The 57,671-nt window shown below is 63.2% G+C and carries 50 protein-coding genes, 1 pseudogene and 1 riboswitch (1 of these 52 running past the window's edge); of the genes and pseudogenes, 26 read left to right on the top strand and 25 right to left on the bottom strand.

Translation table 11 applies throughout. From position 1 onward, the window contains the following. From QRN22_RS09460 to QRN22_RS09420, 9 genes are all read left to right on the top strand, one after another. On the top strand, positions 1-60 hold the final stretch of the coding sequence (locus tag QRN22_RS09460) for a 2Fe-2S iron-sulfur cluster-binding protein (RefSeq protein ID WP_042553472.1). Its footprint begins 2,838 nt before the window's first position; 60 of the gene's 2,898 nt are visible here — the last part of the coding sequence; its start codon lies beyond the left edge, outside the window; it ends in the stop codon at positions 58-60. Continuing rightward, a complete protein-coding gene (locus QRN22_RS09455) occupies positions 60-737 on the top strand; it encodes a sarcosine oxidase subunit gamma (RefSeq protein ID WP_419761281.1) in 678 nt (225 codons plus the stop codon). The genes QRN22_RS09460 and QRN22_RS09455 overlap by 1 nt, the downstream gene beginning before the upstream one ends. Before the next feature lie 131 nt (positions 738-868). After that, on the top strand, positions 869-1,648 hold the full coding sequence (locus tag QRN22_RS09450; protein WP_042553473.1) for an IclR family transcriptional regulator: 780 nt from the start codon (positions 869-871) through the stop codon (positions 1,646-1,648). Positions 1,649-1,743: 95 nt separating this feature from the next. Further along, complete coding sequence (gene cls / locus QRN22_RS09445) at positions 1,744-3,183, top strand: cardiolipin synthase (RefSeq protein ID WP_042553474.1); 1,440 nt, start codon at positions 1,744-1,746, stop codon at positions 3,181-3,183. A 204-nt stretch (positions 3,184-3,387) separates the two neighbouring features. Continuing rightward, positions 3,388-5,133, top strand: coding sequence for a ShlB/FhaC/HecB family hemolysin secretion/activation protein (locus QRN22_RS09440; protein WP_082045763.1), 1,746 nt, complete (start codon positions 3,388-3,390; stop codon positions 5,131-5,133). Positions 5,134-5,142: 9 nt separating this feature from the next. Next, a complete protein-coding gene (locus QRN22_RS09435) occupies positions 5,143-5,661 on the top strand; it encodes a toxin-activating lysine-acyltransferase (protein ID WP_042553475.1) in 519 nt (172 codons plus the stop codon). A gap of 45 nt (positions 5,662-5,706) precedes the next feature. Then, positions 5,707-13,302: a two-partner secretion domain-containing protein gene (locus tag QRN22_RS09430; RefSeq protein ID WP_052493779.1), complete on the top strand. Its 7,596-nt coding sequence runs from the start codon at positions 5,707-5,709 to the stop codon at positions 13,300-13,302. Position 13,303: 1 nt separating this feature from the next. Further along, the gene (locus tag QRN22_RS09425; protein WP_042553476.1) at positions 13,304-13,777 is read left to right on the top strand and encodes an SMI1/KNR4 family protein; all 474 of its coding nucleotides are present in this window, start codon (positions 13,304-13,306) and stop codon (positions 13,775-13,777) included. Positions 13,778-13,917: 140 nt separating this feature from the next. Continuing rightward, complete coding sequence (locus QRN22_RS09420) at positions 13,918-14,328, top strand: hypothetical protein (protein WP_042553477.1); 411 nt, start codon at positions 13,918-13,920, stop codon at positions 14,326-14,328. A 139-nt stretch (positions 14,329-14,467) separates the two neighbouring features. Here QRN22_RS09420 and QRN22_RS09415 read toward each other — a convergent pair whose 3' ends face one another. The 9 genes from QRN22_RS09415 to QRN22_RS09375 all read right to left on the bottom strand — a co-directional run bounded on the left by QRN22_RS09415 (position 14,468) and on the right by QRN22_RS09375 (position 22,950). Then, positions 14,468-14,998, bottom strand: a complete 531-nt coding sequence (locus QRN22_RS09415) for a DUF3617 domain-containing protein (RefSeq protein ID WP_052493780.1) — start codon at positions 14,996-14,998, stop codon at positions 14,468-14,470. Positions 14,999-15,094: 96 nt separating this feature from the next. Beyond that, complete coding sequence (locus tag QRN22_RS09410; RefSeq protein WP_042553478.1) at positions 15,095-16,267, bottom strand: ABC transporter substrate-binding protein; 1,173 nt, start codon at positions 16,265-16,267, stop codon at positions 15,095-15,097. Further along, positions 16,264-17,253, bottom strand: coding sequence for a CobW family GTP-binding protein (locus QRN22_RS09405; protein WP_042553479.1), 990 nt, complete (start codon positions 17,251-17,253; stop codon positions 16,264-16,266). The genes QRN22_RS09410 and QRN22_RS09405 overlap by 4 nt, the downstream gene beginning before the upstream one ends. Next, entirely contained in the window at positions 17,250-17,549 is a 300-nt protein-coding gene (locus tag QRN22_RS09400; RefSeq protein ID WP_042553480.1) for a hypothetical protein, read from the bottom strand. The genes QRN22_RS09405 and QRN22_RS09400 overlap by 4 nt, the downstream gene beginning before the upstream one ends. Before the next feature lies 1 nt (position 17,550). After that, a complete protein-coding gene (locus QRN22_RS09395; RefSeq protein ID WP_042553481.1) occupies positions 17,551-18,300 on the bottom strand; it encodes an SDR family NAD(P)-dependent oxidoreductase in 750 nt (249 codons plus the stop codon). Between the two features lie 177 nt (positions 18,301-18,477). Continuing rightward, complete coding sequence (locus tag QRN22_RS09390) at positions 18,478-19,239, bottom strand: SDR family NAD(P)-dependent oxidoreductase (RefSeq protein WP_042553482.1); 762 nt, start codon at positions 19,237-19,239, stop codon at positions 18,478-18,480. Positions 19,240-19,256: 17 nt separating this feature from the next. Next, positions 19,257-20,615, bottom strand: coding sequence for an MFS transporter (locus QRN22_RS09385; RefSeq protein WP_042553483.1), 1,359 nt, complete (start codon positions 20,613-20,615; stop codon positions 19,257-19,259). Positions 20,616-20,642: 27 nt separating this feature from the next. Next, positions 20,643-21,524 carry a polysaccharide deacetylase family protein gene (locus QRN22_RS09380; RefSeq protein WP_042553484.1) on the bottom strand — a complete coding sequence of 294 codons (882 nt, stop codon included), beginning with the start codon at positions 21,522-21,524 and terminating at the stop codon, positions 20,643-20,645. A 73-nt stretch (positions 21,525-21,597) separates the two neighbouring features. Further along, on the bottom strand, positions 21,598-22,950 hold the full coding sequence (locus QRN22_RS09375) for an amidase (protein WP_042553485.1): 1,353 nt from the start codon (positions 22,948-22,950) through the stop codon (positions 21,598-21,600). A gap of 269 nt (positions 22,951-23,219) precedes the next feature. Between QRN22_RS09375 and QRN22_RS09370 the strand changes: the two genes are divergently transcribed. Further along, positions 23,220-24,230 (top strand): GntR family transcriptional regulator, encoded by a 1,011-nt coding sequence (locus QRN22_RS09370; RefSeq protein WP_042553486.1) that lies wholly within the window; start codon positions 23,220-23,222, stop codon positions 24,228-24,230. Positions 24,231-24,238: 8 nt separating this feature from the next. On the opposite strand, the gene QRN22_RS09365 is transcribed toward QRN22_RS09370, so the two are convergent. The 7 genes from QRN22_RS09365 to QRN22_RS09335 form a co-directional block, all read right to left on the bottom strand. Then, complete coding sequence (locus tag QRN22_RS09365) at positions 24,239-24,742, bottom strand: GNAT family N-acetyltransferase (protein ID WP_042553487.1); 504 nt, start codon at positions 24,740-24,742, stop codon at positions 24,239-24,241. A 176-nt stretch (positions 24,743-24,918) separates the two neighbouring features. Beyond that, complete coding sequence (puuE, locus tag QRN22_RS09360; protein WP_042553488.1) at positions 24,919-25,842, bottom strand: allantoinase PuuE; 924 nt, start codon at positions 25,840-25,842, stop codon at positions 24,919-24,921. A gap of 54 nt (positions 25,843-25,896) precedes the next feature. Next, a complete protein-coding gene (locus QRN22_RS09355) occupies positions 25,897-26,598 on the bottom strand; it encodes an aspartate/glutamate racemase family protein (protein WP_042553489.1) in 702 nt (233 codons plus the stop codon). After that, on the bottom strand, positions 26,595-27,413 hold the full coding sequence (locus tag QRN22_RS09350; RefSeq protein WP_042553490.1) for an ABC transporter permease: 819 nt from the start codon (positions 27,411-27,413) through the stop codon (positions 26,595-26,597). The genes QRN22_RS09355 and QRN22_RS09350 overlap by 4 nt, the downstream gene beginning before the upstream one ends. A gap of 2 nt (positions 27,414-27,415) precedes the next feature. Further along, positions 27,416-28,207 carry an ABC transporter permease gene (locus QRN22_RS09345; RefSeq protein WP_502945147.1) on the bottom strand — a complete coding sequence of 264 codons (792 nt, stop codon included), beginning with the start codon at positions 28,205-28,207 and terminating at the stop codon, positions 27,416-27,418. A gap of 142 nt (positions 28,208-28,349) precedes the next feature. Then, entirely contained in the window at positions 28,350-29,684 is a 1,335-nt protein-coding gene (locus tag QRN22_RS09340; RefSeq protein WP_042553492.1) for an ABC transporter substrate-binding protein, read from the bottom strand. Further along, on the bottom strand, positions 29,684-30,820 hold the full coding sequence (locus tag QRN22_RS09335) for an ABC transporter ATP-binding protein (protein ID WP_042553493.1): 1,137 nt from the start codon (positions 30,818-30,820) through the stop codon (positions 29,684-29,686). The genes QRN22_RS09340 and QRN22_RS09335 overlap by 1 nt, the downstream gene beginning before the upstream one ends. 335 nt (positions 30,821-31,155) lie before the next feature. Here QRN22_RS09335 and QRN22_RS09330 point away from each other — a divergent pair, with 335 nt between their 5' ends. After that, positions 31,156-31,848, top strand: a complete 693-nt coding sequence (locus QRN22_RS09330; protein WP_042555001.1) for a GntR family transcriptional regulator — start codon at positions 31,156-31,158, stop codon at positions 31,846-31,848. 275 nt (positions 31,849-32,123) lie between these two features. Next, on the top strand, positions 32,124-32,936 hold the full coding sequence (locus QRN22_RS09325) for an ion transporter (protein WP_042555000.1): 813 nt from the start codon (positions 32,124-32,126) through the stop codon (positions 32,934-32,936). Between the two features lie 101 nt (positions 32,937-33,037). On the opposite strand, the gene QRN22_RS09320 is transcribed toward QRN22_RS09325, so the two are convergent. The 8 genes from QRN22_RS09320 to QRN22_RS09285 form a co-directional block, all read right to left on the bottom strand. Then, on the bottom strand, positions 33,038-33,430 hold the full coding sequence (locus QRN22_RS09320) for a DUF1850 domain-containing protein (protein ID WP_042554999.1): 393 nt from the start codon (positions 33,428-33,430) through the stop codon (positions 33,038-33,040). Further along, entirely contained in the window at positions 33,427-35,490 is a 2,064-nt protein-coding gene (locus tag QRN22_RS09315) for a TRAP transporter permease (RefSeq protein ID WP_042554998.1), read from the bottom strand. Before QRN22_RS09315 ends, QRN22_RS09320 begins: the two co-directional genes overlap by 4 nt. A gap of 117 nt (positions 35,491-35,607) precedes the next feature. Next, positions 35,608-36,564: a TAXI family TRAP transporter solute-binding subunit gene (locus tag QRN22_RS09310; protein ID WP_042554997.1), complete on the bottom strand. Its 957-nt coding sequence runs from the start codon at positions 36,562-36,564 to the stop codon at positions 35,608-35,610. 487 nt (positions 36,565-37,051) lie between these two features. Next, complete coding sequence (gene mifR / locus QRN22_RS09305; protein ID WP_042554996.1) at positions 37,052-38,395, bottom strand: two-component system response regulator MifR; 1,344 nt, start codon at positions 38,393-38,395, stop codon at positions 37,052-37,054. A 93-nt stretch (positions 38,396-38,488) separates the two neighbouring features. Next, complete coding sequence (locus tag QRN22_RS09300) at positions 38,489-40,237, bottom strand: sensor histidine kinase (RefSeq protein WP_042554995.1); 1,749 nt, start codon at positions 40,235-40,237, stop codon at positions 38,489-38,491. Positions 40,238-40,415: 178 nt separating this feature from the next. After that, complete coding sequence (locus QRN22_RS09295) at positions 40,416-41,126, bottom strand: (2Fe-2S) ferredoxin (protein ID WP_042554994.1); 711 nt, start codon at positions 41,124-41,126, stop codon at positions 40,416-40,418. A gap of 39 nt (positions 41,127-41,165) precedes the next feature. Next, positions 41,166-41,891 carry a cobalt-precorrin-6A reductase gene (locus QRN22_RS09290; RefSeq protein WP_042554993.1) on the bottom strand — a complete coding sequence of 242 codons (726 nt, stop codon included), beginning with the start codon at positions 41,889-41,891 and terminating at the stop codon, positions 41,166-41,168. After that, positions 41,888-43,093: a bifunctional cobalt-precorrin-7 (C(5))-methyltransferase/cobalt-precorrin-6B (C(15))-methyltransferase gene (locus QRN22_RS09285; protein ID WP_042554992.1), complete on the bottom strand. Its 1,206-nt coding sequence runs from the start codon at positions 43,091-43,093 to the stop codon at positions 41,888-41,890. Before QRN22_RS09285 ends, QRN22_RS09290 begins: the two co-directional genes overlap by 4 nt. A gap of 135 nt (positions 43,094-43,228) precedes the next feature. Then, positions 43,229-43,566, top strand: a riboswitch (cobalamin riboswitch). 96 nt (positions 43,567-43,662) lie between these two features. On the opposite strand from QRN22_RS09285, the gene cobG reads away from it, so the two are divergent. From cobG to QRN22_RS09230, 11 genes and pseudogenes are all read left to right on the top strand, one after another. Then, positions 43,663-45,018, top strand: coding sequence for a precorrin-3B synthase (gene cobG / locus QRN22_RS09280; RefSeq protein WP_042554991.1), 1,356 nt, complete (start codon positions 43,663-43,665; stop codon positions 45,016-45,018). Beyond that, positions 45,015-45,647, top strand: a complete 633-nt coding sequence (locus tag QRN22_RS09275) for a precorrin-8X methylmutase (protein ID WP_042554990.1) — start codon at positions 45,015-45,017, stop codon at positions 45,645-45,647. Before cobG ends, QRN22_RS09275 begins: the two co-directional genes overlap by 4 nt. Positions 45,648-45,655: 8 nt before the next feature. After that, positions 45,656-46,408, top strand: a complete 753-nt coding sequence (locus QRN22_RS09270) for a precorrin-2 C(20)-methyltransferase (protein WP_042555002.1) — start codon at positions 45,656-45,658, stop codon at positions 46,406-46,408. A gap of 168 nt (positions 46,409-46,576) precedes the next feature. Then, on the top strand, positions 46,577-48,238 hold the full coding sequence (gene cobJ / locus QRN22_RS09265; RefSeq protein WP_285402303.1) for a precorrin-3B C(17)-methyltransferase: 1,662 nt from the start codon (positions 46,577-46,579) through the stop codon (positions 48,236-48,238). Between the two features lie 222 nt (positions 48,239-48,460). Next, the gene (locus QRN22_RS09260) at positions 48,461-48,769 is read left to right on the top strand and encodes a hypothetical protein (RefSeq protein WP_156152748.1); all 309 of its coding nucleotides are present in this window, start codon (positions 48,461-48,463) and stop codon (positions 48,767-48,769) included. Between the two features lie 4 nt (positions 48,770-48,773). Continuing rightward, positions 48,774-49,532, top strand: a complete 759-nt coding sequence (locus QRN22_RS09255; RefSeq protein ID WP_156152747.1) for a hypothetical protein — start codon at positions 48,774-48,776, stop codon at positions 49,530-49,532. Between the two features lie 102 nt (positions 49,533-49,634). After that, a complete protein-coding gene (locus QRN22_RS09250; protein ID WP_042555093.1) occupies positions 49,635-50,252 on the top strand; it encodes a calcium-binding protein in 618 nt (205 codons plus the stop codon). A 75-nt stretch (positions 50,253-50,327) separates the two neighbouring features. Continuing rightward, entirely contained in the window at positions 50,328-50,852 is a 525-nt protein-coding gene (locus tag QRN22_RS09245; RefSeq protein WP_042555092.1) for a hypothetical protein, read from the top strand. Between the two features lie 65 nt (positions 50,853-50,917). Beyond that, positions 50,918-51,079, top strand: a pseudogene (locus QRN22_RS09240) (hypothetical protein); the annotation flags it as partial. A 133-nt stretch (positions 51,080-51,212) separates the two neighbouring features. Further along, entirely contained in the window at positions 51,213-51,416 is a 204-nt protein-coding gene (locus QRN22_RS26465) for a cellular communication/signal transduction (protein ID WP_306456097.1), read from the top strand. 125 nt (positions 51,417-51,541) lie between these two features. Then, positions 51,542-52,063 carry a hypothetical protein gene (locus tag QRN22_RS09230; protein ID WP_042555085.1) on the top strand — a complete coding sequence of 174 codons (522 nt, stop codon included), beginning with the start codon at positions 51,542-51,544 and terminating at the stop codon, positions 52,061-52,063. Here the strand turns inward: QRN22_RS09230 and QRN22_RS09225 are convergent. Further along, positions 52,056-53,060, bottom strand: coding sequence for an Ldh family oxidoreductase (locus QRN22_RS09225; protein WP_042555084.1), 1,005 nt, complete (start codon positions 53,058-53,060; stop codon positions 52,056-52,058). The genes QRN22_RS09230 and QRN22_RS09225 overlap by 8 nt on opposite strands. Positions 53,061-53,316: 256 nt before the next feature. Between QRN22_RS09225 and QRN22_RS09220 the strand changes: the two genes are divergently transcribed. The 3 genes from QRN22_RS09220 to QRN22_RS09210 all read left to right on the top strand — a co-directional run bounded on the left by QRN22_RS09220 (position 53,317) and on the right by QRN22_RS09210 (position 57,516). After that, entirely contained in the window at positions 53,317-53,856 is a 540-nt protein-coding gene (locus QRN22_RS09220; protein WP_042555083.1) for a sigma-70 family RNA polymerase sigma factor, read from the top strand. Beyond that, positions 53,849-54,817, top strand: a complete 969-nt coding sequence (locus tag QRN22_RS09215) for a FecR domain-containing protein (RefSeq protein WP_042555082.1) — start codon at positions 53,849-53,851, stop codon at positions 54,815-54,817. Before QRN22_RS09220 ends, QRN22_RS09215 begins: the two co-directional genes overlap by 8 nt. A gap of 269 nt (positions 54,818-55,086) precedes the next feature. Beyond that, positions 55,087-57,516, top strand: a complete 2,430-nt coding sequence (locus tag QRN22_RS09210) for a TonB-dependent siderophore receptor (protein ID WP_231570198.1) — start codon at positions 55,087-55,089, stop codon at positions 57,514-57,516. Positions 57,517-57,671 lie beyond the last annotated feature (155 nt).

The raw sequence follows: 57,671 nt of genomic DNA, 5'->3' as shown, positions 1-57,671 counted from the left end.
CAGGCCACGGTGGTGCAACTGCCGTTCTTCGACCCTGAAAGCAAACGCCAGGAGCTGTGATCATGAGCCTGACCATTCGCGACCATACCGAACGCAGCCCTCTCTACGACCTGTATGGCAACGCACCGCTAACGCTGCTGGGCGAGCGACTGTTCGTCGCCGGCTCGCAAAGCGACAGCGAACAACTGCAACGCTGCGCACTGATCGACCTGAGCAATCTGCCACGGCTCGGCTTGCGTGGCACCGATAGCGCGGCCTATCTGCAGGGCAAGGGTTATCAACTGCCAGATGCACCCAATCAGGCGCGTCTGCAGAGCAGCGGCGAGCGGGTGCTGCGCCTGTCGCAGACCGAGTATTTCCTGCTCGGCAGCCTGACCGACGGTGGTGCCCGCATCGCCTCCGATGAAGCCGGCTGGCGCTACGACGACGGCCAGGCCAGCTACCTGCTGCCCCGTCAGGACAGCCACGCCTGGCTGGCACTGACCGGTGCGCACCTGCCTGAACTGCTGGCCAAGGTCTGCGGTGTCGATCTAGGCGCCGATGCCTTTCCGATCGGCGCAGTGGCACAGACCTCGGTGGCGCGCCTCAATGCCATCGTGGTCAACGCAGGCACGGAAAAGCTGCCAGTGTTCCAGCTGTTGTGCGACCGCGCTTCGGCGCATTACCTGTGGGGCGCGCTGCTCGATGCCATGCAAGAGTTCGGTGGCAAGCCGGCGGGGATCGAAGCGCTGCAATAAGGCCGATGATCGTTCCCACGCTGCCGCGTGGGAACGCCTGCCAAGGACGCTCCGCGTCCGCTGCTGATTCTGTGACGCACCTGAGACTCCCACTCCGGAACGCGGGAGCCATCCATGAAAGAGATTCGCCCATGGCCGCCGATAAAGAAGAGCTGACCGACTACCGCGTCCCGGCGCTGCAACGCGGGCTCGGCATCCTGCAGATGTTCAATGCCAGCGAGCGCAGCCTGAGCAGCAACCTCATCGCCGAGCGCCTGGGCGTCAGCGTCTCGGCCATCTACCGTATTCTGGTCACCCTCACCGACATGGGTTACCTGAACAAGCTGGGCACCAACAACTACGAACTCGGCCCCCAGGTGCTGTGCGACGGCTTCGCCTATCTGGCCAGTCGCGATCTGGTGGATATCGCCATGCCGCACCTCAACACCCTGCGCGACCGTACCTCGATGTCCTGCCATCTGGGCATCCGCGAACACTCCGAGGTGGTCTATCTGTACCGTGCCTTCGCCGCCCAGCGGCTGTCGGTCAACGTGCCGATCGGCACGCGCCTGCCGTGCCACGTCACCGCCCTGGGCCGCGTACTGCTCAGCGAGCTGGATGAAAACGCCCTGGCGGGGCTCTATGCACACGTACGCCTGGACGGCTACCCGGCCCCGGCACCGAAGACGCTGCCAGAACTGCTGCGCATGAGCGACGAGGATCGCGCCCGTGGCTTCGTCCTGCATCGCTCGGACTACTCCACCGCCATCGCCGCCCCGGTACGGGATCACAGCGGGCATATCGTCGCCGCCATCAACCTGTCCGGGCCGGATGCCGTGATGGACGACGAAGCCAATCGCCAAACCCTGCGTGAAACCCTTCTGACCAGTGCCGCCCAGATATCGCGAAGCGCCGGCTACCGGGCGGCCTGATTCACCGGGGTTTCACGTGGAACGCTGATTTCTATCGGTGACGTCGCGTCGATAGCGTGGTCTATGCTGGCACAGCAGCCAATAAGCGAACGGCAATGGAATTCGGCATACAGCATTTCTTCGGCTATCTGATCGCGGCGATTCACGGCCTCGGGGCGATAGCTGCCGTGCACGCGATCCTTACCGTACGTACCGCTCAGGGCGCCATCGCCTGGGCGTTGTCGCTATTCTTCATGCCCTACCTGACGCTGCTGCCCTACGTGGTTTTCGGGCGCAGCCGCTTTTACGCCTACATCGAAGCCCGCCGTCAGGTGGACAAGCAGATGCACAAGGCCATGGCCGCCCTCGACTGGCGTCCCTGGGTCGAGGAAGCCATCGCAGCCGGCGAATCTGAAGCTTACGGCCAGCTACGTGCCCTGCCGCGGCTGGGTCGCATGCCTTGCCTGGCGAACAATCAGGTGAGCCTGCTGATCGATGGCAAGGCGACCTTCGAGGCGATCTTCCAGGCACTGGCCGAGGCGCGCCAGGTAATCCTCATCCAGTTCTTCATCGTCCACGACGACAAGCTTGGTCGTCGCCTGCAGGACGTTCTGCTCGAGCGCGCTGCGGCGGGCGTGCAGGTGCACTTTCTGTTCGATGCGGTGGGCAGCCACGCCCTTCCACGCCGCTATATCAAACGCCTGCGCGAAGGCGGCGTGTTCATGCACGCGTTTCCCACCGGTGGTGGTCTGTTCAATCGCTTCCAGCTGAATTTCCGCAACCACCGCAAGATCGTGGTGGTCGATGGCGAGCGGGGCTTCCTGGGCGGTCATAACGTCGGCGACGAATATCTCGGCGAGAAACCGAGCCTGTCGCCCTGGCGTGACACCCATGTGGAGGTGCACGGTCCGGCCGTGGCCTGCCTGCAGGAGTCCTTCGCCGAGGACTGGTTCTGGGCGACCCGCAAACTACCACCACTGCTGCTACCGGAACGCTACCCGGATGAAGGCATGCTCTGCCAGGTGATCACCAGCGGCCCGGCGGACGCCCAGGAAACCTGTTCGTTGCTGTTCGTGGAAATGCTCAACGCAGCCCGCGAACGCATCTGGCTGACCAGCCCCTACTTCATTCCCGACGAAGCCCTGTTCGCCGCGCTGCGCCTGGCCGTGCTGCGCGGCGTGGACGTGCGCATCCTGCTGCCATCGCGGCCGGATCATCGCATCGTCTATGCGGCGTCCAGCCTGTTCGCCCTGGAAGCACTGCGCGCGGGGGTGAGAATCTTCCGCTACCTGCCGGGCTTCCTGCACCAGAAGGTCGCGCTGATCGATCAGGACATCGGCGTGGTCGGCAGCGCCAACCTCGACAACCGCTCCTTCCGCCTCAACTTCGAGATCACCCTGGTGACGGTCGACACGGCGTTCGCCCGCCAGGTCGAGGCCATGCTGGAAACCGACTTCAGCCAGTCCCGCGAACTGGTCGGCGCCGACCGCCGCGACGTGCATCGCCTCCAGCAACTGGGCATGCGCGTGGCGCGACTGATCTCGCCGATACTCTGAGATCGCGCCCCTGAAGCAAGGCCCGGGCGGAAAGTGAGCGGCATCACAGGCCCACCATCCAGCCCGACGAACGGCACCTCCACCCCGAAACTTCTTCCCCGGCCTCCGCTCTGACCAGGCGTCCAGCGCAAGCGGAGCGGCACGCATCGCCCTGCACGCTGGTCATTGCCTCACACCGTTATCGTCGGCCTACAGGGATGTGCCATGCAGTCACTCGCTCCGAGTCGCGTTTCGCCTCGCTCAACCTACGCCAGCGCTCGCCGCAGCGTTTTCCCATTGCTGCTCGCCGCCTTGGCGTTGAGCCAGGCCACCCAGGCTGCCACTCCCGAAGAGGAGCTGCTGCGCCAGCGTGAGCGCGACCGTGTACTGCGCGAACAACTGGAAGCCCGGCCGGATGTGCGCCTGGAAGCCCAGCAGCAGGATGAGGGCGAGGCCCGTCTGCCGGAGAACGAAACGCCATGCTTCCGCATCGATAGCATTGAACTGGCAGGCGAGGCTGCCGAGCAATTTCAGTGGGCACTGCATGCAGCCAACCCCGAGGATGATCCGGCGTCAGGCCGCTGCCTGGGTTCGCGCGGCATCAACCTGACGATGAAGCGCATCCAGAACGCGATCATCGCCAATGGTTACGTCACCACCCGTGTGCTGGCGGGCGCACAGGACCTGAACAGCGGCGTCCTGACCCTGACGCTGCTGCCTGGGCGCATCAGCGACATCCGCTTCGACGCAGACACCAGCAACCGCGCCAGTACCTTCAATGCCCTGCCGGCGAGCCCTGGCGACCTGCTCAACCTGCGCGACATCGAGCAGGCCCTGGAAAACTTCAAGCGCGTCCCTACGGTAGAGGCCGATATCCGCATCGTGCCGGCCAGCGCCAGCAATGCTGGCCCCGGCGAAAGCGATGTGGTGATCGCCTGGCGCCAGCGCTTCCCGGCACGCCTGAGCCTGTCCGTGGATAACGGCGGCAGCAAGAGCACCGGCAAGTACCAGGGCAGCGTTGCCCTGTCGCTGGACAACCCGCTGACGCTCAACGACCTGTTCTACGCCAGCTTCAACCATGACCTGGGCGGTGGCGAGGACGGCGACCGCGGCTCGAAGGGCCATACGCTGCATTACTCGGTGCCCTACGGTTATTGGCAGCTGGCTTTTACCAGCAGCGAATACGATTACCACCAGACCGTGGCCGGGGCGAACGAGGACTTCCAGTACCGCGGCGAAAGCCGCAACAACGAGATGCGCCTCTCGCGTCTGGTGTACCGCGACGCGGTGCGCAAGACCACCCTGTGGGGCAGCCTGTGGACGCGCAGCTCGGACAACTTCATCGATGACGCCGAAATCGAGCAACAACGTCGGCGCATGGCCGGCTGGCAGGCGGGCATCGGCCATCGCGAGTTCATCGGCCCGGCCACGCTCGACCTGGGCCTGAGCTACCGCCGCGGCACCGGTGCGCACGATGCCCTGAAGGCGATCGAGGAGCCTTTCGATGACGGCACTTCACGCTCAAAGATCGTCCAGGCCGACGCCCAGTGGCAGGTGCCCTTCAATGCCTACGATCAACGCCTGCGCTACATCGGCGCCTGGCGCGCCCAGTGGAACCGCACGAACCTGGTGCCACAGGACCGTTTCAGCATCGGCGGGCGCTACACGGTACGCGGCTTCGATGGCGAGAACATCCTCTCGGCTGATCGCGGCTGGACGCTAAGCAACGAACTGGGCCTGGCCCTTGGCAGCAGCGGCCAGGAACTCTACGCCGGCGTGGACTACGGCGAGGTCGGCGGCAACTCCGCCGACTACCTGATCGGCCGGCGCCTGGCTGGTGCCGTGGTCGGCCTGCGCGGGTCGTATCGCAATCTTTCCTACGACTGGTCCTGGGGCACACCGCTGAAGAAGCCAGACGGCTTCGAGACCGCCGACTTCACCAGTGCCTTCACCGTCGTACTGTCGTTCTGAGGATCGCCCATGCGCTTCGATACCTTTGACATCACTGCCCCAGCCGTCTTCGACGAACCGTGGAACGAGGCCAGCGTGCTGGGTGCCGCCACCTGGCTGTGGATGCACTCCGAGGCCCACCGCGATGCCCCCCTGCACAGCCTGTCGCGCCTGCTGTTGCCGGCGCTCAAGCATCGCCAATTCGTGCTTGGTAGTGAGAACGGCAGCCCGGTTTTTTATCTGGCCTGGCTGAGCCTGGACGAGACGACCGAACGTCGTTACCTGACCCACTCGCCGATCGAAATGAACGAAGCCGACTGGTGCAGCGGCGACCGTCTGTGGGTCAACGACTGGGTAGCCCCCTTCGGCCATACCGCCGCGCTCAGCCGCCTGCTGCTCAGCCGCGTGTTCCCCAACAGCTGCGCTCGCGCGCTTTACCACCGTGGTGAAACACGCGGCCTGAAGGTCAAGACCTTTCACGGCATCGGCGTGATCCCGGAGCAGGCCAAGGCCTGGTTCGCCGCCCACCCACTGGCTATCGAGGCCTGATTCTCCAACGCTGCCTGCGGTCTGGCACCGCAAAGGGAATTGCACATGAACAAGCATCTGCATCGAGTCATCTTCAACAAAGCACGCGGTCTGCTCATGGTGGTGGCGGAGAACGTCAGCGGCCAGGGCAAGGCCCCTGGCACGCGCGAAACGCGTAGCGCCGGCACGGGCTGCATCGCCACACTCGCGCCCCTGCGCTTTGCCATGATGGGTGCCCTGGGCCTGATCAGCCTCGCGGCCACGCCGACCTGGGCCAACGGTATCGTCGCCGACCCCAATGCCCCCGGCGGCCAGCGGCCTAACGTGATGGAGAGTGCCAACGGCACACCGCAGGTGAACATCGCCGCGCCTAGCGCCGCCGGTGTTTCACGCAACAATTACAGCCAGTTCGACGTGGATGGCCGCGGCGCGATTCTGAACAACTCGGCGACCAGCAGCCAGACCCAGCTAGGCGGCTGGATCGACGGTAACCCGAACCTCAGCGGCAGCGCCCGGGTGATTCTCAACGAGGTCAATGCCAGCAACCCAAGCCAACTGCGTGGCTACGTGGAGGTGGCCGGCGGCCGCGCCGAGGTGGTCATCGCCAACCCGGCCGGTATCACCTGCGATGGCTGCGGCTTCATCAACGCTCATCGCTCGACCCTGACCACCGGCCGCGTGCAGATGGAGGATGGCCGCATCACCGGTTTCAAGGTCGAGGGCGGTACCCTGAACATCACCGGCCGGGGGCTGGACAGCCGCGACAGCGACTACACCGACCTGATCGCGCGCAGCGTGGAGGTCAATGCCGGCATCTGGGCCAAGGACCTCAAGGTCACTGCCGGACGCAATGAGGTCAACGCCGACAATACCCAAGTCACCAAGCTCGCGGATGACGGCAGCGCCAAGCCCGAGGTGGCCATCGACGTCGCCCAGCTGGGCGGCATGTACGCCGGCAAGATCAAACTGGTGGGTACCGAGGCAGGAGTTGGCGTACGCAATGCCGGGCAGATCGGTGCCATGGCCGGCGACGTGGTGATCGGCGCAGATGGCAAGCTGCAGAACCTGGGCGCCATCAGCAGCAGCGGTGACACCCAGTTGGCCAGCACCCAAGCCATCGATAACGCTGGCAGCCTCTACGCCAAGGGCGATATGACCCTGACCAGCCAGGCCGACATCGACAATACAGGCGTGGTCGCTGCCCAGGGCGACACCCGCCTGCAGGCGGACCGTGTACGCAGCGGGCGCGACTCGCTGCTCGCCGCCGGTATCGATGCCCAAGGCAATTCCAGCGGCGCCGCCAAGCTGGAAATCGAGGCACGCCAGGTGGCGGCCAATGGTCAGAACCATGCCAGCGGCAAGCTCGTCGTCCAGGGTGACAACCTCGACCTCAGCCACAGCCGTACCCGCGCCGCCGACCTGAGCCTGAATGCCGGCAACGGCGACCTCGACCTGAGCAACAGCCAGGTCGACAGCACCGGCAGCCTGCAGGCGAGTGCCAGCGGAACCCTACGCAGCGATGCCGCCAAGGTCAGCGCCGAGCACCTGACGCTGGCCGCCAACCGACTCTCCAACGTCAGCGGCGAGCTGCTGCAGACCGGAACCACAGCCAGCACGCTGGAGGCCGTCGACAGCCTGGACAATAGCGCCGGACGCATCGCCAGCAACGCACAGACGCTCAATCTCAAGGCGCATACCCTCAACAACCACGGCGGCAAGGTCGAGCATGCTGGCGACGGCAGTCTGACGCTGAGCGCACAGCGTATCGACAGCACCGGTGGCAGCCTGCTGAGCAATGGCGAACTGCATCTGAGCGCGCAGCAGGTGGTAATCGCCGAAGGCCACAGCCAGGGGCGCCAGGTACTGATCGATAGCCGCGAACTGGACAACCGCAATGGCACCCTTCTCGCCGTCGAGGGCGGCACGCTGGAAGTACGCAATGCGCAACGCGTCGACAACAGCGGTGGCACCATCGCCACCAACGGCGAGGCCAGACTGACGGCACAGGAGCTGATCAACGACGGCGGCGAGCTGGTCGCCGGGCGCCTGCTCTCGCTCAATACTGCCTACCTGCGCGGCAACGGTCGCGCACTGAGCCTGGGTGATCTGCTCCTGCGCCAGCAAGGCGACGTGAGCCTCGCCGGCCGGTTGCAGGCCAACGGCAAGCTGGACATCGAAGCCGGCGGCACCCTGAACAACGCAGGCCAATTACAGGCTGGGCAATCCCTGCTGCTGCGCAGCGCCGCGCTGAACAATTCCAGCGGCGCTGAGTTGAGCGCCACTGAGGTGGATCTGCGTGTCGACGGCCAGTTGCTCAACCGCGGCCTGATCGATGGCCAACAGGTTCGTCTACAGGCCGATGAAGTGCACAACCTGGGCACCGGCCAGCTCTATGGAGATCGCCTGGCCATCTCCAGTCGCCTGCTGTCCAACCGTGACGAGGGTGATAGCGCCGCCACGCTGGCCGCTCGCGAACGGCTGGACATCGGCAGCCAGACACTGGAAAACCGCGAGCAGGCGCTGATCTTCAGCGCAGGAGACATGGCCATCGGCGGCGCGCTGGACGCTGACGATCGCGCCAGCGGACGTGCCGACCTGCTGAGCAACGCCAGTGCCACCATCGAGTCGCTCGGTAGCCTGGATCTGGCCGTGCGCGAATTGCGCAACACCAACGAACACTTCAGCACCACCCAGGTCGAGGTGAGCCGCGAGCAACTTCGCGACTATCAGATCAGCGGCTCGCCCAACCGCTACCGCCCCGACGAGATATCCCTGCACAACGATGAGGTCGACTACCTGACCACACCCGATGGCCAGCGCGACAACTTCAACCGCTACGACTACGAGCGCACCGTCACCGAAACCCGCGTACTCACCTCGGCACCCGGACAGATCCTCGCGGGCGGCAACCTGTCGTTCAGCGGTGACCAGCTGCTGAACGACAAGAGCCGCATTATCGCCGGCGGTCTGCTGCAGGTTGGCGCCACCCAGGTGACCAACATCGAGGCGGACGGCCAAAGGGTCACCAGCGACGCCGGCACCGCCACCAACTTCTACCGCATCCAGCGCAAGGGCCGGGATAGCCAGGGCACCAACGTCACCGCTTACACTCCGGCACCGTTGATCCAGGACATCGACATCAGCCCGACAGAGCTGCGTGGACAAACGGCGGTAGATGGCAGCAATACGCAAATCGCCATGCGCCAAGTCAGCCAGGTGGATCCGGGCGTCGAGGTACTGCTCAACAATGGCCAGGGTATCGCCGATCTGGTACGCAGCGGCGGCCTCAACCTGGCCCTGCCGAGCAACAACCTCTTCCAGACCAACCCGGAGGGTACCCGCGGCTACCTGATCGAAACCGATCCGCGCTTCGCCAGCTACCGCCAATGGTTGTCGTCGGACTACATGCTGCAACGCCTGAGCGTGGATCCGGCCCTGACCCAGCTGCGTCTGGGCGACGGCTTCTACGAGCAGAAGCTGATTCGCGAGCAGATCGCCCAGCTCACCGGGCGACGCTTCCTCGACGGTTATGCCAGCGACGAAGCGCAATACCGCGCCCTGATCGACAACGCCGTCACCCTGGCCAGCGAGTGGAACCTGATACCCGGCGTGGCCCTGACCGCCGAGCAGATGGCGCAACTGACCAGTGACGTGGTGTGGCTGGTGGAACGCTCCGTGACGCTGGCCGATGGCGAATCGCGCAAGGTACTGGTACCCCAGGTCTACGTGCGGGTGCGCGACGGCGACCTCAACGGCAACGGTGCGCTGATCGCCGGCCAGCAGCTCAAGCTCGACCTCTCTGGCGACCTGCTCAACAGCGGCAGCATCGGTGGGCGCAGCATCGTGGCGATCAATGCGCAGAACATCGACAACCTGGGTGGGCGAATTCAGGCAGACAAACTCGTGGTACAGGCTCGCGAGAACCTGAACAGCATCGGCGGTACGCTGGGTGCAGTGGATTTACTGTCGGTCAATGCCGGAAAAGACGTTCGAATCGCATCGACGACCCAGGACAGCGCCAATGCCCAGGGCAGCCGGACAGACCTGTCTCGTGTCGCGAGCCTGTTCGTCAGCGGTACCAACGGCACGCTGCAGGTAGATGCCGGCAATGACCTGAAGCTGGATGCCGCACAGATCGCCAATGCCGGCCAAGGCGCCACGCTTCTTTCGGCAGGTCGAGACATCAGCCTGGGCACGCTGTCGGAGGCGCACCAGCAATCCATTACCTGGAACAGCAACAACTGGCGTAACGAAGCCAGTCGTACCGAGGTAGGCTCCATCGTCCAGACCACCGGCGAGCTGCAGCTCAGCGCTGGCCGGGACATCAATGCCCGCGGCGCCAGCGTCAACAGTGAAAAAGGCCTGCTGCTGGCGAACGCCGGCCGCGACATCAATCTCACCGAAGCCGAGAACTACCAGTTCGCCGACGAGGCGCACAAGTTCAAGGGCAAGAGCGGGATGTTCTCCAGCACCACCACGACCATACGCGACACGGTCGACCAAACCCTGGCCGAGGGCTCGACCTTCAGCGCCGAGCAGGCCTATCTTCAGGCAGGGCGCGACATCACACTGCGCGGAAGTAACGTCGCGTCGACCGACCAAACCATTCTGCTGGCCGGTAACGACATCAATCTCGAGGCAGCGAGTGATCGCGTCACCGAGCGCCATGACAAGACACAGAAGAAAAGCGGCCTGTTCAGCGGTGGCGGTCTTTCCCTGACCATCGGCACGCAGAAACAGAGCGTGGAAGATGATTCCACACGCCGCACGGCTGTGGGCAGCATGGTCGGATCGACCGAAGGCGACGTGCTGATCCTGGCTGACGGCGATTACCGCCAAGTCGGCAGCCATGTGGTTGCACCAAAAGGGGATGTCGACATCAGCGCCGAGCGTATCGATATCCTCGAAGCACGTAACCTCAGTGAACGAGAGCGCGAAACCAAATTCAAGCAGTCCGGGCTCTCGGTCACCCTCACCAACCCGGTGATCAGCGCCATCCAGACCGCCGACCAGATGAAGCAGGCGTCGAGCAAAACCGATAACACTCGTATGCAGGCCCTGGCGCTGGCCACCACGGCGATGGCCGCCAACAATGCGGCCACGGCCGTTGCCCAGAACCCGGCCCAGGCGGGTGGCATCAACGTCAGTATTTCTCTGGGCACACAAAAAAGCGCCAACACCGTGGTGCAGCGCAGCGACACGTCCGCCGCGTCCACCGTTGCCACTGGCAACGATGTATCGCTGCAAGCCAGCGGCGCTGGAACCGACAGCCACATCACCGTTCGCGGTAGCCAGATCAAAGCGGGCAACAATGCAGCACTGGCCGCCGGGGGCGACATCAATCTGCTAGCCGCCACCGACAGCATCCAGCAGGAAAGCGATAGCCGTGGTAGCAGTGCGAGCGTCGGCATCGGCTTCTCGCTCGGCAGCCAGAACGGTTTCTCGTTCAACCTCGGGGTGGCGGGCAATCGCGGTGAAAGTGATGGCGAAGACATCACCCATGCCAACACGCGGGTGGATGCAGGCAATGCGCTCCTCCTGCAATCCGGTCGGGACACCAACATCAGGGGAGCCGTCGCCACCGGTAAACAGGTCACTGCTGACGTCGGCCGTAATCTCAACATCGAAAGCCTGCAGGACACCAGCACCTACAAGGTCGACGAGAAGAGCATGAGCGCCGGACTGAGCTTGTGCATCCCGCCCTTCTGCTTCGGCGCCAGCTCCATTTCCGGCAACTTCGGCAAGACCGATATCGACTCCGAATACGCCAGCGTTGTCGAACAATCCGGCATTCGCGCAGGCGATGGCGGCTTCCAGATCATGGTTGGCGGCAATACCGACCTGGCGGGCGCCGTGATTACCAGCACCGACACAGCCATCGCCAATGGCCGCAACACGCTGAGTACCGCGACACTTACCACCCGCGATATCAAGAACGAAGCCCAGTACGAGGGAAGCAGCATCAGCATTGGCGGCGGCTACGGTGCGAACATTGGCAAGGATCAACAAGGCAACGCCCAGGCAGGCAGCGCACAAACCCCAGGCAGTACGCTGCCCAATGAAGGCGGCTTCAGTTCGACGCTACCTGTGGCACTGGGCGCCAAGGACGACGCGAGCAGCGTAACCCGCAGCGGTATCAGCGCGGCCACCATCGAGATCCGCGACGATATCGGCCAGCAGGCGCTCACGGGCTCGACCGCCGAGCAGACCGTAGCTTCGCTCAATCGCGACGTATCGACTGATCGCGATACTTCGAATGCGCTCAAACCGATCTTCGATGAAGAGGAGATGCGGGCAGGCTTCGAGATCGCAGGCGCCTTTACTCGAGAGGTAGGGACGTTCCTCGACAACAAGGCCAAGGAGTCCACCGCAGCCCAGCAAGAGCTAGACCAAGAGCGCCAAAAGCCGGTTGATCAACAGAATCCTGCGCTTATTCAGCACCTCACGCAGACGCTGAAAGACAACCAGGCCTGGGAGTTTGGTGGCACAAATCGAGCCGTGTTGATGGCCTTGACCGCTGCAGCAGGCGGGAACATATCCGGTAGTGGTGTCGATATGCTCCAGGCAGCGACTGTCAATTACATGCAGGGATTGGCGACGCAAGAGGTCAAGATAATTGCTGACCGACTCGACTCTGAAGTCGCACGTACTGCGCTGCATGCTGTAGTGGCATGTGCTGGAGCCGCGGCACAGCGCGCCGATTGTGGAAGCGGCGCATTGGGCGCGGCCTCCAGCGTCGTCATCAACAACCTGGTGGAGCAGATAACCAATCAGGCTGGAGGGTCACTGACGCCAGCGGAAAAAGAAGCCCGCAAAAATATCGTCAGCTCTCTGATTACAGGCGTGACCGCCGCATCGGGTGGCGAAGCTGGCATCGCAAATACTGCGGCGCAAATTGAAGCAGAAAATAATGCGTTTTGGGTTCCCGTCATCATTGGTGCTGCCTGGCTGATCGATAAAGGCATGACCGCCTATGAAGCCTACCAGGATATCCAGGCACTTCGTTCTGGGGAGAAGACGCTGGAGGCGTTGATCGCCGAGAAATCAGAAGACTACGTGACACAAGTCCTCGTCGGCAATGCTGGTAAGTACGGTTTGAAGATCGTTCGCCATGGCGGCGATTGGGTCGTGAAGAAGCTCGGCGACAAGGTCGAAGCTCCCACAGCCATCGGTAGCAGCAATCCTTACAACTCCAGAGACATACGAGCCGAGCTGGAAAGCAAGCACGGCACCGACAACGTCGTGTCGACCACAGTGCCGCCGCTGGACAAGCCAAATGTCAAGTTGGCTGGGCAGCACAAGGTCGTAGAACTTCCTGATGGCTCGACAGTACGTGTGGTGTTTGACCAAAAGGGTTTTCCTATCTTCGACGATGTATCCAAGTTCGACACCCGCTTAGACATTGAGGCCTTCCGCGGTGCCAGCTATGAACGCCAGTTGCGGATGGCTACACGAGACCTGAGGACGCAGATCGATGCGGGTAACGTGAGCGCTGGCCAGTTCAGCAGCGAGCAAGCCAAGGCGATTCGTGGAGGTATGGGCAAGATTCCGGGTTATACGTGGCACCATCATCAGGATACAGGCAGGATGCAGCTGGTACCTGAAGCCATTCATGACGGCGCACGGCATGTCGGCTGGGAATCCATGAGCAAGGGGCAATGAAATGAGCACATCGGTCGAGTTCGACTCTTACTACGGTGACGGTAATTCCGCTGCTATCGCTGCAGTCGAACAGCAGTTGGGCAGACCTTTTCCTAACAGCTACAAGGACGTCGTCAAGCGTTTCAATGGTGCCTTTATCGTCGATAGACCCTATTTCAGGTACTTCAGTCGCCTGCACGGAGAAGAGGTGGAATCCGGAACGGGTATGTTCCTGGCTTTTGGCGATATCGAGGGCTGCACGGAGACGATGGAGATCAAGCTACGATTGCCACCCGAGGGGTTAGTGCCGGGCCTGGTGATTTTTTCGGCGCTGGGCAACGGTGATGCGCTGTGCTTTGACTATCGAGAGTGTCCACCCAGTGAAGAACCGCCGGTTGTGATTTGGCACCACGAGGGAGTGCCCGGTAGCGAGGAAGAGGTCTCACCTGTTGCCTCCACGTTCGCGGCACTGCTTGATCGGTTGTATGAAGACTGAGCAATACATACACGTCCTGCATACTGCATATTCAGGAAAAGGCCGATTAGGTTTTCTCGAATGGCCGCGGTCTTTCCCTGAGAAATCCCTTACCAGAGCGTTCCAATTCACCTGCTGCGTGTTCATTACAGGGATAGACTGTGTGGTACCCGGTCAAACGCATAGTGACATCCTTCACCCTCTGCCCGGCGCTGGTGGGCGTGTTCATATTTGGGTATTTCTGCACGCTTGAATTGATGGCCCGAACCACCAGCATGAGCGTCGTGGAAACCGTGGTGGGTACGTTCTGGTTCGGCATTCTTTCAGCCGTAACGAGCCTGTTTTTCTATGGAATCCCAGCGTTCGGCCTGGCAATGCTTTACGCATACTTCCAGCTTCACCGATGCGTTCTGCACATGCTGATCGTTTGCCTGGCTGGTGGTACGGGCGCACTCGTATGGGGTGAGGTGCTGCCGATGGAAACCCATCATGTCGGCAACTTCTGCCTGGGCGCAGTGACGTCGTTTCTGATGGCGCTCTATGCGCTGCCGAGACAGAAGCCAGGCACATGACCGCGCCCTAGCGAGCCGCTTCCTCATCCTGCTGGCGAACACCGGCTGAGCAGCAACTTCGGCCAAGCCCAGGCCAGAGGGAGCGCCCTCGAGCATGGCACTCAGAGCCGATCCACATCGACGGCAGGCTGATGCAACCTCAAGGCTGACGCGGCTTCAGCGCACCACAATCGGCCGACACCCAGCGGGCGTCAGACTCCATGCTGCCCTGCTGACGACCGGCACCGCTGTCGAACTCGCCGCTGACTTTGGAGCTGAAGGACTTGTCGTCGAGGAAATGCGCCTCGCCCTGCCCCTGGCCCTGCGGACAGGTGAAGTTGAACACCCAGCGATCGTTGTCGCGCGAGGTGATCTGCTGGCGGCAGTTGGGATCCTGCAGAGGGATGTTCTGGGCATCGATCTGCGCCTGGCTGATGCAGTACTGCACGCCCTTGTCGCCCAACTGGATACCCTGCTGGGCCATCGCCCGCTCCATCATCTCGCGCTGCGCCTGGGGCAGGTTCTTGAACTGCTGCAGCATCACGTCGCTGCTCGGCAGCGCTTTGCCACCCAGTTGCATGTTCTTCGAGGTGATTTCCCAGAGGCCGGGCTGAATCTGCTGCTGGGCTGTCGCCATGAGCGGCAGCGCCAGCAGGCAGAGTGGCAGGAACTTCAAACTAGGCATCGGCATGTAAGACTCCGTTCAGTGACCGCGACTTGGCTCGCTCCAACTAGGACAGCAGCCCCGGCGAGATGTCGCCGCTGATTGTCGCATCACGTCAGCGCTTCAGCGCCCTGCACGCAAGAAGTCGCTCCACCGCCGCACCAGATAGTTGTGCTCGTCCATGACCGCGTTCCATACGCCGATATGCCCCATGCGCTGAGCGTAGGTGCCGCCTTCCCGCACTTCGCCGGGCTCGATCAATGGCAGCCCGTCACTGCCCAGAAGCTGCTCTGCGGCAGGCTTGCCGTCGTACCAGTAGTCCCATTCGGCAGCGGACATATGGTCACGGGCGCGGGGCGGATTGGAGATGTAGAACCCCTGCCTGGCCATCAGCGCGCCAGGCCAGCCGGCCAGCCACCAGTTGAGGTAGGCGTAGGCAGCGTCCTTGACCTTGCCCTCGACGCAACGCGACAGCGAGAGGCCGCCGAACCAGGCGCGATAGCCCTCCTTGGGCGCAGCCAGACGGTACTGCACGCCGGCGCGATGCAATTGCATCAGGGTCGGCGACCACAGGCTCTGCACATGCACGTTGGGGCCGAGCATCAGTTCGCTGGCCTCACGATCATCCGACCAGAACGCCGCGAAGTGGCCGTGACGCTGCTTCTCGATCAGCCGCTCGGCGAGGCGGTCGATTTCGCCGAGGCGCAGGTTGCCGATATTGTCGAAGTGCGCCAGGCCTCCGGCCTGAAGCGCCAGTGCCGCATCGAGGGCACCGATGGCGGCATCGTTCTGCAGGGCGATATGCCCGCACCAGCCTTCGTCGACCAGCCAGGCCCAGCTCTCCTCGTTGCCAGCCAGGGCCTTGGGCAGGTGCGCGGGCAGATAGGCGAAACTGTCGGCGTTGTGGGTCAGCGGCAACATGCTGATGTGGTCGGTCGGCGCACTGCCCAGGTTGCCGTCGGGCTGCACGAACAGTCGGTCGCACGGCAGGCTGCCGCTGGCCAGCCGATCGTCCGGGTGCAGGCGACCTTTCTTCGCCAGGTCGTTGATCTCTTCCCAGAGCGCCACCCGCCGCGTGTCGATAGGCTGAATTGCCCGCGCAGGCCACACGAAGTCGACGTTGTGAAACCACTGGTCATAGAGGTCGTAGCTCTCCGGCTGCATCACCGCGATGCGTTGCACGGTCTGGGTGTCGTGCAACTGATATTCCAGGCGAATGCCAAGCTCCTGCTCGGCGCGCTGCCGGATCGGTTCGAGCAAGGTGACGGAGGTGCCGAGTACGCGCAGGGTGATCATGCGGCGCGCCCGAGCCGGGCGAGGAAGGCATTGAACGAACGGCGCAGCGTCAGGGTGTCCAGCTCGCGGACGATGAACACCAGGCGCGAGCGGCGCACACCACCCGGCCAGGCGTTGAGATGGACCGGCGCATGCAGACAATGCTGCACGCCATGGATGACGATGGGCTGCGGAGAATCGATCACGTCGAGGATGCCTTTGACTCGGAGTATGCGTTCGCCGTGGCATCTTAGCAGCATGGACAGCCAGACCCCGAAGGCGATCCAGTCCAGCGCGCCATCGAACTCCAGGCAGCACACCTCGGCGCTACCGTGGCGGCTGCTGCCGAGCGGTGCGAACAGTTGCCAGCGCGCCACCTCGGCATCCGGGTCGCGCCCCTTGAGCCCCTCGCCGAGCAGCAGTTCGTCACCACTGACGATGTCAGCGGTCAGGGCCAGGGATGCTGATGGATTGAGCGCCAGCAGTCTGCAGCGCAGCGGGTCGACGACCTCTGCTGCAACCAGATCGGTCTTGCTCAGCAGCAGGCGGTCGGCAGCGGTGACCTGACCAAGCCACTCGGGGTGCAGGCGCTCCTGCAGCTCGGCATGCTGCGCATCGACCACCGTTACCAGCAGACCGAGATGGAAGCGGCCACGCATTTGCGGATCACGTTGCAGGGTGGCCAGGATCGGCGCCGGGTCGGCCAGCCCGGTGGTTTCCAGCAGCACCCGGCGAAAGGCCGGAACCTCGCCACGACTGCGTTTGCCGTGCAGATCCAGTAGCGCCTGCTTGAGATCGCCACGTACCGAACAACAGACACAGCCGCTGGGTAGCAACACGGTTCCCGGGGCGACCTCCTCGACCAGCAGATTATCGATACCGACTTCGCCGAACTCGTTGATCAGCAGCGCAGTGTCACCGAGTTCCTCGTCGGCCAACAGGCGCTTGAGCAACGTGGTCTTGCCGCTGCCGAGAAAGCCGGTGACGACGTTGATTGGCAGGCTCATGGCTGTGCCTCCAGATGATCGAGCACCCGTGGGTCGAGCGGATCCAGTGGTCGGCCGAGGATCGCTTCGGCCTGCAGCCAGAGCTGGTCGAGGCCGCTGGCCAGTTCCTGGCGGCCGGTCGCCCCCTGCACCAGATAGGATGCACCCTGTACGTCGCTGACGGTGAGGCGGAATGGCGCCAGCACCTGATTGATCGCCGCGATCCGACGCAGCCGCTCGCGGCGCCGAGGCAGGGTATCGCCGAGCGGATCGCTCCAGTGCAGCTCTTCGCCGAGCAGGCCGCAGAGTCCGCACATGTCAGGGCATCACATCGCCGGAGTTCGGCCCGAGGGTCTGGCCGACGAACAGGTTGCCACCCGGCTCCGAAGCCAGCAGCACGGCGACAGGCGCAACCTCACTGGCCTTGCCGAAACGGCCAAGGGGCAATTCTCTGGCCTTGGCGGTCTTCCAGTCCTGACTGATGCCATCGACCAGTGGCGTCTCGATGGGGCCGGGAGCGATGGCATTGACCAGCACGTTGTCCTTGCTGACCTCGAGGGCCAGGGACTTGCTGAAGCCGATCACACCGGCCTTGGCTGCGGCGTAGTGGGTCAACTCGGCGCCGCCCTTGATGCCCAGTTGCGAGGCGACGTTGATGATCCGCCCCCACTGCTGGGCGAGCATGTGCGGCAAAGCGCGCTGGCTGGCAATGAACACGCTGGTGAGGTCGACGCGCAGCATGTCGTCCCACATTTCCTGGGTCAGCTCGACGCAGGGTGCCTGGGTCAGCATGCCGGCGTTGTTGACCAGAATATCGATACCGGCGAAGGCCTTCACGCAGGCATCGACACCGGCCTGGGCACCTTCGCGGCTGCCGACGTCGGCCACGCTTTGCACCACCTCGGCCCCGCGCTCGCGGCACTCACGGGCGGTGATCGCCAGGCGGGCGGCATCGCGGTCGCAGAGCACCAGGCGGGCGCCTGCATCGGCATAGGCATGGGCAATGGCCGCGCCGATGCCACTGGCGGCGCCGGTGATCACGGCGCGACGGTCTTGTAGCTGTTTCATGGTCTGTCCTTATCGGAGTTCGTTGCCGTCTCGGTGGAATGGGTTGGAGTAAGGCGCAAGCAGCCGTTCGTAGTCGGGGGCCAATTGGTGGGCTAAAGCCCACCCTACGGCTAGATGCGCGGCTGTAGGGTGGGCTTCAGCCCACCAAACCGAACGGCTGCTTTCGCCTTATAGCCGTCAATCCGGCCAACGCACCGTCAGGCCGCCGTCGACGATGATGCTCTGCCCGGTGATGTAGCTGGCCTGGGCACTGGTCAGGTAACGCACCAGATCGGCCACTTCACTGGCGCGCCCCACCCGACCCAGCGGGATGGCCTTGGCCGCCTGGGCCAGCCCCTCCGGGCCGAGGGAGTTTTTCGCGTCGAGCGATTGCGGCGTTTCGATCAGCCCGGGAATCACCGCGTTGCAGCGGATACCCTGCGGCGCCAGCTCCACTGCCAGCGAGCGGCACAGGCCGGGTACGCCGGCCTTGGCGGCGGCATAATGGGAGTGATCCTGCCAGCCGTAGACGCCGCCGGCGATGGAGGAAATCGCCACCAGCGCGCCCCCTTCACCGATGTAGCGTGCGGCGCTGCGGAAGGTACGCATGACCCCGGTCAGGTCGACGTCGAGCATCTCGTTCCAGCGCTCGTCGGTCATTTCCAGCAGCGGTGCGCGGCGCAGCAGGCCGGCATTGGCCACCGCATAGTCGAGACGGCCGAACCGCTCGACGGCGGCAGCGGCCAGCGCGTCCAGCGAGGCGCTGTCGGTAACGTCGGCAGCGAGCATGATGCACTCGCCACCTGCGCCCTCGACCAGCCGCAGGGTCTCGGCAGGGTCATGGGGATCGCCGGCGAAATAGCCACCGGCCACACGCACGCCGCTTCTGGCATACGCCACGGCCAGAGCCTGACCGATACCGCTGGCGGCACCGGTAATCATGGCAACGGGTAGAGTCATGGGAAGAGCCTCCTCGGTCATTTGACGCTGTTCGGTTCGACGTGACGCGCGGCCAGCATCACCACACCGGACAGGAAACACGGCAGGGCACCGAACCACAGAGCCGCGCTGTGCCATTCACCGCCGCTGGTAAGTACCCCGGTAATGCCGAGGCCGGCGAGGATCGCGCCAATCGGGCCCATGGCATGAACGATGGCGCCGCCGGTCGCGCGAATGCTGGTGGGGAAGCTCTCACCCATGAAGAACAGCATGGCCGAGTACGGACCGGTCAGGAAGAACAGGCCGAGGCTGTACAACGCGATGACGGTCGCCAGGTCGCTGGGCGCCTGAACCATGGCGAAGAAGGCGACACCACCGCACATCCAGCCCAGCGCCACGGTGTTGCGGCGACCGAAGCGATCACCCAGCCAGCCGTGAAACAGATAGCCGATGAAGCCGACCAGATTGGACAGCACCAGGATCACCAGCGAGTTCTCGAACGACAGTTTGTGCACGCTGACGATCACCGAGGTACCCAGCACGCTGAACACCTGAATCGCCGACCAGTTGAGCAGGATCGCCAGGCTCAGCACCAGGGTCGGGCGCAGCGCGGCACCGCGAAACGCAGCCGCCACGCCAGCCTTGGCATGCTCCTCGTAGTCCACGTCATATTCACGGGCCAGAGCACGGGCATCGGCATCCTGGCCAGCCTTGCGAAGCTGGGAAATACGCTGATGCACCTGAAACTGCGGGCTCTCCTTGAGCTTGTAAGCCAGCACGGCAATGACGAATGCCGGTATCGCGGCAAACACGAAACAACCCTGCCAGCCGATATGCGGCAGCAGCAGGGCGGTGAGTCCGGCAGCGATCAGCGCACCGACCGGCCAGCCGCTTTGCACCAGGCTGTAGATGAAACCACGGCGCTTGATCAGCTTCGGATCAGTGGACGCGGCATACACTTCGGTCAGGTAAGTGGCGTTGACGGCTTCCTCGGCATAACCCAGGCCCGCCACCGAGCGCACCAGAATCAACGGCACCTTGCCCATGCCGGCGCAGACGGCGGTCAGCGCCGAGCAAATCGCCGTTCCGCCAATCGTGACCATGATGCCGCCACGGCGACCGATGCGGTCGACCAGCGGGCCGATGCCGAAAGCGACGATGGCGCCGCCCAGAGCGACCCAGGTGGCTATCTTGGCCTGCTCGGCCTCGCTCCAGTTGAAGTGCCCGCCCATGACCGGCAACAACGTGCCGAACAGGATGAAGTCATAGACTGCGAAAACCCAGGCGAAGAAAGCGATCCAGGTCGAATAGGTGACATCTCTGGACGAGAGCTGCACCGGTTTCCAGGTGCCGGATTCTTTGACGTGGGTCGGTGTTGCGGCATGCGTTGTTGTCATGTCGGCATACTCATCAGGGGCTAGGCGTCAGCGCTTGTGCGGCTGGCGACGCAGGAAGTCATCGGCGATTTCGTCCATGGTCACGAAGTGCACACCTTCATGGCCTTTGATGTGCTCGATAAGGCGCTCGAGCATCAACAGCACCTGCGGACGACCGGACACGTCGGGGTGGATGGTGATCGGGAACACCGCGTAGTCGTGCTCGCGGTAGACCCAGTCGAACTGGTCGCGCCACATCTCCTCGAGATGACGCGGGTTGACGAAGCCATGGCTGTTCGGCGCCTTCTTGATGAACATCATTGGCGGCAGGTCATCGAGGTACCAGTTGGCCGGAATCTCCACCAGGCTGGTTTCCTCACCACGCACCAGCGGCTTCATCCAGGTATCCGGATGCTGGCTGTAGTCGATCTTGGTCCAGCGATCGCCAACCCTCACGTAGTAGGGATGGAAGTCGTTGTGCATCAGGCTATGGTCGTACTTGATGCCTTTCTTGAGCAGCAGCTCGTTGGTCACGTTGCTGAATTCCCACCAGGGCGCGACGTACCCGGTAGGACGCTTGCCGGCCAGTGCCGTGATCAGCTCGATGGACTTGTCGAGAACGATCTCCTCCTGCTCCGCCGTCATGGCGATCGGATTTTCGTGGCTGTAACCGTGGATGCCGATCTCGTGGCCTGCATCGGCCACCGCCTTCATCTGCTCGGGAAAGGTTTCGACCGAATGACCGGGGATGAACCAGGTGGTACGCAAACCGTACTTCTCGAACAGTTTGAGCAGGCGCGGCGCCCCCACTTCACCTGCGAACAAGCCACGGGAGATGTCGTCCGGGGAATCCTCACCGCCGTAGGAGCCGAGCCAGCCGGCGACCGCATCCACGTCAACGCCGATGGAGACGAATATTTCTTTTGCCATCGTTGAATCCTCTTGGCCCGGATCGGTGAGCGACGTGCAAGCGGGCCGGGCCCCGCTGCTCGCCCAAGCGAATTCAGGGCAGCAAGGCAGCCTCGACAGCCAGCGCCGCACGCAACAACAGGTCGTCCGCGGCGCTGGGCGCTGCAAGCAGCAGGCTGGTGGGCAAGCCGTGCTCATCGACACCGCTAGGCAAGGCAACCGCGGGCATGTCGAGCAGGCTGCCGGGCATGGTCAGGCGCAGAGTGGCCAGGTTGGTGGCAACGAACAACGCCTCGTCGGCTTCCAGAGGCGCCAGCAGCGGGGCCACATGAGCGACGGTCGGCGTGATCACGAAGGCTCCATCCAGCTCATCAACGAGTTGCCTGCGCAGGCTTTCACCCTGTTGGTAAAGGCGTATCTGGTGGCTGGCCGGGATCGAGCGCGCCCCTTCGAGCCGCTTGCGCACGCGCGGGTCGAGACGCTTGGCGTCGGCGCTGTCGAGCAGGCTCTCGTGCAGGGCAAAGGCCTCTGCGGAACCGACCCAGTCGCCGCGCTCGATCATCGCCAGCGCCTCGCGCATGGCCTTGATGGGTTTGCGTTCAACCACAGCACCGGCGCAGGCCAAGCGCTCCAGCGCGCGCTCCAGGTTCTGCCTGACCGCTGGCTGTACGCGCGAATCGTCGATCCAGGCCGGGTCGACGTACACACGCACGCCAAACAATGAACACGCGGTTGAGCGACGCGACACCGGGCCACCACGCAGCAGGCTGTCCACTGCCACGATGTCCTCGACAGTGCGCGCCAGTGGGCCAAGGGCATCCAGAGAGCGAGCCAGGGGAAATACACCGTCGAAGGCGTAACGGCGTCGGCTGCTGCGGTAACCGACCAAGCCGTTGAAAGCCGCCGGGACACGAATCGACCCTGCCGTGTCGGTGCCCATCGCCAGCGGCACCACACCCGCGGCCACGGCAACCGCAGAACCACTCGACGAGCCACCGGGAACACGGGGCTCGTGCCCGCTGAATGGGTTGATCGGCGTACCGAAATGCGGATTGAGGCCGAGCCCGGAATAAGCGAACTCACTGAGGTTGGTCTTGCCCAGATTGACCAGGCCAGCCCTGGTCAGCGCGCCAACCAGGGCAGCGTCAGCGGTGGCTGGCGCCAGCTCGCGGCGGGTCGCCGAGCCGGCGGTGGTCACGCTGCCGGCCACATCGAACAAATCCTTCCAGGCGAAGGGCACACCGTCCAACACCGACAGCGCTTGCCCGGCCCGCCAGCGTGACCGTGACGCCAGCGCTTCGCGACGGCCACGCTCGGCGCTCAGCGAGATGAATGCCGCCGGCAGCTCGGCAGCTTTCGCCAACGCGGCCTCGAGCACCTCGACGGGGTCGGTCGAGCCCGCAGCATAAGCCTGGGCGAGTTCGAGAGCGCGGGATGGACCGGGCATGGAAACCTCAAAACGTACATATACAAAAAAGTACGTTTACAAAAGCAGCCTTCATGCCAATCTTTCAAAAACACTTCAAGAGCCCGTCAAGCGCGGGACCGAAGGTTGCCAAAACAAATAATGGATATAAATTTAAAAGATCCATTTTTGTGCAAAAAAGTAACGCTGGGTTCCAAGATGCTTCCTTTTGGAGCACCGCCATCGAGGTAATCGGGAGGGCTGAACCTGTGAGAGAATCGCCACCTCGTACTCGTCCCCGGAAACCCGGTATGCCCGCAGCAAGCGCCCCTCAGGAAGAATCCCTTGCGGTCTCGCGCTACGAAATGATCCGCGACACCCTGCGCGCCTCCATCACTCAGGGACGTGCAGCCCCTGGCCTGGTGCTGGTCGAAGCCCCGCTGGCGCAGCTGTTCGGCACCAGCCGCGTACCGGTACGGCAGGCGCTTAACCTGCTGCATGACGAGGGCCTGATCTGCCGTTTCGAAGGCCGCGGCTATCTGGTCAACCCGCACGACGCAGCCGTCGAACCACTGCGCACACCGCTGACACGCCAGCTATTGGGCCTGGAAACGGAAGATGAACTGATCGACGTACGACCATTGGGTGAACGTGCTTATGAAGACCTCGCCGCCAGCGTTGGCACCTTCATGGTCTTCGGTCACTACCGGCTGGACGAGCAACTGGCGGCCGAGCACCTGAACGTCAGTCGCAGCGTGGTCCGCGAAGCGCTGATGCGCCTGCGCGACCGTGGCCTGGTGGAAAAGGAACCCTACTCGCAATGGCTGGCCGGCCCGCTCACGGCGCAATCGGTGATCGACGACTACGAACTGCGCGGCCTGCTCGAACCGCAGGCGCTGAGGCAGAGCGCTCCAGGTCTGAGCCAAGATGCACTGCACGGCATGCTCGAGCGCATCGAGCGCGCCCGCCAGGCCAGCAACGGCGCCGAGCGCGCCACCATCGAACGCATCGAACACGACCTGCACGTCGAGTGCCTGGCCGGCCTGCGCAATCAAAAGATGGCTTCGCTGATACGCCAATGCCAGAGCCAGATGAACATCGGCCGCATCCTCCACGGCGCCTTGCGCAGAAGCCTGGACGAAGCGATGCTCGACGAACACCATCAGGTGATCGAGGCACTGCTGGCCAAGGATATCGACCGCGCCGCCAACGCCCTGCGCCATCACCTGAGCTGCGCCCGCGAGCGCACCCTGCAACGCCTCAAGGTGCTGTCGGTATTACCGGAGCCGGCACTACCGAGTTATCTGATCCGCTTGAGCTGAAACGCCCCTCAGCCTTCGACTTCCTGGCGATACAGCTGCAACCCACGGGCCTGATAGTTGGCCAGGGCGCTGGGGTGATCGAAGGTGCAGGTGTGCACCCAGACTCGCCGGGTACCGGGCCAGGCCCAGGCGGATTGCAGCGCGTGGGTCAGCAGCGGGCCGCCGAAACCCTGACCGAAAAACGCTTCGGCGAGACCGAAATAGAGAATCTCCACCGAGCCGTCGGCGTCACGCTGCAACTCGTAGTAACCGGCGATAGCGCCTTGGTGGTAGGCCACCCAAGTACGATGAGTGTCAGTCTCGACCAGCTCGCGCCACTGCGCATCCGACCAGGACAGCTTGTCCGTCCACTCCCAGGGCCCGCCCACCAACTGGTAGAGAAAGCGGTTGAGCTGGAACTGCTTGATGCGGCACTCGACCACCTGCAGGTCGTCAGACATGGGCTTGGCGCGCACCTGTTCGGGGCTGTGCATCTCCAGGTAATAGGTGATGTTTTCGACCTGCTCGCTCATACCGTGATCCATCGTGTTGGTCAGGACCACCCGGCCCCGGCAAAAAGCGCAGGCTAATGATCTTCGATGGATTCGGCAATCCGCTCAGGTTCGGCAGCTCCCGATACCCTGATTCCTATCTGCTGCAGGCGTCTTTCGAAATACCCAGCCAACCGCCCTGGCGAAGCACTGCGTTTCTACGCTTGGTAAGGATGATGCTCGACCCAGTGCCGGGCGATGTCGACTCGACGCGCCACCCAGACACGATCATGGGCTTCGATATGATCGAGGAAGCGTTGCAACGCCCGGAAACGCCCAGGGCGACCGATCAGCCGTGCGTGCAGACCGATCGACATCATTTTCGGCGCCGTTTCGCCCTCGGCGTAGAGCACGTCGAAAGTATCTCTCAGGTAGGCGAAGAACTGGTCACCACTGTTGAATCCGCCCGGGCTCGAGAAGCGCATGTCATTGGCGTCGAGCGTATAAGGCACGATCAGGTGAGGCTGACGGGTACCGTCGCGAGTTTCTACGGTGCTCCATAGCGGCAGGTCGTCGCCGTAATAATCGCTGTCGTAGAGAAAGCCGCCATGCTCGACCACCAGGCGCCGCGTGTTGGGGCTGTCTCTACCGGTATACCAGCCGAGCGGTGCGGCGCCGGTAAGGCGGGTGATCAGCTCGACCGCGCGCTCGAGGTGTTCGCGCTCCAGATCGGCCGGAGTGTTCTGGTAATGCAACCAACGCCAGCCGTGACTGGCGATTTCGTGGTTGCGTGCGACCAACGCCTGGGTGATGTCCGGGCAACGCTCCAGGGCCATGGCGACGGCAAAGGCGGTAAGCGGCAGTTGGCGGCGTTGGAACTCATCGAGGATGCGCCACACACCGGCACGGGAGCCGTATTCGTACATCGACTCCATGCTCATATGCCGATCGGCAAAGCTCTGCGCACCGACGATCTCGGAAAGAAACGTCTCGCTCTGCGGATCCCCATGCAGCACACAACTTTCACTGCCCTCCTCGATATTGAGGACGAACTGGACGGCGATTCGCGCATTTCCCGGCCATTTTGCCTGAGGCGGGTTGCCTGCGTATCCGCGCAGGTCGCGGGGATAATGTGGAGTCATGTTCTTCCTTAGGCTGCTTTAGAGGTGATAGAAAATGTGCCAGCGGCACAGCCGCTACACCACCTTCTCGCGCGGCCAGGCATAGCTCAGGCTCTTGCTGCTGCCCAGGCGCAACTGCACCAGCGCCTCCACCCATTTCAACGCCACCTGAACCCCATCGACCACCGGCACGCCGAGATCCTCCTGCAGGCGCTGCGCCCACTGGCTCATGCCCGCGCAGCCCATCACCAGACACTCGCTACGGTCATCGCGCAGGATCTGCTGGCCCAGGTCGCGCAGACGCAGGTAATGGGCGGGATCGCGCTCCAGCTCCAGCACCGGAATATCCGCCGCATGGATATTCGCGCAGCGCCGCTGCAGACCATAGCTGTGCATGTTGCGCTCGATGATGTGGATCGAACGCGGCAGGCTGGTAAGGATCGAGTAGCGCACGCTCAGCATGCTCGCCGCGTGCATGGCCGCTTCGCCGATGCCCAGCACCGGGCCGCTGGCCAATTCGCGAGCGGCATCCAGGCCGGTGTCGTCGAAACAGGCGATCACGAAACCTTGCACGCCCTCTTCCTGGCCCTGACGCATCGCTCCCAGCAGGTGATAAGCCGCGCACACGCCATCGGCAGCGCCCTCGATGCTCGCCACCGAGCCGGGCAGATGGATCACGCTCAACTGCGTATCGGCCGCCTTGATGCCCTGGCAGGTTGCATCCAGCAATTGGGCCATGCCCGCCGAGCCATTGGGATTGATCACGCGAATCTTCATACGGGTTTTCTCATACGCTGGCTCAGATTCATCAACAGCAGCACCAGACCAATCAGCGCCAGGGAAAACAGCGTGGTCAGTGTGCCCAGCGCATAGAGCACCGGGGTGGTGACGTTGGTGGTCATGCCGAAGATTTCCAGAGGCAGGCTATTGAAGCTGCCGGAGACCATCAGGGTGCGGGCGAATTCGTCGTAGGACAGGGTGAAGCCGAACAGCGCCACGCCGAACAGGCTCGAGGCAATCAGCGGCAGAACGATCAGGCGTACCGTTTGCCAGGCGCTCGCGCCGAGGTCGCGGGCCGCCATTTCGTAGGCGCGGTTGAAGCGGTTGAACACGGCGAACATGATCAGCAGGCCGAACGGCAAGGTCCAGGTCAGGTGCGCGCCAAAGGCCGAGCTGTACCAGATCGGCTCCCAGCCGAGGCGATCGAACATCAGGCCGATGCCCAGACTGACCAGAATCGACGGAATGATCAGGCTCGCCAACGTCAGGTAGAACAGTGCCTGACTGCCAGCGAATGGGCGCCGGTAAGCGAACCCGGCGAGCACCGAAAACACCAGGGTGCAGGCCATCACCGCGATACCGAGGAGAATCGAACGGCTGAAGGCACCGGCGAAATCGCCCACCTGCTGGGCCTGGAACAGGTTGTGAAACCAGTGCAGGGACACGCCGTTCATGGGAAAGGTCAACCCGCCGTCCGGCCCCTGGAACGAGAGAATGCCGATGGTCAGGGTCGGCCCGTAAAGGAACAGTACGAACAGGCCAAAGAACAGGCTCAGGCAATAAAAGCTCAACGGCCGTGCCGTGGATTTCATGGTCATAGCTCCTTGCGGATATCCACCAGGCGGAACATCACCACCAGCATCAGCAGCACCGTGGCCAGCAGCACCACGGCACTGGCCGCAGCCGCCGGGTATTGCAGCAAACTGATTTCGTTGTGGATCAGCACGCCGACCGAAGCATGCAGGCCGCCCCCCATGATGCGCACGGTAACGAAGTCGCCCATCACCAGGGTCAGTACGAAAATGCTGCCGATGAGAATGCCCGACTTGCACAGCGGCACGATCACCAGCAGGAGGATCTGCCAGGTCTGCGCTCCGGCGTCCCGCGCGGCCTCGATCAGGCGGCGATCGATGCGCATCATGGTGTTGAAGATCGGCACCACCATGAACAGGGTGTACAGGTGCACATAGGCCAGAACGATGGAGAAGTCGCTGTACAGCAGAAACTCCAGCGGCTGTTCGATCAGCCCGGCGCCCATCAGGCCGCTGTTGACCAGACCATTGCGCCCCAACAGTGGTATCCAGGAAATCATGCGGATGATGTTGGAGGTGAAGAACGGGATGGTGCACAGCAGAAACAGCAAGGTTTGCACCTTGTTGCTGCGGATGTGGAAGGCCAGGTAGTAGGCCACGGTAAAGCCCAGCGTCAGGGTGATCAGCCAGGTCAGCAAGGCGTACTTGAAGGTATTCAGGTACGCCTGCAAGGTCGTCGGCGATGACAGCAGGTACTGGTAGTTGCCGAAGATGAAGTCCGGGATCAACTGGTAGGAGTCGTAGTCCCAGAAGCTCACCACCACGATCACCGTGATGGGGAAGACCAGGAACAGCAGCAGGGTCAGCGCCAGCGGCAGGGCTTGCAGGTGGCTGATGTTGGCGAGTCCGGTGCGCATATCGAGTCCAGTACGCAGAAAGTGAGGTGGCGCAGGCGCGGCGGTGGATGAAACGGCGCCACCCACCGCTACGGCCGAGTCAGGAAACGATGAACTCGTTCCACTTGCGGACCATGTGGCGGTTCTCGTCCATCACCGAGTTCCAGCAAGCCACGCTGCCCATGCGCTGCTCATAGGAGCCGCCATCACGCACCGCGCCGGCCTTTTCCATGACCTTGCCGTCCGGGCTGAGAATGTCGCTCTGGGCGGCCTTGCCCTCCATCCAGAAGCCCCATTCATCGGCGCTCATGTACTGCCTGGAGGTCTCCGGGGCGGCGCTGTAGTAGCCCTGGCGGTTGAGGTAGGCACCGACCCAGCCCGACAGGTACCAGTCGATGTACTCATAGGCCGCATCCAGCTCCAGGCCGCTGAGGTGCTTGGCCAGACCGATACCGCCGCCCCAGGCGCGATAGCCCTCTTCCAGCGGCTGGTAGGTGCAGGCCACACCGCGGCTGCGCACGGCGGCCACGGCCGGTGACCACATGGACTGGATCACCACCTCACCGGAAGCCATCAGGTTCACCGACTCATCGAAGCTCTTCCAGAAGGCGCGGAACTGGCCGTCTTTCTTCGCCTGCATGAGGATGGCGATGGTCTTGTCGATCTCGGCCTGGGTCATGTTGCCCTTGTCGCCATAGGTGATCTCACCCATGGATTCGCAGATCATCGCCGCGTCCATGATGCCGATGGACGGGATGTTGAGGATCGAGGCCTTGCCCTTGAAGGCCGGGTCCATGATGTCGCGCCAGTTCTTGATCGGGCGCCCGACCAGATCCGGGCGAATGCCCAGGGTGTCGGCGTTGTAGATGGTCGGCACCAGCGTCATCCAGCGGGTCGGCTCACTGGCGAACTTCAGCGAATCGGCGCTTTCGACGAAGCCAACGGTGTGCGGCGCAGTACCTTGGGCGATCACCGAATCGGCGTTCAGTTTGCCGTTGATGAACAGCGGCGAGATCTTGTCGAAATTCTTCAGTCGTTGAGTGTCCATGGCCTGCATGGTGCCGGACGGGTACACCTTCTTGCCGATCCAGTACTCGATGTCGGCGATGTCGAAGGAGCGTGGCTGAGTCACTGCCCGCTGCGCCACCGCATCGGAGTCCAGTGCGGTGAGTTGCAGGGTGATCCCCAGATCTTCCTTGGCCTTCATGGCGATGTCGTTGAGGTTGGACACCCCGGTGCCGAACTGACGCAAGGTGATGTTCTTGATGTTCTGCGCCCAGATCATCGGAAAACCGGTGATCGCGCCGGAACCCACGGCCACTGCCGAGGCCACCCCCAGCCCCTTGATCAGGCTGCGCCTGGACAGTCCCTTGGCGGATTCCACCTGCGGGGTTTCGGCGGGGAGTTGCGGGGTGCTGTCATCGTGCTCGCTCATCAGTGAACCTCCTCTGTCGGGTTGGCGTGTTGCGGGGAGAACAGGTTGAGGTGCGCGGCGTCCCAGGCCAGGGTGACCTCTGCACCCACCTCGGGTACCTGGCGCTGGCGGTCGGCCAGGTAAACCATCAGCGGCGTAGCGCTGGCGGTTTGGCATTCGACGTAGATGAAAGCGCCCTGGAACTCGACATCGCAGACCCGCGCAGGCAAGCCAAACTGCCCGGCTGGCGGAGCGCTGCCTGGCGGCAGGATGTCCAGGTGATCGCAGCGCACCGAGAACGCCAGCGGCGTGCCCACCATGGCCTCGGCATAATCGTCGCCCAGTTGCGCCAGACTCAGGCTGCCCTGCCCTGTGCCTTCGACGCTGAGTACCACGCGATCTGCCTCGCGCGCAGTCAGCTCGCCACGCATCAGGCTGTGGCCGCCGATGAATTGCGCGACGAAGGGAGTGGCTGGCCGCTCGAACAATTCCCGTGGCGGCGCTACCTGCTGAATCTTGCCACCGTCCATCACCACCGCCAGATCGGCCAGGGCGAAGGCTTCTTCCTGGGAGTGGGTGACGTGGATGAAGGTCAGCCCCAATTGCTTCTGGATCGCCTTGAGCTCCTTGCGCATACGAATCCGCAAGAACGGGTCGAGAGCGGACAGCGGCTCGTCGAGCAGCACCACGTCCGGCTGGGTAATCAGGGCACGGGCCAGCGCCACTCGCTGCTGCTGACCACCGGAAAGCTGCTCGGGGTAACTCTCGGCGTAATCCTGCATGTTCACCAGCGCCAGCAGCTCGCGGGCCTTGGCGTGGCGCTCGGCCCTGGCCATGCCGGCGATGCGCAGGCCGAAGGCGACGTTGTCCAGGCAGCTCATGTGCGGGAACAGCGCGTAGTTCTGAAACATCATTGCCGTGCCGCGCTGGGTCGGCGAAAACTCGGTGACGTTGCGGTTATCCATGAGGATGTCGCCCTCGCTCACCTCTTCGTGCCCGGCCAGCATGCGCAAGGTGGTGCTCTTGCCGCAGCCGCTGGGGCCGAGCAGGCAGCAATAGCTGCCACTGGGAATTTTCAGATGGAGATCGGTGACCGCCACCCGCGCACCGTAGGCCTTGTGCACCGCCACCAGCTCGACCTGACCTTTCCCAGACATGCTTGCCGCCCGAAATTGCTAACAATTATGAAATAAGTGTTAGCAACGGATGTGCCAGGCAGCCACTTCTCTGCCCACAACCTGTACCAGACTTCTCCCGCACTGTGTATCCGGCTGAAAAACGGATGGTTTTTCAGTTACGGTGAAAAGACGGCATACGCCCTACATAACGGATTAAATCCTGAAAAATAGCGTGCATTGCACAACAATAGGGCAATGCGACAACGCCGTGCACCACTCGGTATAGCCCTCTCCCCCTTTGCCGCTTCATTGTTAACAATTACACTGCTGCCAAGCTTCAGCCGCCCTGGCTCCCACGCAAACGAGCATCGCCCATGGCCAGTCACGTCATTCGTGAAGTGCAACGCATCTACAACGCGATCTACGATGCCATCGTCGAGCAGCGTCTGCCGCCCGGTACTCGCCTGACCGAGCTCAACCTAGTGGACGTGTTTCAGGCCAACCGCAACCACATCCGCAGTGCCCTGCGCGACCTGGCTCACCTCAAGCTGGTGCGCCTGGAAATGAACCGTGGCGCCTTTGTCGAAGAACCCACGCCGCAACAGGCCCGCGAAGTGTTCGCCGCACGCAGGGTGATCGAAAAGGCGTTGATCGAAGAAGCCTGCAAGCGCATGCAAGCCCCCGACCGCCGCGCCATCGAAGCGCACCTGAAGGCCGAATTGGCACTTGGGCATGAACCGGCCAAACCCGAATTCATCCGCCTGTCAGGGGACTTCCATCGCCTGCTGGCACGTATCGCCGGCAACAGCACCCTGGGCGAAATGCTCGAAGGCCTGATAGCCCGTAGCTCGCTGATCATCGCCCTGTATGAAAACCATAACGGCATCCAGTGCTCGCACAACGAGCATGAAGCCCTGGCCAAGGCCCTGCTCGACGGTGATGCTCAGCAGGCGACGCAGTGCATGGAGGAGCACCTGCTGAATATCGAACAGCGTCTGCGCCTGGCCCCACCGGAAAGCGAAGAGGTCGATCTGTTCAAGGTGTTTGCGCAGCAGTCATCCGGGTAAATCGGCTCGCAGTCGGAATCGAAATCGCGGCAGGGCGAACACGTCTTTCTCCCCCTTAGGCAGGGTAGCCCCTCTTCGCAGCCACGCGGAGTGCAAGCCCATGCTCATGGTTTTCAAAACCTGCGGTGGCGGCAATTACCCTCGAGATCGGTCTGCTGAAACAATGGGTAACCCGAAATCCCTGCCGAAACGCCGCTTGTGCCTGATCACTGCCAGCCTGAGACCTTAGAATCGTCAGCCTCCTGACCGAACCGGACATCGACTGACGCACGCCCATGAACACCCCCCTACCTTCCTCGAACGCCACCTGGCGCCTGAAATTGGCCGAGGTGATGGACGGCACCCCCGTGCAGCGCCTGATCACCGTGCTGATCCTGATCAACGCCGCCATCCTCGGCATGCTGACCTCGGCGGAAATCGTCAGCGAGTGGGGCTGGCTGCTGTTGCCTGTGGATATGTTCATCCTCGCGGTGTTCGTGATCGAGCTGGCGCTGCGTTTCGCGGCCCGGGGCATCGGCCTGTTGCGCGATCCGTGGGCGGTGTTCGACTGTCTGGTGGTGGGCATCGCCCTGGTTCCGGCCAGCGGACCGTTCAGCGTACTGAGGGCGTTACGCGTGTTGCGGGTGCTGCGCCTGGTGTCGATCAACCCGAGCATGCGCAAGGTGGTGCAGGCGCTGCTCGCGTCGCTGCCTGGCATGGGCAGCATCATCATGCTGATGGGGCTGATCTTCTACGTATCGGCGGTGATGGCCACGCAACTGTTTGGCGAGCGCTTTCCCGAGTGGTTCGGCTCGCTGACCGCCAGTCTGTATTCGCTGTTCCAGATGATGACCCTGGACAGCTGGTCGAGCGGCACGGTGCGACCGATCATGGAGGTCTATCCACTGGCCTGGGTGTTCTTCATTCCTTATGTGCTGATCGCCACCTTCATGATGCTCAACCTGTTCATTGCAGTGATCGTCAATGCCATGCAGGACGCCCAGGGGCCTGATCCCGAAGTCGATGCACGGCTGCAGCGCGAGCAGATGATCCTGGATGAGTTGAAGGCATTGCGGGCGGAGTTGCGGGAGATGCGGCAGGGCCGTTGATCAGTGCGGCAGAGCAAGTAGGCCGTCTGCGGGAGCGGGTCATGCCCGCGATTTCTTTCGCGCGCATGGCGCGCTCCACATGGCTGCAATTACTTACAGGATCAAGGATCGGTCAGCTCACAACTCCAAAGCTCCACCGCCGGCTGATTGGCCGTCGGTGGCCCGAGCCACTCGCTGAGGGGTTTACAGCCTTGGGCATCGCAGAGTTGATAGTCGCCCGCCTCGGGTGTGCGGCCGAGGCGTAACGGTTGCAGAGGCGGCATTCGACGCTGGTAATGCCAGGCGCCATCACGCGATACGGCGCCGTCAGGAATCTCCATGCCGGCACCGCTGCCGCGCACCCGCGCCTCGCCGAGCAGCAGCCCGTCCGGCGTGACGCGGTAGTCCTCTTCCCAGCGAATCTTCTCGATGCTGTGATTCCAGGCCAGGGTGAAAGCCGGGGTGGGCACTTGCGCCCAGACCACCCCGGCCAACCCCATGCACAGTGCGATCAAGCTGCAGCCAGTGCAGGCTGACGGCGTGCGCGCAGCACGTGCTGGGCAATCACCGCAGCCGCGACCAGAAAACCGATTTCATCGGTGGTCACGCTGTACAGCCCGAGCAGGTCGTAACTGAACACCGAGGCTGGAATCACCAGCGAAGCACCGGCAGCGAAAACCAGTAGCCGCTCCCACGCACGCATCGGCGCCGAGCAATAGCCGACCACCGCCATGCCCCACAACCCGACGGCAAACACCGACTTGATGAACATGTAGAGGATCGCCCCCCAGTCATCACCCTGCATCAGCAGCGCCGGGTCATACACCGCCATGAAGGGGACGACGAAGCCACAGGCGGCGATGCGCACCGACCACAGGCTGATCTTCAGGCCGTTCTCCTTGGCGATCGACCCCGCAGCGAAGCAGGCCAGCGCCACCGGCGGCGTCAGGTCGGCCATCAGGCCGAAATAGAACACGAACATATGCGACACGATCAGCGGCACACCCAACTCCAGCAAAGCTGGCGCGGCAATCGCGCTGGTGATGATGTAGTTGGGGATGGTCGGAATACCCATGCCCAGGATCAGGCACGTGAGCATGGTCAGCAGCAGTGACAGGAACAGGTTGTCCTTGCCAATGGCCATGATGTAACCGGCGAAGGTGGTTGCGATGCCGGTCAGCGAAACCACGCCGATGATCACCCCCACCAGGATGCAGGCGACCGCCACCGGCACCGCATGGCGCGCGCCCTCGGCCAGCGCCCAGACGCAGGCGCGCAGGGTTTCACGCCCGCCCTTGACGTAGAAGCAGCCGGCAACCAGCACCGCGATCACGCCGAACACCACGCCAATGCCGAATTTGAGGAAGCCGGAACTGACCAGCCCCAGGGCGATCCAGAAGGCGATCTTCAGCCACAGGTTGCTGGCGCGCATGACGATCGCCGTGCCGAGGATGACGATTGCCGTCAGGGCCAGGCCCACGGTGCCGGAGAACATCGGGGTGAAGCCGGCGAACAGCAGATACACCAGCACACCCAGCGGAATCAGCAGGTACCAGCGCTGCTTGATCGCCGCGAATGGATCCGGGCATTCGTCTTTCGGCAGGCCAACCAGTTTGAGGCGCTGGGCCTCGAGGTGCACGGTCCAGAAAATCGAGCCGAACCACAGCAGGGCCGGGATCAGCGCCGCCTTGGCGATCTCCACGTACGGCACGTTGATGGTCTCGGCCATGATGAAGGCCACGGCCCCCATGATCGGCGGCATGATCTGGCTGCCCATGCTGGCCGAGGCTTCCACCGCGGCGGCGAAGGTGCCCTTGTAACCGAAGCGCTTCATCAGCGGGATGGTGAACTGGCCGGTGGTCACCACGTTGGCTACACCCGAACCGGTGATGGTGCCCATCAGCGCCGAAGAGACCACCGACACCTTGGCCGGGCCGCCGGTCTTGTGACCGAACATGCCCATGGCGAAATCGGTGAACAGCCTGATCATCCCCGCCTGTTCGAGGAAGGCGCCGAACAGGATGAACAGGAAGATATAGGTGCCCGACACGTAGGTCGGCGTGCCGTAGAAACCCTCGGTACCGAACGACAGCTGGTTGATGATCTGGTCGAAGTCATAACCACGGTGCGCCAGGTCGCCCGGCAGGTGCTCGCCAAACAGGCCGTACGCCAGGAAGCAGCCGCAGATGATCGGCAAGGCCAGCCCCATGACCCGTCGCGCCGCCTCGAATACCAGCACCAGCAAGGTCACCCCGATCACCATGTCGAAGGGGGTGAGGTCGCCCGAACGCTGGATCAGGTCGGCCTCGAAATACCACTGGTAAATCGCCGTGCTCAGGCCAGCCAGGCCCAGGGCCCAGGCCACCGGAGTCCATGGCCGGCCCTGGCCCCGCAACGGGAAACACAGGTACACCATCAGCAACACGAAGCCGACGTGCCCGGCGCGCAGCACCTGGCTGGAGAAAGGATGGAACGCAGCCCCGATGATCTGATAGACCGAAAACAGGATCGCGACGTAGAACACGGCCTTGGGCCACTGACTGGGATTGCCGGTCAGACCTGGATGATCGCTCATGGATAGATTCTCGATACAGCTGGGATAACGGTACGCCGACACCATCAGGGCATGGGCGAACGCTGACTCGATGAACGAGGGCGCCGGACTCGGGTCCCGGCCCCTCTTCCATCGGTGTTACTCGAGAACGCCGGCTTCCTTGTAGAAGCGCTCGGCGCCCGGATGCAACGGGATCGGCAGGCCTTCCGTGGCCTTCTCCAGGCTCATGTAGTTGGACGCAGAATGCGCGGTGCGCAGGCGGGCAAGGTTGTCGAACATCAGCTTGGTCATCTGATAGGCGACGTCGTCGGACACGCCTTCATGGCTGACCAGCAGGTTGATGATCGCCGCAGTCGGCACATCCTCGGTCTGGCCGTCATAGGTGTTGGCCGGGATCACCATAGGCTGGTAGGCGCTGCTGCCGATCTTGGTGACGACCTCCTCGGGAATCGCCACGAAGGTGAGCGGCACCATCGACGCCAGGTCGCGGATCGCCGCCATGCCCAACCCGGAAGACTGCAGCGTGGCGTCCAACTGGCGGTTCTTGATCAACTCGACCGACTCGGCATAGGGCATGAATTCGACCCGGCCCATGTCCTTGTAGCTCAGGCCAGCGGCCTTGAAGATGGCCCGGGCATTGAGCTCGGTGCCGGACTTCGGCGCGCCGACCGAGATGCGCTTGCCCTTGAGGTCTTCCAGAGTCTTGATCCCGGATTCCTTGCTGGCCACGATCTGGATGTAGTTCGGGTAGGTGGCGGCGATGGCGCGGATCTTGGTCAGCGGCGCCTTGAAGCCAGCGTCCTCGACTCCCTTCCAGGCATCGTCCACCGAATCGCCAAGCGCGAAGGCCAGTTCACCACGGCCTGCCTGCAGCAGATTGAGGTTTTCCACCGACGCCTTGGTCGCCTGCACGGAAGTCTTGGCACCCTCGATACCGTTGCCGTAAAGCTGCGAAAGGGCCACGCCAATCGGGTAATACACCCCGCTGGTACCGCCGGTAAGCACGTTGATGAAGGTGGGTGCGGCGAGTGCGGCGGTGCTGGCAGTGAAGGCCGCAGCGGCGGCGAAGAGGCTGAAGCGCTTGGTCAGTCGCATGGTGTTTCTCCGTGATTATTCTTGTCAGAGAGCCGGTGCGGGATCGATGACCAGAGAACGGAGAGCGGCGAACAGAGAGCAAAATCACGCTGCCGCTGACGACCTGTTGTCTTTGTTATGGTCACCGACTCGAATGCCGGTTGCCCAAGCGACATTGCAGATGCCATGCCAGCGCCCAGAATGCCCGTGCCAGAGCGGTAGAGGGTTTTCGCAGCGGCCGAAACCAGCGAAAGCCCGCCTATTCGCGGACCGGCGACCGGCAAGATTCCGCTCAGAAAGACCGACGCCTCTCAGAAGCGGACGCAGAGCGTCCAGGCGGCGTTCCCACGCAGAGCGTGGGAATGATCTGGCAACTCCACTATTGGTGGGCTGAAGCCCACCCTACACGGGGAGCGCGCAGACGTAGGGTGGGCCGGGCAGCAATCCGCCTCAGACGTAGGGTGGGCTTCAGCCCACCAGCAAGGGTGAACGGCCCATCAGGTGCTGCTCAATCCTCGTCGCCGCTTCCGGCGGGGCGATAGGTGCTGCGTTGCAAACCATGGCGCTGCATCTTTTCGTTGAGGGTACGGCGGGGTACCTGCAACAGTTCCATGGTCTGCAGGATGCTGCCGCGACAGCGCAGCAGCGCGTTGTGCAGGCACTGCGCCTCGAAGGTTTCCATCTGCCCGGCGAGGGACTGGCCGGCCTGTTCCTGCGCCGCACCGCTCAGCCCCAGGGCGTGGCGCTCGGCGGCGTTGACCAGCTCGCGTACGTTGCCCGGCCACTCATGCCCGAGCAACGCGGCCAGCTCGGCGGGTGTCAGTGGTTCGAGAGTGCGACCGTGGCGTTGTGCGGCCTCTTCGGCGAAATGCTCGAAGAGCAGCGAGATGTCTTCACGACGCTCGCGCAACGCCGGAATCTGCAAGGTGGCGACATTCAGCCGATAGAGCAGATCCTCGCGGAAACGCCCGGCTCTCACTTCATCGAGCAGGTCCGGCTTCACCGCGCTGATCACCCGCAGGTCGACGTGGATGCTGCGGTTGGACCCCAACCGTTCCAGGGTTTTCTCTTGCAGCACGCGCAACAGCTTGACCTGTTGCGCCAGCGGCAGGCTTTCCACCTCGTCGAGGAACAGGGTGCCGCCGTCGGCATGTTCGATACGGCCGATGCGTTTGCTCTGGGCACCAGTGAAGGCGCCGCTCTCGTGGCCGAACAGCTCGCTCTCGAACAGATGCTCGGGAATCGCGGCGCAGTTGAGGGCCACGAAGGGCTTGTCGGCACGTTCGCTGAAGTCGTGCAGGCAGCGCGCCACGCGCTCCTTGCCGGAACCGGTCTCACCGCGGATCAGCACGTTCACGGAGGTGCCGGCCAGGTCGAGGATCTGTCGACGCAAGCGCTCCATGGGCCGCGACACGCCGAGCAATTGCGCGGCGATACCGTCCTTGAGGGCGAACTGCTGGCGCAGAGCGCGGTTCTCGCAGACCAGGCGACGTTTTTCCAGGGCGCGGCGCACGGTGTCGAGCAGGCGATCGGGGGTGAAGGGTTTTTCGATGAAGTCATAGGCGCCCTGCTTGAGCGCCTGCACGGCCATGGGTACGTCGCCATGCCCGGTGATCATGATGACCGGCAGATCACGGTCACAAGCGACCACCTTGTCCAGCAGCTGCAGACCATCGGTGCCGGGCATGCGCACGTCGCTGATCAGTACGCCGGGAAAATCCACATCGATCAGGGCCAGCGCCTGGGCGGCGTTGGCGCAGGTACGCACGCTGAAACCGGACAGCTCCAGCCATTGCTGCGCCGCTTCGCGGATCGCTGCCTCATCGTCGACGACGATTACCTGACCACCCATATCACCTCCTTATTCTTGGATCGCGCAGTGTAGCGCCCGGTTATCGGCCCGCCAGCCACGGCGTCGTTACACGAAATGCCAAACCCGCCCGGTTCACCCCGCGCGCGGCAGGCGCAGAATGAAGATGGCGCCGTCAGGGCCGTTGCGCGCCTCCAGGCTGCCGCCCAGATCACGCACGATGCCGTAGGAAATCGCCAGGCCGAGTCCGAGCCCCTCGCCCACCGGCTTGGTGGTGAAGAACGGCTCGAAGACGTTACCCAGATGCTCCTCGGGAATACCGCCGCCCACATCGCTGACCTCCAGCGCACAGCTGTCGCCAAGCAACTCGATGGTCACCCCGAGGATACGCCGCGGGCTGTCGACCATGGCGTCCAGAGCATTGTTGAGCAGGTTGAGCACCACCTGCTCCAGGCGAATGGCATCGCCGGAAACCCGGGCCTCGCTGCGAATTTCGCGGCGCAACTCCACCTGCTCGCTGCGCAGGCGTGGCGCCAGCAGCAACAGCGCCTGCTCCAGCACATCGCTGAGCAACAGACGCTCGTTGAGCCCCGCCGGGCTCTTGCGGGCGAAGGTCTTCAGATGGCCGGTCAGACTGGCCATGCGCTGCAACAGACCATCGATGCGGGTCAGGCCTTCGCGCACCTCGCGCTCGCGGCCGTTGTCGAGCAGCAGGCCGAGGCTGCCCAGGTGCATCTGGATGGCCGTCAGCGGCTGGTTGATCTCATGGGCCATGGCCGCCGACATCTGCCCCAGCGCCGCCATCTTGGCGGCATGTACCAGGCCTTCCTGGGCCTCTCGCAATTCGGCGGTACGCAGGGTCACCTCACGTTCGAGGTTCTCGCGGATGCTCGCCTGCAGGCGCTGGTTCTTGTGACGCTGGACCAGAAACAGCACCAGGAATACCAGGGTCAGCCATACACCGGCCGCGGCCAGACGATAGCTGCGCGCGGTGTCGCCCAGGCTGTTTTCCTCGATCAGCAGGTGCAGCGTCCAGGCTTCGCTGGTCAACTCCTGGCGCTGCCACAGGTAACTCTGCCGGCCATCCGGACCATCGATGTTCATCCAGTCCGCATTGCCCTCGAAGTACGGGCCGGGCTCCGTGGACAGCACCTCCAGGGGGCGTTCGGCGTACTTGCGCACCTCCACCAGCTCGGCGTGATCGAGTTCGTCGAGCTCATCCAGGGCACGGAAACGCCAGGCCGGCCGGCTGCTGAGAATCACCACGCCGTAGCTGTCGGCCACCAGCAGCACACCGGGCTGGCCCACCCACTCGCGCTGCAGTTCCTCCAGCTCCAGCTTGACCACCAGCACGCCGATCACCGCGCCGTTATCGTCGTACACCGCATGGGAGAGAAAGTAGCCGGGCACGCCAGTGGTCACCCCGACCGCGAAATAGCGGCCTGCGGTGCGGTGCAGCGCATCCTGGAAGTAGGGGCGGAAGCCATAGTTGCTGCCGACGAAGCTGCTCCACTCGTTCCAGTTGCTGGCCGCCAGGGTGAGGCCCTGGCGGTCGATCAGGTAGAGCACGCTGGCGCCAGCGGCGGCGTTGAGCATTTCGAAGCGACGGTTGAGCTTGTCGCGTAACTGCGGATCGTCCGGTGCCTGCAGCAGTGCCTGAATATCACCGTCCATGGACAGCAACTGCGGCACCGAACGGAAGCGGTCGACCAGGGTCTGGATCGATTGCGCATACAGCTGCAACTGGCCGTGTGCCTCGCTGCTGCGATCCTCCCAGGCCCGCTGCTCGGCATAGCGGCTGGCCAGCCACAGGCTGACGGCCAGGCCAAGGATCACCAACAGCACGATGGCAACGATGCGATAACGCAGAAACAGGGCGGTCATGCACGACTCGAATTTTTATGATGCCGGCATGTTAGCCCGAAATCACTTCAGGTCGAGTAGGGGATGCAGCCGCCGATGTAGCCTGGATTAGCCGAAGGAGTAACCTGGGGCAGCAGGTTCGGGCTGCTCAAGAGACCCGGGTCTCGCTACGCTCAACCCGGGCTCCAGGCGATACCGGTCAGGGGCGCGCCATCATCAGTGCGGGCACCGCACGGCCAGCGACCAGTTGCTCGTCGACCAGGCGCACCACGTCTTCCTCGCTACGCACCTGATACCAATGACCCGGCGGGTAGACCGTCAGCGTCGGGCCCTGATCGCAGGGAAACTGGCACTGGGTACGGGTGATATGCACGCCACCCTCGCACTCCAGACGGCCAGCAGCCTTGACCTTCTCCCGCAGCATTTTCCACAGCGGCAGAGCGCCACGGCGGGTGCAGCGTGGGCCGTTGCACAGCAGCACGCGGTACTGGTGAGCGGGAATCTTCGACCAGGCGTGGCTGCCGGGCAGCGCTGGCACATCGAGGCAACTCAGGTGCAGCTCCGGGCGTTCGAGCAATGCACAGGCGGCCCCGGCTGCATCGGCATCGAGCTGGCCGAACAGGCTGGTGACAGACACCCGTGCAGGCTCGGTCAGGCGCGCCAGCTCGCTGCGCAGCCAGTCGACATGCTGGCTGCTGCTCTGCGCCTCCAGGTCGATCACCAGCAGCCTGCCGCTGCCCTCCTGCACGCGCTGCCAGAGGCCGTCATAACCGGCACCGGTATCGACGATTTCGGCCAGCGCAGGCTCGCCACGCAGCTCGACCAGGCGGGCACGAAACAGCTCGGCAAAGGAGCCGTCGAGCAGATCCGGGCCGGCGAACAGCACCTGAGCGTAGGGCGTGGTAGTCATGGGTAGGCTCCGGGAAAAGGGCGGCAGTCTAGCAGTGAGCTAGACACCGTTGGTCAGCAACGCCTGCCAGAGCACTTCGGCTTCGGCGAACTCGCGATCCACAGCGGGCAAAATCGGCCGCTGCAACACCAGCACCGGCACACCACGCTCACGGGCCACCTGCAACTTGTGCTCGGTGGCAGCGCTGCCACTGTTCTTGCTCACCAGCACATCGCAATCGAGGCGCTCGAACAGCGCGCGCTCATCGTCCAGGCTGAACGGCCCTCGGGCGCCGATCACTTCGGCGCGGGGCGTGGCAGGCTGGCTCTGCAGGCAGCGCACCGTCCAGTGCTGGTGGGCGGGAATCTCGTGCAGATGCTCCAGTGGCTCGCGGCCAAGGGTGAACAGCGGGCGCTGAAAGTCGCCAAGCGCGGCGATCAGGCTGGGCCAGTCGAACACCTCGCGCCAGTCATCCTCGGAAGAGGCCTGCCAGCCCGGACGACGCAGCGCCCAGCAGGCGATCCCGGCCTGTCGCGCGGCATGGGCGGCGTTGTGGCTGATCTGCGCGGCGTAGGGATGGGTGGCGTCGACCAGCAGGTCGATACCCTGCTCGCGGATGAAGGCAGCCAGACCATCGGCCCCGCCAAAACCGCCGACGCGCACCTGGCAAGCGAGGTCATCCGGCACCTTGCCCAACCCGGCCAGGCTGTAGACATGCGCCGGGCCGAGGCGCCGGGCGAGGTTCAGCGCTTCGCCGATCCCGCCCAGTAGCAGGATGCGGCTCATAACGGCTTGCTGACCTGCAGCAGGGTGATCGGCAACGCGGCGCGCCAGGTGTCGAAACCGCCGAGCGGGCGCGCCTGGGCCACTTCGATACGGGTCAGCTCGCCGCCCTTTTCGCCACGAAAGGCGATCAACGCCGCCTCGCTCTGCAGGGTCACGGCGTTGGCCACCAGCCGACCGCCGGGCTTGAGCGCGCGCCAGCAGCTTTGCAGCACGCCGGGCGCGGTCACCCCGCCGCCGATGAAGATGGCGTCTGGCGCCGCCAGCCCGGCCAGCGCCTCGGGTGCACGCCCGGCCACCAGTTGCAGGCCCGGCACGCCAAGGGCATCGCGGTTGTGGGCGATATGGCCCTGGCGGCCTTCGTCGGCCTCGATGGCGATGGCCCGACAAGCGGGGTGGGTACGCAGCCACTCGATGCCGATGGAGCCGCAGCCGGCTCCCACGTCCCAGAGCAGTTCGCCGGGCAGCGGCGCCAAGCGCGCCAGGGTGATGGCGCGCACGTCGCGTTTGGTGAGTTGCCCGTCGTGGCGATAGGCATCGTCCGGCAGGCCCGGCGTGAGCGGCAGGCGCATGGCGTCATCACCGGCCACGCAGTCGATCGCCACCAGATTCAGATCAGCGGAGCGAGCCAGCGACCAGCCATCAGCCAGGCCATCGATACGCCGCTCGCGCTCACCGCCCAGGTGTTCGAAAACGCTCAGCCGACTGGGGCCGAAACCACGCTCGCGCAACAATCCGGCGATGGCCGCCGGGCTCTCGCCATCGTTGCTCAGGACCAGCAGGCGCACGCCGGGATGGATCTGCGTATTGAGCGCCGCCAGCGGGCGGCCCACCAGCGACACCAGAGGCGTGCTCTGCAACGGCCAGCCCAGGCGAGCCGCCGCCAGCGAGCAGGAAGAAGGCGCCGGCAGAATGTGCAGTTCCTCGCTCGGCAGCTCACGGGCCAGGCTGGCACCGACACCAAAGAACATCGGGTCACCGCTGGCCAGCACGCAAACCGGCGTGCCGCGGCGCTCGAGTACCGGAGCCAGGGAAAACGGCTTCGGCCAGGGCAGGCGTGTGGCACGGATACAGTGCGGCAACAGTGCCAGTTGGCGCTCGCTACCGAACACCTGCTCGGCGGCCAGCAACGCATGCCGCGCCGCCTTGCCGAGGCCGGGGTAGCCGTCTTCGCCAATGCCCACGACGGTCAGCCAGGGTGTCATGCGTTTTTCCTCATCCTAGAAACAGCCATAAGCTGCAAGCCTCAAGCGACAAGCCAACGAGTCGTCAGCAACCTGTTTCCGGCTTGGCGCTTGCCGCTGATCCACACGGCTTTTCATCCGGGTGGGCAAAGCGGGCATAATAGCGCCTTCGTCGGTGTCCGTCGGCTGCGTGGTACGTAGGCGCGGGCCTAAGAGGGAACACGATATAAAACGTGTTCAATATCTAGCGAGCTAGAGCCATGCAAGGCAGAAAGGGGCGAGAAAGCGGAGTTTACGACTGTAAATGAGCATTTCGAGTCGTTTTCTAACGCAGCAGGGCCGACGCGCAGCAGATATTGAGCAGGTTTTCAGCCGTGGCTGCCCCCGCAACTGTAGCAGCGAGCGCCTGTGCCAATCGCCACTGGGAAACCGGGAAGGCCGGCCACGCGCCATGACCTGCGAGCCAGGAGACCTGCCGACGGATTCAGTCGCATGTGCCCACACCGGGCGGGGTGTCCCGGTGATAGAAGCTCGTCCTTCTCTGGCCTATCCTCGAACGGATGCCCATGTGACCCGACCCCGGTGATCCGTTGAAACAGGCTTTTTGCATTCCATCCCCTGCTGTTCGCCCCTCGGCCTGTCCGGGGTTGCTGCGTATCGTGCAGGCGAAGGACGGCGGCATCTGCCGGATCAAGCTGGCCTGCGGGCGCCTCGATGCCACCGGAGCTGAGCGCATCGCCAGGGCCGCACAACGCCATGCAGGCGGCGTGATCGAAGCCACCAACCGCGCCAACCTGCAGATCCGCGGCATCCACGCCGGCAGTGAAGACGCGTTGATCGGCGAGTTGCTGGCCGCTGGCCTCGGCCCGCGCTCACCCGCTGCCGACGATGTGCGCAACCTGATGGTCAGCCCGGCCGCAGGCGTGGATCCGCAAGCGCTTGTGGATATCTCGCCACTGGCCATGCAGTTGCTGGCGACGCTGGAAAACACAGCGCATCTGCATGCCCTGTCGCCGAAGTTCGCCCTGCTGCTCGACGGCGGCGAACGCCTCGCGATGCTCGAACACCCCCACGATATATGGCTCAGCGCGCTGCCGCTGAACGGCGGTATCGGCTATGCATTCGGGCTGGCCGGCTGCCCGCCCTTCGCAGAAGAAGATGCAGCCGCGTTGGCTGTCGTGCCGCAAGCCTCTGCTCACGAACTGATCATCGCCTTGCTCGACCTGTTCCTGGAGCTGGCCACGCCAGAGCAGACGCGCATGCGGCATCTGCTGGAAAACCATTCTCCTGCCGATCTGCTGCAGCGTCTGCAGATACGGTTGGGAGATGTGCTGCTGCCTGCAGGCAACTGGCGCCGCCCCCCGGCGCAAGACAATGCCCATCTCGGTATCCATGAGCAGCGTCAGCCGGGTCTCGTGCATATCGGCGCCGCCGCTGTGCTCGGTCGGTTGGATGCCGAACAGTTACTCGGCCTGGCAGATCTCGCCCGCCGTTACGGTGATGGCAGCCTGCGCCTGACGCCCTGGCAAAGCGTATTGCTGACCAATATCCCCGAGACGGCTGCCGATGCAGTCATGCACAGCCTGCACGCACTCGGCCTGCTGACCGATGCCAGCGCGCCGCTGACCCGTATCATCGCCTGCACCGGCGCCAGCGGCTGTGCCAAAGGCCAGGCCGACACCAAGGCCGATGCCCTGCGCCTGGCCGACCGGCTACCCGCTGGCAGCGAGCAGCCGGGCATTCACCTCACGGGATGCAGCCGCTCCTGCGCCGCCGCCCATCGCACACCTTTCACCTTATTGGCCGTGGCCGAGGGTCGTTACGACTTGTTCGCCCGCCAACCGCTCGGCACCGGCTTCGGCCAATTGCTGGGCCACCACCTGACACCTGACGACGCCGCCGAATTGCTGGCCTCGCTCACCGCTACCCGGAGTTTCACCCGATGACCGATTACATCCGCGATGGTCAGGAGATCTATCGCCATTCCTTCTCCATCATCCGCGCCGAGGCCGACCTGAGCGCCATTCCGGCGGATCTCGAGAAGCTCGCGGTGCGGGTCATCCACGCCTGCGGCATGGTCGATGTGGTGCAGGATCTACGCTTCTGCGCGGGTGCCGGTGCGGCCGGCCGCCAGGCCCTCGCCAATGGCGCGGCGATTCTCTGCGATGCGCGCATGGTTGCCGAAGGGGTGACGCGCACGCGCCTGCAGGCCGGCAATCCGGTGATCTGCACCCTCAACGATGCGGGTGTACCGGAGCTGGCCAAGAAGCTCGGCAACACCCGCTCGGCGGTGGCCCTGGAGCATTGGCGCGAGCATCTCGAAGGCTCGGTGGTGGTGATCGGCAACGCCCCCACCGCGCTGTTCTATCTGCTCGACATGCTCGCTGCAGGCGCCCCCAAACCAGCGCTGATTCTCGGCTTCCCGGTGGGCTTCGTGGGCGCTGCTGAGTCCAAGGACCTGCTCGCCAGCACCTTCGCCGAGCATGGCGTGCCCTACGTGATCGTGCAGGGCCGTCGGGGCGGTAGCGCCATGGCCGCCGCCGCGGTCAACGCCCTGGCCACGGAGGTCGAATGATGACCGGCATGGACCGCCCCGGCAAAGGCCGCCTGCTGGGCCTGGGCGTAGGCCCGGGCGACCCCGAACTGATCACCCTCAAGGCCCTGCGCCTGCTCAAGTCGTCACCCGTGGTCGGCTACTTCGTGGCCAAGGCCAAGGCCAATGTCGGCCAGGGCGGCAACGCCTTCGGCATCATCGAAGGTCACCTGGACGACAGTCAGCAGCGCCTGCCACTGGTCTACCCGGTGACCACCGAAAAGCTCGAGCCGCCGCTGTCCTACGAGGACGTGATCAGCGACTTCTACGACACCTGCGCCGCCCAGGTCGCCGAGCACCTCGACGCGGGCCGCGACGTGGCGGTGATCTGCGAAGGCGACCCGTTCTTCTACGGCTCCTACATGTACCTGCATGACCGCCTGGCCGAGCGCTACGAGGCTCAGGTGATCCCCGGCGTGTGCTCGATGCTCGGTAGCGCGGCGGTGCTCGGCGTTCCCCTGGTGTACCGCAACCAGAGCCTGTCGGTGCTTTCCGGTGTGCTGCCCGAAGACGAGCTGCGCGAGCGCCTGCGTGATGCCGAAGCCGCCGTGGTGATGAAGCTGGGTCGCAACTTCGAGAAAGTCCGCCGGGTGCTGCAGGATCTCGGCCTGCACGACCGTGCTCACTACGTGGAACGGGCGACCATGGCCAACCAGCGCATCGTGCCGCTGGATGAAGTCGAACCGATGGCCTCGCCGTATTTTTCGATGATCGTGGTGCCCGGTGAGAAATGGCGGGGTTGAACTGAAACAGCTGTCTCGCAGTAAGCACCTTTTCCGTAGGAGCCAGCTTGCTGGCGATATCGATGGCCAAATCGATAGTTGTGTTGCGGGTCGGATCGCTTCGCCGGCAAGCCAGCTCCTACATGATTGCAGCGAACTCGCCTGCCTGTTCCTGACAGTGGATAAACCATGACCTCTTCACCCGCCATCGTCATCCTCGGCCCCTCTGCGCTGGCCACTGCGCGGCGCATGCAGACACTTTATCCACAGGCCGTGATCCATGGTCTGCGCGGGCGGGTCGAGGCCAACCAGGCCTACGACGACTTCGGCGACACCCTGCGCAGCCTGTATCGCAGCGGCACGCCGATCATCGCCCTGTGCGCCGCCGGTATCGTCATTCGCAGCCTGGCACCGCTGCTCGCCAGCAAGGGCGCCGAGCCACCGGTGCTGGCCGTAGCCGAAGACGGCAGCGCCGTGGTGCCGCTGCTCGGCGGCCTGGGCGGCGTCAACCGCATGGCCAGGGAGATCGCCACGGCACTGGAGACCCGCGCGGCCATCACCACCAGCGGCGAGCTGCGTTTCGGCACCTGCCTGCTCGACCCGCCGAGCGGTTATGCCCTGGCCGACCTGGAGCAGGGCAAGCGCTTCGTCTCCGACCTGCTGGGCGGCGAAAGCCTGCGCATCGATGGCACCGCGCCGTGGCTGAACGATGCCAGCCTGCCGCTGGCCGAAGATGCCGGCCGTACCGTACGGATCACCACCGAACAGCGCCCCGCGCAGCCTGACGAACTGCTGATCCATCCACGCACGCTACTCGTTCTGGTCGACAAGGCAGATGACCTTGCCGCGGCCATCCGCCAGGCATTCGAACAGTCGCGCCTGGCGCCGAAATCCCTGGCGGCTCTGCTCGCCCCCCAGGCACTGATCAGCGACAAGCGCCTGGCCCAGGTCGCCAGCGAGCTCGCCGTACCACTGCGCTTCGTCCGCGCTGACGATGGACTGCCACCTCGGGTGCACCGCAGCGAAAACCTGCAGGTGCTGCAGGCCGACTCGCCCGAAGCGGCGCAATCCATGGGCCGCCCCCGCGGTCGCCTGAGCGTGATCGGCCTGGGCCCCGGCGCCGCCGAACACATGACCCCCGCCGTTCGCCGCGCGCTGGACGAAGCCGAAGATCTGCTCGGCTACGAAACCTACGTGAAAATGGCCGAGCCGTTGCGCCCGGAACAGGTGCGCCACTGCAGCGACAACCGTGAAGAGCTGCAACGGGCCCGCCATGCCTTCGAACTGGCGGCCAGCGGCCGCCGCGTGGTGGTGATTTCCTCCGGCGACCCCGGCGTATTCGCCATGGCAGCGGCCGTGCTGGAAGCCCTGGAAACCAGTGGCACGACGACCGACTGGCACGCCGTCGAGCTGGAGGTTCTGCCCGGCGTATCCGCTGCCCTGGCCACCGCCGCCAAGGCCGGCGCGCCGCTGGGCCACGACTTCTGCCTGATCTCCCTGTCGGACAATCTCAAGCCCTGGGCGGTGATCGAAAACCGCCTCGACCATGCTGGCGCAGCGGATCTGGCGATGGCCTTCTACAACCCGATTTCCAAAGCTCGCCCCTGGCAGCTCGGCCGCGCCCTGGAAATCGTCCGCCAGCACCGTACGCCCGACACCGTGGTGGTGCTCGGCCGCGACATCGGCCGCCCCGCTGAGGCGTTGCGCGTGCTCGACCTCGGCGAGCTGACCCCGGACATGGTCGACATGCGCACCCTGGTGATCATCGGCTCCAGCCAGACCCGCCGTCTGCCCAGGGGCGATGGCGGCGAATGGGTGTATACGCCGCGCAGTTATCCACAAAACGACTAATCGCCCCTGTAAATCCCGGTTGGCTATCGATCTCGCTACGAGTACTGAAGTACTTACGTTGCGTTTATCGACTTTGATCTGACTAGCAGAAGACGGAGCTTGTCGTAGCTAGGGCCTGCCCGCCCAGACCCCAACCATTCCGCGACATTTACTGACCCCTCCTTGGCTAAACGTCTTATAGATAGAGTGACTGGAAACCAATGTTCTACCGAGGGATTGATAATGACGCTGTACTGGAATGAAGGGCTTTTAATAACGCCATATGACGACCCACCTGATAATGATGCTGGCTACATAGGCGGTGGCTTTCATCGGGGCATGGGAGCTACAGCTCCGCATCAAGCAATAAATTATCTGAGATACCAAAACGAAAAGCACTACCAAAGCAATAAAAGTGAAGTCAGCGCGCATTATGTATCACCTGAAAGTGACAACTATATCACTGATGGGATGATCGGCTTTCTTATACCTGAAATGGCAGCATTGCCAGGCCTTATTGCCGACATCACCAAAGAGACGATGAGACGATGAGACGATGAGCCATGCCGAATATACAGCTGTTAAAAATTTCGCACTCAAAAATAATATAATTGCTCAAGTTGCGCTGGCAGGAAGTGCGATAGGGACTGATGTTGATAACGGTGTTTCGCCCTACGTTGCCATTGGCACTCAAACCGCAATTATTGCAATTGGCGCTGGACTGACTGTGGCCACCGCAGGGCTTAGTATTCCACTATCACTGGGAGCGGGTCTGTTATTATCAATTGGACTTGAGTGGTTCGATGCTCAAGGCCGAATAAATGATTTTTTATCAGGTATTCTTGGATTGCCTAGCAGTACACTTGGCGCGGAGGCTGAACCGAATACCTTAACAGGATACCAAGTTTATCAAGCGCTAATGCAGGTTTTTCAAAACCCGGATGCCTATCCGGACGCAGAAAACATACTCAATGAATTTGTTGCTCAAGCTGGAGCTTCCTTGAGGAAAAACGAAAGCGCTGTAATTGATGAGCAAGGTCATACTAACCTACTCAACAAAGCAGCACCGCAAACAATCGACATGGCAGACTTGAGTTCAGATAGCAACGGATACCAAGAATTTATAGCAAACGGCGCCGGAGGGTATTTTTTTAACGGCTCAGGAGGTTACAACAAAATGATTGGTGGCGAAGGTCTGAACTGGTTTCTAATTCAGGAAGACTGGGCGCTTGAGGGCTGGGACTTTCTTACGCCACAAAACATCGTTATTGGGGGGGCAGGATATAATGTTTTAGATTTTTCAGGTGTTCAATAAGAGGTTCATGCAATCCTTAGTGGCAATGACTACGTTAATCAACGTATTGAAAATCTGAGGTTAGAGTTCAACCCTTCACGGCCTAGTTTTTTAGATGAACAGATGGCTATGAGTTTGAGGGGCGCAGAATTTCAATGGCTCGATACCCCTTTTTCTCTCTTCGACTCAGGCGAGTACAGAAATATAGATCTTGTTATAGGGTCTTCCTATAACGATATTCTTGTAGGAGACTGGCTCGGTGGGAATACGCTGACGGGGGGCTATGGAAACGATATATTTGTTGTTCATGGAGGGAGCAATGTCATTAAGTTTTACGACACCGATTTTTCGAGCCCTGGCGAAGACCTTGTAAAAAAATCTGTTCACGGCTTGACGCTACAGATGGAGGCCGTGTACTTCAACAGCATGAACTATGCCCCGGACTTTGGTACTTATTTCAGGCTTGATGCGGACAAGCTAGACTTTAGTGCTATGGATGCGAATCTGAGTGTGGAAGGTAATCAAGCGTTCGAGTTCATTTTTTTCAATGAATTTACTGGTAAGGCCGGCGAACTCAGACTCGATACGGACTGGGCTGCAGACCCCAGTTTCACGCTCCAAGGCGATAGAACGGGAGATGGCATCGCTGATTTTGAAGTTGAGTACGAGATTTATTTCACCAACCCATTCGTCAGGACGCTGTGGAGCCCCTTCATAACCGAAGAGAATCTAATCCTGTAACGTCTGATTGTCCAAGCCTGCCGAGGTGATTTGTTCATCTTGGCTGTTCACCTAATTTCAAGGCCGAGTGTCGTCATGATGGAAGTTGCTAAGAAAATCTTGAATTCGATGATCAATATGCGTAATGCAGATAATCGTTTTGCGCCGCTCAAGATTGTTTTCTCGATTTATCTCGCGTGGTTGATCGCTTACGCAATGCTAGGCGATTATCTAAGTCAAGTTGTGCAGCTATATTATATGTCTGATGATGTTTTGTTGGTTCAGCACAGTGCGCTGCTTTTTTTATTAAATCCAGGGCTGGCCGGGGTTTTTGTGGTGTTTGTCGGCGTGGGTATAATGCATCTTCTGGTTTTCCTGAAGCTTGCAAGTTATACGTGGCTCAGCAACGCATTGATCATAACGGGCGCTTTTATAGCCCTCATCATATTCCTGCTTGTTGGCCTATGGGCTAAAGTGCTCGCGGACAAAGCGATTGAATCCGGGGAATACATAGTTTGTCCCTATGGGCCAGATGGCTACAGCCGAAAGTCCGATTATGGTGGCAGTGATGTGTATAGGCTCGCGTTACTCAATAAGGACTCAGGTACTGAATGTCGCTAAACACTGATTTAACGAAGACCGCATTGTCACATCGTAGACATGGCAGCTTTCGCCGAACCTGGGATCGCCCCGCCGAAGCCCTGCGCGTGCTCGACCTCGGCGAGCTGACCCCGGACATGGTCGACATGCGCACCCTGGTGATCATCGGCTCCAGCCAGACCCGGCGCTTCCCCCGAGGCGATGGCGGTGAGTGGGTGTACACGCCGCGCAGTTATCCACAGTCCTAGCCTGCCTATGACCAACATTCTGTTCATCTGCAGCCGCAACCAGTGGCGCAGCCCCACCGCCGAAACAGTATGGCGCAAGCATCCAGGGCTCAGCGTGCGCTCCGCAGGCACCAGCCCGAGGGCACGGAGGACGGTGAGCGCAAGCGATATCCAATGGGCCGACGTGGTGTTCGTCATGGAGCACAAGCACAAGAGCCGATTGCTGGCCGACTTCGCTCGGCTGCTGAGCCATAAACGGCTGCACGTTCTGGATATTCCGGACGAGTATCAGTACATGGACGCTGAGCTGGTGCAGATTTTCGAGGAAAGCGTCGCCGCCTACCTGGGCCTCGACTGACGATAGGCCGGTTCAGGCCTCCTTTACACCAGCTTTACATCTGCCTGACGTCACCTTGCACAGGCCTCCCGATAATCGATCCTGCCCAACCGTCTGGTCGGGCTGTCGATTCTCTGGAGCCCATGATGAAAGCAAGTCTCCCCCGTACCGCCGTCGCCGCACTGTTGCTGGCGACGCTTTCCCTGAACGCGGTGGCTGGCCCCGGCGGGCCGGGTGGTGGCCCAGGAGGCCCGGGTGGTTATCGTGGGCACGGCGGCCCCGGGCCAGGCTGGGGCGGCCCGGGCCCACGGCATGGTCACGGCCTGCCGGACTACGCCCGTGAGCTGTGGATCGGCAGCGCGCTGTACTTCGTCGCCGCCGGCAGCTACTACATGTGGAACGCCGACCGCAGGCAATACATCGTGGTCGAGGCGCCGCCGGTAGCCGTGGCGGCACCTGCGGCCAATTACAACGTGATCGCCTACCCGGCCCGCGGCCAGAACGCGGACTTGCAGGCCCGCGACCGCTACGAGTGCCACAGCTGGGCAGTCAGCCAGAGCGGTTTCGATCCGGCTACCGCCATCAGTGCACCCGCCCCCAGCGCCACCGACTACTACCGGCGCGCCCTGGGTGCCTGCCTGAGTGGGCGTGGCTACAGCATCAACTGAGCAGCGCCTTGAGGTCGTCGTAGAGCGCCTGGGGAATCTGTACACCGTCGGTAAGGCTGCGGGCGCGCGCATCGTAGCGACGCTGCGAAGGCAGCCGCGCGCCCTGTCCCTCGATACCGTCGAACAGCGCCTCGGCCCTTGCCAGATGCTGATCGGCAGCCGCACCGAGAAAGCGCTGCGGGTCGAGGGCGATGATCAGTTCGCCGTGATAGGGCGACGATTTGCTGCCGGCGTCGTAGGCCAGGGACTCGGCGCTGGTCAGGTCACCGATCAGCGGCCCGGCGATCAGCTCCACCATGGCCGCCAGCGCCGAGCCCTTGTGCCCGCCAAAGGTCAGCATGGCGCCGTTCATGACCGCCTCGGCGTCGGTACTCGGCTGGCCGTCGGCATCGATGCCCCAGCCCTCCGGGATGGCCTTGCCGGCACGACGGTGCAACTCGATGTCGCCACGGGCGATGGCGCTGGTGGCGAAGTCGAAGATGAACGGATGCTTGCCGGCGCGCGGCCAGCCAAAGGCGATGGGGTTGGTGCCGAAGATCGGCTTGCTGCCACCGGCCGGTGCTACCCAGGCATGGCTGGGATTGCACGCCAGGGCCACCAGCCCGGCTTCGGTGAGCGCCTCGATCTCTACCCACAATGCGGAAAAATGCACACAGCGGTTGATCGCCAGCGCGGCGATGCCGTTGGCCCTGGTTTTCTCTTCGAGCACCGGCAACCCTGCCTGGAAAGCCAGCTGCGAGAAGCCGCCGCGGGCATCCACGCGGACGATCGAGGGTGCCTGGTCGATCACCTCGGGCTCGGCATCGGCCACCACCTTGCCAGCCTTCAGCGAACTGACGCAGCCCAGCACGCGGTACAGGCCGTGGGAGGCGCAGCCGTCGCGCTCGCCGGCCAGCACGGTGGCGGTCACTGCCCGCGCCTGGGCTTCGCTGAAGCCGTTGTGGCGCATGATCGAGAGCGCTAGCTCTTCGGCTTCGTCCAGGGTCAGTCGAATCATCTTGAGCTCCTTGTTCGAGGCGGCCGCAGGGCCAGATTGACGTTATACAGTGAGACCTGAAGCAGTCGCTGGCTTGATGCCTTTGCTCCCGGCAGATGACGAATTCAGCATAGTCCGATCAGCGCTTGCAACGTCCCGGAACCTGGCGTTGAGCGCAGCGATAGCCAGGAAGCGCTGCAGCCGCACCCTTGTTTGTACGAGTGCATGATTACACTGATAGAATGCGACGAATTCTCATTACCACCGAACCTATCCCGTGCATTCCACTCCATCGGCACCTCACCACCCGCACCAGGCCATCGATCAGCTCTACAGCCACCACCACAGCTGGCTGCAAGGCTGGCTGCGCAAGCGCCTGGGCAATGCCGCCGATGCGGCGGACCTGGCCCAGGACACCTTCGTGCGTCTGCTCAGCAATGCCCCGGGCGAGCCGCTGAACCTCACGACGCCCCGCGCCTACCTGGCCACCATCGCCAACCGCCTGACCATCAACCTCTACCGCCGCCGCTCGCTGGAGCACGCCTACCTGGCCGCGCTGGCGGAAATACCGGAAGAGCTGGCGCCATCGCTGGAGCATCAGGCTCTGGTGCTCGAAGCGCTCGACGAGGTCGATCAGGTACTTGCCGCACTGCCCGCCAAGGCCGGGCAGGCGTTCCTGATGGCGCAGCTGGAGGGTTATACACAGGAGGAAATCGCCAGCCGACTCGGCCTTAGCGTGCGCTCGGTGCAGCGCCACCTCGCACGGGCCTTCGAGGAATGCATCGTGCTCGCCAGCCAGGGCGCGAGGCATGAGTGAGTCGCCCATCGACCGGCGGATCGCCCGTGAGGCGGCCGGCTGGTTCGTGCGTTTACAGAACAGTGGGGTCAGCGCCGCCGAGCATGCTGCCTGTGCCGAATGGCGGGCCCGACATGCCGATCACGAGCGAGCCTGGCAACTGGCCGAGCGTTTCAGCGCTCATGCCCAACAGCTTGCCGGAGGCGCCGGACGGGCGGCCCTGGAGCGCCCACGCAATCTGCAACGGCGACAAGTGCTCAAAACCCTTGCCCTGTTGATCGCCGCCGCCCCGCTCGGCCTCGCCGCACACCGCAGCCTGCCCTGGCGTGAATGGCAGGCGGACGAGCGCACCGCCACCGGTGAGCAGCGCACCCTGCACCTGCCGGATGGCGGACAGCTTCGCCTGAACACCGGCAGCGCAGTCGATATCGCCTACGACGACAGCGTTCGTCGCGTACGCCTGATCGCCGGCGAGCTGCTCATCGAGGTGCCCGGTGAGCAGGCCAGGCGGCCCTTCATCGTCGATACCGCCGACGCGCAAATCGTCCTGCTGGGCAGCCGCGCTCTGGTGCGCCAATACCCGCAAAGTACCTACCTCGCTGCGCTGGAGGGTGCTGTCGAAGTGCGTCCGCGGCTGTCACGAGGCGATGACGGCCTGCTGCGTCTGGCGACCGGCCAGCAGACCTACGTCAACGCTCGCACTGCAGAGCCTGCGGTGGCACTGGCACAGCATCGTCTCGACTGGCTAAGCGGCGTGCTGCGTGCAGAAAAGATGCGCCTGGATGACTTCATCGCCGAGCTGGATCGCTATCGCCCGGGTCTGCTGCGTTGCGATCCGGCGGTGGCCGGGCTGCTGATCTCTGGTGCCTTCCAGCTGCGCGATACCGACCAGATTCTCCGCGCCCTGAGCCAGACCCTGCCGGTGAGCGTCCACTACCGCACGGCCTATTGGGTCACCGTCACCGCGCGTGCCACCGCGTAAGAACCTGTTCACGAGCTAGCGCACTGCAGGGCCAGGCGCCCCCGCAAAAACAAGCGAAGAAGCGGACTGGGCTCGCACGCGTGTTTACGAGTTGTACATGAGCATTGCGACGGGAACGCCTGGTTCGGGCTGGCAATCCAGCTTGTTTTGACGCCGCAGGGCCGAAGCGCAGCAGATCGTGAGCTGGTTCTGAGAATCATTGTCGTGTTTTCTTCTGGCTGCGTGTCCCTCCCGTAACCACATCATTCTCACTGGGCGGGGACGGCAACATGGCGACGACGCAGGGCATGCAACCATTGGCACGGGCGGTATACGCTGCCGCACTGGGGCTGATCATCGCGGGCGGCAGCCTCACTGCGGCCCAGCTGCAGGCCGCCGAGCAGGCAACCGAGCAGAGTCGTGCCTATCAGGTACCGGGCGGTAACCTGAGCAGCGCCCTGTCCGACTTCGCCAGTCAGGCAGGCATCACCCTGCCCATCGAGCCAGCCCTGGTGGAAGGTTTGCGCAGCCCCGGCCTGAACGCCGCCACCAGCGTGGAAGGCGGGCTGCGGCAACTGCTGCAAGGCACCGGTCTGCAAGCTGCACCGCAAGGCAATGGCCTGTATCTGCTGACACCGCAGGAAGCGGGCGCGGGCTTGGAGCTGGGCGCCACCAGCATCACCGGCCAGGGCCTGACGGCGACGACCGAGAACAGTGATTCCTACACCACCGGCACCATGCAGACCGCCACCAAGCTGCCCCTGAGCCTGCGCGAAACACCGCAGTCGGTCAGTGTGGTCACCCGCAAGCGCATGGACGACAAGGCCATGACCAGCATCAGCGACGTGGTACAGAGCACACCCGGCGTGTTCCTGAACAATTCGGGAGGTGTCGGCAGGCCGTCTTTCAGCGCCCGCGGCTTCGATGTCGACAACGTCATGTACGACGGCTTCCCCACCAGCCTGCTGACCTACCTGCCCAGCGGCGAAGCCAACCTGGCCATGTACGACCGTGTGGAAATCGTCCGCGGCGCCACGGGCCTGGCCCAGGGCGCCGGCAGCCCATCCGGCGCCATCAACCTGGTGCGCAAGCGCCCGACCCATGAATTTCAAGGCACGCTTACCGGCAGCGCCGGCAGTTGGGACGACTACACCGGCACCCTGGATGTCGGCGGCCCGCTCAATGAAAACGGCACCCTGCGCGCCCGGACCGTGATCTCCCGGCAGGACGCCAAGAGCTTCCGCGATTCGGTCGAACACGATCACGACCTGTTCTACGGCGTGGTCGACGCCGATCTCAGCGAAAGCACCACCCTGACCCTCGGCGCCTACCGGCAGAAGAACTACAGCAACTACATCTGGGGCGGATTGCCCATGGCCCGTGGCGGCGGTCATCTGGGACTGCCCCGCGACACCTTCCTGGGGCATGACTGGGAATATTCGGACAACCGCACCACCGGCTACTTCGCCACCCTGGAGCACGGTTTCGCCAACGACTGGACGCTGCGCCTGGCGGCGATGCAGGCGAAAACCGATACCGAGGTGCTGGCTTCTTCGATCTGGGCATACGACCGCCACTACCTGTGGACACAGGCCATGGAGCAGAAGGAAGTCGGCTACGACCTGGCGCTCAGCGGGCCCTTCCAGCTGTTCGGTCTGGAGCACGACCTGACCGTGGGCGCCAGCAAGCGTGAGCTGACTTACCGCACGGGTGACAGCTGGAGCGACTTCATCGATGACGACGTCGACCTCTTCGCCTGGAATCCCCGTGGTCACGCGAAACCGAACATCGTGGTCGACCCCTCCTGGACGGGTGAGCTGACCACCCAGGACAGCGTCTACGCCACGACCCGCCTGCGCCTGAGCGAACCGTTGTCGCTGATCCTCGGCGGTCGCGTCGACTGGTACGAATACGACGATCGCGAAAGCAGCGAAAGCGATTACAAGGTCACTCGCAACCTGACCCGCTATGCCGGTGTGGTCTATGACCTGGATACGAACCACTCGGTCTACGTCAGCTACACCGATATCTTCAAACCCCAGAACGATCGCGGCCTGGACAGAAAACCGCTGGAGCCGATGGTTGGTGAGAACTACGAAGTCGGTATCAAGGGCGAATACTACGACGGTGCCTTGAATGCCAGCCTGGCACTGTTCCAGATCGACCAGAAAAATCGTGCCCAGACCCTGACGGGCCAACTCGGCTGTGGTTCCACGCCTGACAGCTCCTGCTACGAGGCCGCCGGGCTGGTGCGCAGCCGCGGCATCGACCTGGAAATCCAGGGCGCCTTGAGCGACGACTGGCAGGTCGCTGCGGGCTACACCTACACCCAAACCAAGTATGTCAGCGATGCCAACGCAGCCCGCGAAGGCGAGGACTTCGACCGCAAGAAACCGCGCCAGCTGTTCAAACTGTCGACGCTCTACACCTTGCCCGGGGAGCTGCAGCGCTGGCGCATAGGGGGTGATGTCTACCAGCAGAGCCGCATCCGTACTTCAGGTGGCACCGGTGCCACTGCCTGGAAGAACCAGCAGGGTTCCTACACCGTGGTTGGCCTGGTGGCCGGGTACAAGGCCAGCGAGCAGTTGGATCTGCAGCTCAACGTCAACAACCTGTTCGACCGCACCTACTACACCAGCGTGGCCAACGGCGAGTGGTACCCCTACGACATCTACGGCGACCCACGCAATTTCAAGTTGACGGCCCGCTACAGCTTCTGAGAAAGCGGCCCGCAGCCCGACCCAGGACCGGGGCCACCCTACCGGGGTTACCGGCGGCGAGGCGTGCTGCCTGTAGGGTGGGATTCAGCCCACCAATCGCCTGGCCGTTACGGTTGGCGGCAACCTCACGAGCGTAAGGGCGGGATACCGCGCTG

It is taken from the genome of Pseudomonas sp. MEJ086, from assembly GCF_030209025.1.
In the GTDB taxonomy this organism is placed as follows: domain Bacteria; phylum Pseudomonadota; class Gammaproteobacteria; order Pseudomonadales; family Pseudomonadaceae; genus Aquipseudomonas; species Aquipseudomonas fulva_A.
This window is presented reverse-complemented; position numbering and strand designations above follow the sequence as displayed.

What these genes read in the sequence shown, in the direction of transcription:
- QRN22_RS09450 (WP_042553473.1), top strand. Translation starts at nt 869, where the DNA reads ATGGCCGCCGATAAAGAAGAGCTGACCGACTACCGCGTCCCGGCGCTG.
- cls (WP_042553474.1), top strand. Translation starts at nt 1,744, where the DNA reads ATGGAATTCGGCATACAGCATTTCTTCGGCTATCTGATCGCGGCGATT.
- QRN22_RS09440 (WP_082045763.1), top strand. Translation starts at nt 3,388, where the DNA reads ATGCAGTCACTCGCTCCGAGTCGCGTTTCGCCTCGCTCAACCTACGCC.
- QRN22_RS09435 (WP_042553475.1), top strand. Translation starts at nt 5,143, where the DNA reads ATGCGCTTCGATACCTTTGACATCACTGCCCCAGCCGTCTTCGACGAA.
- QRN22_RS09430 (WP_052493779.1), top strand. Translation starts at nt 5,707, where the DNA reads ATGAACAAGCATCTGCATCGAGTCATCTTCAACAAAGCACGCGGTCTG.
- QRN22_RS09425 (WP_042553476.1), top strand. Translation starts at nt 13,304, where the DNA reads ATGAGCACATCGGTCGAGTTCGACTCTTACTACGGTGACGGTAATTCC.
- QRN22_RS09415 (WP_052493780.1), bottom strand. Translation starts at nt 14,998, where the DNA reads ATGCCGATGCCTAGTTTGAAGTTCCTGCCACTCTGCCTGCTGGCGCTG.
- QRN22_RS09410 (WP_042553478.1), bottom strand. Translation starts at nt 16,267, where the DNA reads ATGATCACCCTGCGCGTACTCGGCACCTCCGTCACCTTGCTCGAACCG.
- QRN22_RS09405 (WP_042553479.1), bottom strand. Translation starts at nt 17,253, where the DNA reads ATGAGCCTGCCAATCAACGTCGTCACCGGCTTTCTCGGCAGCGGCAAG.
- QRN22_RS09400 (WP_042553480.1), bottom strand. Translation starts at nt 17,549, where the DNA reads ATGTGCGGACTCTGCGGCCTGCTCGGCGAAGAGCTGCACTGGAGCGAT.
- QRN22_RS09395 (WP_042553481.1), bottom strand. Translation starts at nt 18,300, where the DNA reads ATGAAACAGCTACAAGACCGTCGCGCCGTGATCACCGGCGCCGCCAGT.
- QRN22_RS09390 (WP_042553482.1), bottom strand. Translation starts at nt 19,239, where the DNA reads ATGACTCTACCCGTTGCCATGATTACCGGTGCCGCCAGCGGTATCGGT.
- QRN22_RS09385 (WP_042553483.1), bottom strand. Translation starts at nt 20,615, where the DNA reads ATGACAACAACGCATGCCGCAACACCGACCCACGTCAAAGAATCCGGC.
- QRN22_RS09380 (WP_042553484.1), bottom strand. Translation starts at nt 21,524, where the DNA reads ATGGCAAAAGAAATATTCGTCTCCATCGGCGTTGACGTGGATGCGGTC.
- QRN22_RS09375 (WP_042553485.1), bottom strand. Translation starts at nt 22,950, where the DNA reads ATGCCCGGTCCATCCCGCGCTCTCGAACTCGCCCAGGCTTATGCTGCG.
- QRN22_RS09370 (WP_042553486.1), top strand. Translation starts at nt 23,220, where the DNA reads ATGCCCGCAGCAAGCGCCCCTCAGGAAGAATCCCTTGCGGTCTCGCGC.
- QRN22_RS09365 (WP_042553487.1), bottom strand. Translation starts at nt 24,742, where the DNA reads ATGAGCGAGCAGGTCGAAAACATCACCTATTACCTGGAGATGCACAGC.
- puuE (WP_042553488.1), bottom strand. Translation starts at nt 25,842, where the DNA reads ATGACTCCACATTATCCCCGCGACCTGCGCGGATACGCAGGCAACCCG.
- QRN22_RS09355 (WP_042553489.1), bottom strand. Translation starts at nt 26,598, where the DNA reads ATGAAGATTCGCGTGATCAATCCCAATGGCTCGGCGGGCATGGCCCAA.
- QRN22_RS09350 (WP_042553490.1), bottom strand. Translation starts at nt 27,413, where the DNA reads ATGAAATCCACGGCACGGCCGTTGAGCTTTTATTGCCTGAGCCTGTTC.
- QRN22_RS09340 (WP_042553492.1), bottom strand. Translation starts at nt 29,684, where the DNA reads ATGAGCGAGCACGATGACAGCACCCCGCAACTCCCCGCCGAAACCCCG.
- QRN22_RS09335 (WP_042553493.1), bottom strand. Translation starts at nt 30,820, where the DNA reads ATGTCTGGGAAAGGTCAGGTCGAGCTGGTGGCGGTGCACAAGGCCTAC.
- QRN22_RS09330 (WP_042555001.1), top strand. Translation starts at nt 31,156, where the DNA reads ATGGCCAGTCACGTCATTCGTGAAGTGCAACGCATCTACAACGCGATC.
- QRN22_RS09325 (WP_042555000.1), top strand. Translation starts at nt 32,124, where the DNA reads ATGAACACCCCCCTACCTTCCTCGAACGCCACCTGGCGCCTGAAATTG.
- QRN22_RS09315 (WP_042554998.1), bottom strand. Translation starts at nt 35,490, where the DNA reads ATGAGCGATCATCCAGGTCTGACCGGCAATCCCAGTCAGTGGCCCAAG.
- QRN22_RS09310 (WP_042554997.1), bottom strand. Translation starts at nt 36,564, where the DNA reads ATGCGACTGACCAAGCGCTTCAGCCTCTTCGCCGCCGCTGCGGCCTTC.
- mifR (WP_042554996.1), bottom strand. Translation starts at nt 38,395, where the DNA reads ATGGGTGGTCAGGTAATCGTCGTCGACGATGAGGCAGCGATCCGCGAA.
- QRN22_RS09300 (WP_042554995.1), bottom strand. Translation starts at nt 40,237, where the DNA reads ATGACCGCCCTGTTTCTGCGTTATCGCATCGTTGCCATCGTGCTGTTG.
- QRN22_RS09295 (WP_042554994.1), bottom strand. Translation starts at nt 41,126, where the DNA reads ATGACTACCACGCCCTACGCTCAGGTGCTGTTCGCCGGCCCGGATCTG.
- QRN22_RS09290 (WP_042554993.1), bottom strand. Translation starts at nt 41,891, where the DNA reads ATGAGCCGCATCCTGCTACTGGGCGGGATCGGCGAAGCGCTGAACCTC.
- QRN22_RS09285 (WP_042554992.1), bottom strand. Translation starts at nt 43,093, where the DNA reads ATGACACCCTGGCTGACCGTCGTGGGCATTGGCGAAGACGGCTACCCC.
- QRN22_RS09275 (WP_042554990.1), top strand. Translation starts at nt 45,015, where the DNA reads ATGACCGATTACATCCGCGATGGTCAGGAGATCTATCGCCATTCCTTC.
- QRN22_RS09270 (WP_042555002.1), top strand. Translation starts at nt 45,656, where the DNA reads ATGGACCGCCCCGGCAAAGGCCGCCTGCTGGGCCTGGGCGTAGGCCCG.
- cobJ (WP_285402303.1), top strand. Translation starts at nt 46,577, where the DNA reads ATGACCTCTTCACCCGCCATCGTCATCCTCGGCCCCTCTGCGCTGGCC.
- QRN22_RS09260 (WP_156152748.1), top strand. Translation starts at nt 48,461, where the DNA reads ATGACGCTGTACTGGAATGAAGGGCTTTTAATAACGCCATATGACGAC.
- QRN22_RS09255 (WP_156152747.1), top strand. Translation starts at nt 48,774, where the DNA reads ATGAGCCATGCCGAATATACAGCTGTTAAAAATTTCGCACTCAAAAAT.
- QRN22_RS09250 (WP_042555093.1), top strand. Translation starts at nt 49,635, where the DNA reads ATGGCTATGAGTTTGAGGGGCGCAGAATTTCAATGGCTCGATACCCCT.
- QRN22_RS09245 (WP_042555092.1), top strand. Translation starts at nt 50,328, where the DNA reads ATGATGGAAGTTGCTAAGAAAATCTTGAATTCGATGATCAATATGCGT.
- QRN22_RS09230 (WP_042555085.1), top strand. Translation starts at nt 51,542, where the DNA reads ATGAAAGCAAGTCTCCCCCGTACCGCCGTCGCCGCACTGTTGCTGGCG.
- QRN22_RS09225 (WP_042555084.1), bottom strand. Translation starts at nt 53,060, where the DNA reads ATGATTCGACTGACCCTGGACGAAGCCGAAGAGCTAGCGCTCTCGATC.
- QRN22_RS09215 (WP_042555082.1), top strand. Translation starts at nt 53,849, where the DNA reads ATGAGTGAGTCGCCCATCGACCGGCGGATCGCCCGTGAGGCGGCCGGC.
- QRN22_RS09210 (WP_231570198.1), top strand. Translation starts at nt 55,087, where the DNA reads ATGGCGACGACGCAGGGCATGCAACCATTGGCACGGGCGGTATACGCT.